General features: G+C 39.1%; 59 protein-coding genes and 2 pseudogenes. 47 read left to right on the top strand and 14 right to left on the bottom strand.

The genetic code is table 11. The features are described from left to right. The 29 genes and pseudogenes from rplB to ACLTU0_RS01595 all read left to right on the top strand — a co-directional run. Nucleotides 1-187: pseudogene (gene rplB / locus ACLTU0_RS01735) on the top strand (50S ribosomal protein L2); the annotation flags it as partial. A 42-nt stretch (nucleotides 188-229) separates the two neighbouring features. Beyond that, nucleotides 230-502, top strand: coding sequence for a 30S ribosomal protein S19 (gene rpsS, locus ACLTU0_RS01730; protein WP_022231073.1), 273 nt, complete (start codon nucleotides 230-232; stop codon nucleotides 500-502). Nucleotides 503-590: 88 nt separating this feature from the next. Next, a complete protein-coding gene (gene rplV, locus ACLTU0_RS01725; protein ID WP_022231074.1) occupies nucleotides 591-929 on the top strand; it encodes a 50S ribosomal protein L22 in 339 nt (112 codons plus the stop codon). Nucleotides 930-948: 19 nt separating this feature from the next. After that, nucleotides 949-1,677 (top strand): 30S ribosomal protein S3, encoded by a 729-nt coding sequence (rpsC, locus tag ACLTU0_RS01720; protein WP_117968371.1) that lies wholly within the window; start codon nucleotides 949-951, stop codon nucleotides 1,675-1,677. Between the two features lie 2 nt (nucleotides 1,678-1,679). Beyond that, complete coding sequence (gene rplP / locus ACLTU0_RS01715) at nucleotides 1,680-2,102, top strand: 50S ribosomal protein L16 (RefSeq protein WP_022231076.1); 423 nt, start codon at nucleotides 1,680-1,682, stop codon at nucleotides 2,100-2,102. A gap of 2 nt (nucleotides 2,103-2,104) precedes the next feature. Beyond that, on the top strand, nucleotides 2,105-2,308 hold the full coding sequence (gene rpmC / locus ACLTU0_RS01710; RefSeq protein ID WP_022231077.1) for a 50S ribosomal protein L29: 204 nt from the start codon (nucleotides 2,105-2,107) through the stop codon (nucleotides 2,306-2,308). Between the two features lie 76 nt (nucleotides 2,309-2,384). Then, entirely contained in the window at nucleotides 2,385-2,642 is a 258-nt protein-coding gene (gene rpsQ / locus ACLTU0_RS01705; RefSeq protein ID WP_022231078.1) for a 30S ribosomal protein S17, read from the top strand. A 92-nt stretch (nucleotides 2,643-2,734) separates the two neighbouring features. Further along, nucleotides 2,735-3,103 carry a 50S ribosomal protein L14 gene (rplN, locus tag ACLTU0_RS01700; RefSeq protein ID WP_022231079.1) on the top strand — a complete coding sequence of 123 codons (369 nt, stop codon included), beginning with the start codon at nucleotides 2,735-2,737 and terminating at the stop codon, nucleotides 3,101-3,103. Between the two features lie 21 nt (nucleotides 3,104-3,124). Next, nucleotides 3,125-3,448 carry a 50S ribosomal protein L24 gene (gene rplX / locus ACLTU0_RS01695; protein ID WP_022231080.1) on the top strand — a complete coding sequence of 108 codons (324 nt, stop codon included), beginning with the start codon at nucleotides 3,125-3,127 and terminating at the stop codon, nucleotides 3,446-3,448. A 26-nt stretch (nucleotides 3,449-3,474) separates the two neighbouring features. Continuing rightward, nucleotides 3,475-4,014 carry a 50S ribosomal protein L5 gene (gene rplE / locus ACLTU0_RS01690; RefSeq protein WP_022231081.1) on the top strand — a complete coding sequence of 180 codons (540 nt, stop codon included), beginning with the start codon at nucleotides 3,475-3,477 and terminating at the stop codon, nucleotides 4,012-4,014. A 19-nt stretch (nucleotides 4,015-4,033) separates the two neighbouring features. Then, nucleotides 4,034-4,219: a type Z 30S ribosomal protein S14 gene (locus ACLTU0_RS01685; RefSeq protein ID WP_022231082.1), complete on the top strand. Its 186-nt coding sequence runs from the start codon at nucleotides 4,034-4,036 to the stop codon at nucleotides 4,217-4,219. Nucleotides 4,220-4,412: 193 nt separating this feature from the next. Next, complete coding sequence (rpsH, locus tag ACLTU0_RS01680; protein WP_022231083.1) at nucleotides 4,413-4,811, top strand: 30S ribosomal protein S8; 399 nt, start codon at nucleotides 4,413-4,415, stop codon at nucleotides 4,809-4,811. Between the two features lie 91 nt (nucleotides 4,812-4,902). After that, nucleotides 4,903-5,451: a 50S ribosomal protein L6 gene (rplF, locus tag ACLTU0_RS01675; protein WP_022231084.1), complete on the top strand. Its 549-nt coding sequence runs from the start codon at nucleotides 4,903-4,905 to the stop codon at nucleotides 5,449-5,451. A gap of 19 nt (nucleotides 5,452-5,470) precedes the next feature. Beyond that, complete coding sequence (rplR, locus tag ACLTU0_RS01670) at nucleotides 5,471-5,830, top strand: 50S ribosomal protein L18 (protein ID WP_022231085.1); 360 nt, start codon at nucleotides 5,471-5,473, stop codon at nucleotides 5,828-5,830. 19 nt (nucleotides 5,831-5,849) lie between these two features. Next, nucleotides 5,850-6,353: a 30S ribosomal protein S5 gene (gene rpsE / locus ACLTU0_RS01665; RefSeq protein WP_022231086.1), complete on the top strand. Its 504-nt coding sequence runs from the start codon at nucleotides 5,850-5,852 to the stop codon at nucleotides 6,351-6,353. A gap of 19 nt (nucleotides 6,354-6,372) precedes the next feature. Beyond that, entirely contained in the window at nucleotides 6,373-6,552 is a 180-nt protein-coding gene (rpmD, locus tag ACLTU0_RS01660; protein ID WP_022231087.1) for a 50S ribosomal protein L30, read from the top strand. Between the two features lie 20 nt (nucleotides 6,553-6,572). Then, a complete protein-coding gene (rplO, locus tag ACLTU0_RS01655) occupies nucleotides 6,573-7,013 on the top strand; it encodes a 50S ribosomal protein L15 (protein WP_022231088.1) in 441 nt (146 codons plus the stop codon). 2 nt (nucleotides 7,014-7,015) lie between these two features. Continuing rightward, the gene (gene secY / locus ACLTU0_RS01650) at nucleotides 7,016-8,350 is read left to right on the top strand and encodes a preprotein translocase subunit SecY (protein ID WP_117968369.1); all 1,335 of its coding nucleotides are present in this window, start codon (nucleotides 7,016-7,018) and stop codon (nucleotides 8,348-8,350) included. A gap of 23 nt (nucleotides 8,351-8,373) precedes the next feature. Beyond that, a complete protein-coding gene (locus ACLTU0_RS01645) occupies nucleotides 8,374-9,012 on the top strand; it encodes an adenylate kinase (RefSeq protein ID WP_337599246.1) in 639 nt (212 codons plus the stop codon). A 3-nt stretch (nucleotides 9,013-9,015) separates the two neighbouring features. Continuing rightward, on the top strand, nucleotides 9,016-9,762 hold the full coding sequence (gene map, locus ACLTU0_RS01640) for a type I methionyl aminopeptidase (RefSeq protein WP_412321136.1): 747 nt from the start codon (nucleotides 9,016-9,018) through the stop codon (nucleotides 9,760-9,762). Between the two features lie 9 nt (nucleotides 9,763-9,771). Continuing rightward, nucleotides 9,772-10,029: a KOW domain-containing RNA-binding protein gene (locus ACLTU0_RS01635; RefSeq protein WP_022231092.1), complete on the top strand. Its 258-nt coding sequence runs from the start codon at nucleotides 9,772-9,774 to the stop codon at nucleotides 10,027-10,029. Nucleotides 10,030-10,063: 34 nt separating this feature from the next. Further along, the gene (gene infA, locus ACLTU0_RS01630) at nucleotides 10,064-10,282 is read left to right on the top strand and encodes a translation initiation factor IF-1 (RefSeq protein ID WP_022231093.1); all 219 of its coding nucleotides are present in this window, start codon (nucleotides 10,064-10,066) and stop codon (nucleotides 10,280-10,282) included. Nucleotides 10,283-10,323: 41 nt separating this feature from the next. Next, the gene (rpmJ, locus tag ACLTU0_RS01625) at nucleotides 10,324-10,437 is read left to right on the top strand and encodes a 50S ribosomal protein L36 (protein ID WP_008516283.1); all 114 of its coding nucleotides are present in this window, start codon (nucleotides 10,324-10,326) and stop codon (nucleotides 10,435-10,437) included. 282 nt (nucleotides 10,438-10,719) lie between these two features. Then, complete coding sequence (rpsM, locus tag ACLTU0_RS01620; protein ID WP_022231094.1) at nucleotides 10,720-11,088, top strand: 30S ribosomal protein S13; 369 nt, start codon at nucleotides 10,720-10,722, stop codon at nucleotides 11,086-11,088. A 17-nt stretch (nucleotides 11,089-11,105) separates the two neighbouring features. Continuing rightward, complete coding sequence (rpsK, locus tag ACLTU0_RS01615; RefSeq protein ID WP_117968366.1) at nucleotides 11,106-11,504, top strand: 30S ribosomal protein S11; 399 nt, start codon at nucleotides 11,106-11,108, stop codon at nucleotides 11,502-11,504. 33 nt (nucleotides 11,505-11,537) lie between these two features. Continuing rightward, a complete protein-coding gene (gene rpsD, locus ACLTU0_RS01610) occupies nucleotides 11,538-12,131 on the top strand; it encodes a 30S ribosomal protein S4 (protein ID WP_022231096.1) in 594 nt (197 codons plus the stop codon). A gap of 105 nt (nucleotides 12,132-12,236) precedes the next feature. After that, nucleotides 12,237-13,187, top strand: a complete 951-nt coding sequence (locus tag ACLTU0_RS01605) for a DNA-directed RNA polymerase subunit alpha (RefSeq protein WP_117968364.1) — start codon at nucleotides 12,237-12,239, stop codon at nucleotides 13,185-13,187. A gap of 15 nt (nucleotides 13,188-13,202) precedes the next feature. After that, nucleotides 13,203-13,547, top strand: coding sequence for a 50S ribosomal protein L17 (rplQ, locus tag ACLTU0_RS01600; protein ID WP_022231098.1), 345 nt, complete (start codon nucleotides 13,203-13,205; stop codon nucleotides 13,545-13,547). 244 nt (nucleotides 13,548-13,791) lie between these two features. Next, nucleotides 13,792-14,097: a hypothetical protein gene (locus ACLTU0_RS01595; protein WP_308455949.1), complete on the top strand. Its 306-nt coding sequence runs from the start codon at nucleotides 13,792-13,794 to the stop codon at nucleotides 14,095-14,097. A gap of 42 nt (nucleotides 14,098-14,139) precedes the next feature. On the opposite strand, the gene ACLTU0_RS01590 is transcribed toward ACLTU0_RS01595, so the two are convergent. Beyond that, complete coding sequence (locus tag ACLTU0_RS01590; protein WP_337868805.1) at nucleotides 14,140-15,351, bottom strand: NADP-dependent isocitrate dehydrogenase; 1,212 nt, start codon at nucleotides 15,349-15,351, stop codon at nucleotides 14,140-14,142. Between the two features lie 95 nt (nucleotides 15,352-15,446). After that, nucleotides 15,447-18,299: an EAL domain-containing protein gene (locus ACLTU0_RS01585; RefSeq protein WP_412321134.1), complete on the bottom strand. Its 2,853-nt coding sequence runs from the start codon at nucleotides 18,297-18,299 to the stop codon at nucleotides 15,447-15,449. Nucleotides 18,300-18,502: 203 nt separating this feature from the next. Here ACLTU0_RS01585 and spoIVA point away from each other — a divergent pair, with 203 nt between their 5' ends. Beyond that, entirely contained in the window at nucleotides 18,503-19,981 is a 1,479-nt protein-coding gene (gene spoIVA / locus ACLTU0_RS01580; protein WP_412321133.1) for a stage IV sporulation protein A, read from the top strand. Nucleotides 19,982-19,995: 14 nt separating this feature from the next. Further along, on the top strand, nucleotides 19,996-20,688 hold the full coding sequence (locus ACLTU0_RS01575) for a DUF3298 and DUF4163 domain-containing protein (protein ID WP_308455953.1): 693 nt from the start codon (nucleotides 19,996-19,998) through the stop codon (nucleotides 20,686-20,688). A 128-nt stretch (nucleotides 20,689-20,816) separates the two neighbouring features. Here the strand turns inward: ACLTU0_RS01575 and ACLTU0_RS01570 are convergent, their stop codons facing one another. Beyond that, nucleotides 20,817-24,047, bottom strand: coding sequence for a family 78 glycoside hydrolase catalytic domain (locus ACLTU0_RS01570; protein ID WP_308455954.1), 3,231 nt, complete (start codon nucleotides 24,045-24,047; stop codon nucleotides 20,817-20,819). A gap of 158 nt (nucleotides 24,048-24,205) precedes the next feature. Between ACLTU0_RS01570 and ACLTU0_RS01565 the strand changes: the two genes are divergently transcribed. Next, nucleotides 24,206-24,772, top strand: a complete 567-nt coding sequence (locus ACLTU0_RS01565; RefSeq protein ID WP_022231103.1) for an ECF transporter S component — start codon at nucleotides 24,206-24,208, stop codon at nucleotides 24,770-24,772. Then, nucleotides 24,732-25,166, top strand: coding sequence for a DUF1893 domain-containing protein (locus ACLTU0_RS01560; protein WP_337868816.1), 435 nt, complete (start codon nucleotides 24,732-24,734; stop codon nucleotides 25,164-25,166). Before ACLTU0_RS01565 ends, ACLTU0_RS01560 begins: the two co-directional genes overlap by 41 nt. 548 nt (nucleotides 25,167-25,714) lie before the next feature. Here the strand turns inward: ACLTU0_RS01560 and ACLTU0_RS01555 are convergent. Beyond that, nucleotides 25,715-26,956 carry a S1C family serine protease gene (locus ACLTU0_RS01555; RefSeq protein ID WP_412275293.1) on the bottom strand — a complete coding sequence of 414 codons (1,242 nt, stop codon included), beginning with the start codon at nucleotides 26,954-26,956 and terminating at the stop codon, nucleotides 25,715-25,717. Between the two features lie 260 nt (nucleotides 26,957-27,216). Here ACLTU0_RS01555 and polA point away from each other — a divergent pair, with 260 nt between their 5' ends. The 6 genes from polA to ACLTU0_RS01525 all read left to right on the top strand — a co-directional run bounded on the left by polA (nucleotide 27,217) and on the right by ACLTU0_RS01525 (nucleotide 33,485). Next, nucleotides 27,217-29,817: a DNA polymerase I gene (polA, locus tag ACLTU0_RS01550; protein ID WP_337600534.1), complete on the top strand. Its 2,601-nt coding sequence runs from the start codon at nucleotides 27,217-27,219 to the stop codon at nucleotides 29,815-29,817. Nucleotides 29,818-30,010: 193 nt separating this feature from the next. Continuing rightward, nucleotides 30,011-30,859, top strand: coding sequence for a metal ABC transporter substrate-binding protein (locus ACLTU0_RS01545; RefSeq protein ID WP_308455957.1), 849 nt, complete (start codon nucleotides 30,011-30,013; stop codon nucleotides 30,857-30,859). A 1-nt stretch (nucleotide 30,860) separates the two neighbouring features. Then, nucleotides 30,861-31,523, top strand: coding sequence for a YoaK family protein (locus ACLTU0_RS01540; RefSeq protein ID WP_022231108.1), 663 nt, complete (start codon nucleotides 30,861-30,863; stop codon nucleotides 31,521-31,523). A 7-nt stretch (nucleotides 31,524-31,530) separates the two neighbouring features. Further along, entirely contained in the window at nucleotides 31,531-32,271 is a 741-nt protein-coding gene (locus ACLTU0_RS01535) for a metal ABC transporter ATP-binding protein (RefSeq protein ID WP_117968686.1), read from the top strand. Continuing rightward, nucleotides 32,264-33,070 carry a metal ABC transporter permease gene (locus ACLTU0_RS01530; RefSeq protein WP_337600287.1) on the top strand — a complete coding sequence of 269 codons (807 nt, stop codon included), beginning with the start codon at nucleotides 32,264-32,266 and terminating at the stop codon, nucleotides 33,068-33,070. The genes ACLTU0_RS01535 and ACLTU0_RS01530 overlap by 8 nt, the downstream gene beginning before the upstream one ends. Before the next feature lie 4 nt (nucleotides 33,071-33,074). Continuing rightward, complete coding sequence (locus tag ACLTU0_RS01525) at nucleotides 33,075-33,485, top strand: Fur family transcriptional regulator (protein ID WP_337600285.1); 411 nt, start codon at nucleotides 33,075-33,077, stop codon at nucleotides 33,483-33,485. A 23-nt stretch (nucleotides 33,486-33,508) separates the two neighbouring features. Here the strand turns inward: ACLTU0_RS01525 and ACLTU0_RS01520 are convergent, their stop codons facing one another. Continuing rightward, nucleotides 33,509-34,231 carry a stalk domain-containing protein gene (locus ACLTU0_RS01520; protein WP_412321130.1) on the bottom strand — a complete coding sequence of 241 codons (723 nt, stop codon included), beginning with the start codon at nucleotides 34,229-34,231 and terminating at the stop codon, nucleotides 33,509-33,511. A gap of 124 nt (nucleotides 34,232-34,355) precedes the next feature. Further along, on the bottom strand, nucleotides 34,356-35,192 hold the full coding sequence (locus tag ACLTU0_RS01515) for a pyridoxamine kinase (RefSeq protein WP_412321129.1): 837 nt from the start codon (nucleotides 35,190-35,192) through the stop codon (nucleotides 34,356-34,358). 140 nt (nucleotides 35,193-35,332) lie between these two features. Between ACLTU0_RS01515 and ACLTU0_RS01510 the strand changes: the two genes are divergently transcribed. Continuing rightward, nucleotides 35,333-36,208 (top strand): M14 family metallocarboxypeptidase, encoded by an 876-nt coding sequence (locus ACLTU0_RS01510; protein ID WP_412321127.1) that lies wholly within the window; start codon nucleotides 35,333-35,335, stop codon nucleotides 36,206-36,208. A gap of 58 nt (nucleotides 36,209-36,266) precedes the next feature. On the opposite strand, the gene ACLTU0_RS01505 is transcribed toward ACLTU0_RS01510, so the two are convergent. The 3 genes from ACLTU0_RS01505 to ACLTU0_RS01495 all read right to left on the bottom strand — a co-directional run bounded on the left by ACLTU0_RS01505 (nucleotide 36,267) and on the right by ACLTU0_RS01495 (nucleotide 39,669). Further along, nucleotides 36,267-37,115: a hypothetical protein gene (locus tag ACLTU0_RS01505; RefSeq protein WP_412321126.1), complete on the bottom strand. Its 849-nt coding sequence runs from the start codon at nucleotides 37,113-37,115 to the stop codon at nucleotides 36,267-36,269. Nucleotides 37,116-37,135: 20 nt separating this feature from the next. After that, a complete protein-coding gene (locus ACLTU0_RS01500) occupies nucleotides 37,136-37,828 on the bottom strand; it encodes an L-ribulose-5-phosphate 4-epimerase (protein WP_412321124.1) in 693 nt (230 codons plus the stop codon). A gap of 242 nt (nucleotides 37,829-38,070) precedes the next feature. Further along, complete coding sequence (locus ACLTU0_RS01495; RefSeq protein WP_412321122.1) at nucleotides 38,071-39,669, bottom strand: xylulokinase; 1,599 nt, start codon at nucleotides 39,667-39,669, stop codon at nucleotides 38,071-38,073. 188 nt (nucleotides 39,670-39,857) lie between these two features. Between ACLTU0_RS01495 and ACLTU0_RS01490 the strand changes: the two genes are divergently transcribed. From ACLTU0_RS01490 to ACLTU0_RS01480, 3 genes are all read left to right on the top strand, one after another. After that, entirely contained in the window at nucleotides 39,858-41,003 is a 1,146-nt protein-coding gene (locus ACLTU0_RS01490; protein ID WP_147514150.1) for an ATP-binding protein, read from the top strand. 20 nt (nucleotides 41,004-41,023) lie between these two features. Next, nucleotides 41,024-42,160, top strand: coding sequence for a hypothetical protein (locus tag ACLTU0_RS01485; protein ID WP_147514149.1), 1,137 nt, complete (start codon nucleotides 41,024-41,026; stop codon nucleotides 42,158-42,160). 113 nt (nucleotides 42,161-42,273) lie between these two features. Continuing rightward, nucleotides 42,274-43,287: a stalk domain-containing protein gene (locus ACLTU0_RS01480; protein WP_337600926.1), complete on the top strand. Its 1,014-nt coding sequence runs from the start codon at nucleotides 42,274-42,276 to the stop codon at nucleotides 43,285-43,287. A 226-nt stretch (nucleotides 43,288-43,513) separates the two neighbouring features. On the opposite strand, the gene ACLTU0_RS01475 is transcribed toward ACLTU0_RS01480, so the two are convergent. Then, complete coding sequence (locus ACLTU0_RS01475; protein WP_412321121.1) at nucleotides 43,514-44,824, bottom strand: alpha-amylase family glycosyl hydrolase; 1,311 nt, start codon at nucleotides 44,822-44,824, stop codon at nucleotides 43,514-43,516. A 151-nt stretch (nucleotides 44,825-44,975) separates the two neighbouring features. Between ACLTU0_RS01475 and ACLTU0_RS01470 the strand changes: the two genes are divergently transcribed. Together ACLTU0_RS01470 and ACLTU0_RS01465 are read left to right on the top strand one after the other, a co-directional pair. Then, nucleotides 44,976-45,707: a YebC/PmpR family DNA-binding transcriptional regulator gene (locus ACLTU0_RS01470; protein ID WP_337599560.1), complete on the top strand. Its 732-nt coding sequence runs from the start codon at nucleotides 44,976-44,978 to the stop codon at nucleotides 45,705-45,707. A gap of 359 nt (nucleotides 45,708-46,066) precedes the next feature. Next, a complete protein-coding gene (locus ACLTU0_RS01465) occupies nucleotides 46,067-46,369 on the top strand; it encodes a hypothetical protein (RefSeq protein WP_022231122.1) in 303 nt (100 codons plus the stop codon). Nucleotides 46,370-46,403: 34 nt separating this feature from the next. Here the strand turns inward: ACLTU0_RS01465 and ACLTU0_RS01460 are convergent. The 4 genes and pseudogenes from ACLTU0_RS01460 to ACLTU0_RS01445 all read right to left on the bottom strand — a co-directional run. Continuing rightward, nucleotides 46,404-46,559: pseudogene (locus ACLTU0_RS01460) on the bottom strand (sporulation transcriptional regulator SpoIIID); the annotation flags it as partial. Further along, nucleotides 46,534-48,135, bottom strand: coding sequence for a recombinase family protein (locus ACLTU0_RS01455; protein WP_412321119.1), 1,602 nt, complete (start codon nucleotides 48,133-48,135; stop codon nucleotides 46,534-46,536). The gene ACLTU0_RS01455 and the pseudogene ACLTU0_RS01460, both read right to left, overlap by 26 nt. Nucleotides 48,136-48,302: 167 nt before the next feature. After that, on the bottom strand, nucleotides 48,303-48,488 hold the full coding sequence (locus ACLTU0_RS01450) for a helix-turn-helix domain-containing protein (RefSeq protein ID WP_022231124.1): 186 nt from the start codon (nucleotides 48,486-48,488) through the stop codon (nucleotides 48,303-48,305). A 212-nt stretch (nucleotides 48,489-48,700) separates the two neighbouring features. Then, nucleotides 48,701-49,576, bottom strand: a complete 876-nt coding sequence (locus ACLTU0_RS01445) for a hypothetical protein (RefSeq protein WP_412321118.1) — start codon at nucleotides 49,574-49,576, stop codon at nucleotides 48,701-48,703. A gap of 281 nt (nucleotides 49,577-49,857) precedes the next feature. On the opposite strand from ACLTU0_RS01445, the gene ACLTU0_RS01440 reads away from it, so the two are divergent. Continuing rightward, complete coding sequence (locus tag ACLTU0_RS01440; protein ID WP_412321117.1) at nucleotides 49,858-50,256, top strand: Fur family transcriptional regulator; 399 nt, start codon at nucleotides 49,858-49,860, stop codon at nucleotides 50,254-50,256. Between the two features lies 1 nt (nucleotide 50,257). Next, a partial coding sequence (locus tag ACLTU0_RS01435; protein ID WP_412321116.1) for a flavin reductase family protein occupies nucleotides 50,258-50,700 on the top strand: 443 nt, incomplete at its 3' end.

Genomic DNA, 50,700 nt, shown 5'->3' with positions numbered 1-50,700 from the left:
GAGACCGACAGTTCGTGGTGTTGTTATGAACCCTAACGATCACCCACACGGTGGTGGTGAAGGTAAGTCACCAATCGGTCGTCCTGCACCGGTTACTCCTTGGGGTAAACCAGCACTTGGTCTTAAGACAAGAAAGACTAAGAACAGAACTGACAAGTTCATCGTTAAGAGAAGAAACGCTAAATAATAGATATTTAATTTTGATATAGATTGAAAGGAGGAAGATTTAATGGGCAGATCACTTAAGAAAGGACCTTTCGTTGAAGAGCGTCTTATGAAGAGAATTGACGCTATGAACGCAGCTAATGAAAAGAAGGTCGTAAAGACATGGTCAAGAGCTTCCACAATTTTCCCAGAAATGGTTGGACACACAATCGCAGTGCATGATGGCAGAAAGCATGTTCCTGTATTCATCAGTGAGGACATGGTAGGCCACAGACTTGGCGAATTCGCTCCTACAAGAACATACAAAGGTCATGCCGGAGCTAAAACTTCTAAGTAATATCTATGATATTGCTTAGAAGCAAAGAAATAAGATTTACAGAGGGATGTTAAATCCCGTTACTAATATTGCAAAAGGAGGAATCCACATGGAAGCACGTGCAGTGTTAAGATATGCTCGTATTTCACCTAGAAAGGTTAAGATAGTGCTTGATCTAATAAGAAACAAGCCTGCTAACGTTGCAATGGGTATTCTAAACAACACACCTAAAGCAGCAAGCGAGTATTTGACAAAGCTTCTTGCGTCAGCGATTGCAAACGCAGAGAACAATCATGATATGGATAAGAATAAGTTATACGTTGCAGAATGTTACGCAACACAAGGTCCTACTTTAAAGAGAATTCAGCCTCATGCTCAAGGCAGAGCGTTCAAGATTTTAAAGAGAACCAGCCATATCACTTTAGTATTAAAGGAAATGGAAGACTAATCGAAAAGGAGGTTCACTCATGGGACAAAAAGTTAATCCACACGGACTTAGAGTCGGAGTTATAAAAGATTGGGATTCTAAGTGGATTGCAGGTAAAAAAGATTTCGGAGACCAGTTGGTTGAAGATTATAATATAAGAAAGTTCGTTAAGAAGGCTTGCTATGATGCAGGTGTTGCTAAGATCGGTATTGAAAGAAAGCAGAATAAAGTGTTTATCACAATTCATGCTGCTAAGCCTGGTATCATCATCGGTAGAGGCGGTGCTGAAATCGATAAGCTAAAGGCTCAAATCGAAAAGCTTACTTCAAAGACTGTTAACGTAAACATCATGGAGGTTAAGACTCCTGATACAAATGCACAGCTTGTTGCTGAAAACATTGCTGCACAACTTGAAAGAAGAATTTCATTCAGACGTGCAATGAAGCAAGTTATGGGCAGAGCAATGCGTCTTGGCGTTAAGGGTATCAAGACTGCAGTTGCAGGTCGTGTAGGCGGTGCTGAAATCGCAAGAACAGAACAATATCACGAGGGTACAATTCCTCTACAGACATTGAGAGCTGATATTGACTATGGCTTCGCTGAAGCTCATACAACATACGGTATTCTTGGCGTTAAGGTTTGGATTTACAAAGGTGAAATCCTAAACGTTGCTGACGGCAGAAGAAAGGAAGCTGCTCAACAAGCGGCTGACAATAACAGACGCGATAACAGAAGACGCGGCGATAGAAGACCGAAGGGAGGCAGATAATCATGTTGTTACCAAAGAGAGTTAAATACAGAAGAGTTATGCGTGGCAGAATGAAGGGTAAGGCAACACGTGGTAACGTTGTATCACACGGCGAGTTCGGCCTTCAGGCTCTTGAGCCGGCATGGATTACTTCAAGACAGATTGAAGCAGCCCGTATAGCTATGACAAGATATACAAAGCGTGGCGGTCAGGTTTGGATTAAGATATTCCCTGATAAGCCGGTAACAAGAAAACCTGCTGAAACTCGAATGGGTTCAGGTAAGGGTGCTCCAGAGTATTGGGTAGCAGTAGTTAAGCCTGGCAGAGTGCTTTTTGAAATGGCAGGCGTAAGTGAAGAAGTAGCAAGAGAAGCTATGCGTCTTGCTATGCACAAACTACCAATTAAGTGTAAGTTTGTAAAACGTCAAGCAGAGGATGGTGAATAAGAATGAAAGTAAATGAGCTAAGAGATTTATCAACAGCTGAATTGGAAGAAAAACTTGCAGAAAGCAAGCAAGAGCTTTTCAACTTGAGATTTCAGAATGCTATTAACCAATTAGAAAATCCAAAGAGAATTGGTGATGTAAAGAAGACTATCGCTCGTATTTTAACCATCATTCATGAAAGAGAACTACAAGGCAGTGCGATGTAATGCCGGTACTTGTTTGACAGGTACAAATTGAGCAGATAGAAGATTATTAGAAACGTGCGGAAGGAGGCACTTATCTGTGGAAGAAAGAAACAGCCGTAAGGTTAAGATCGGTAAAGTAATCAGCAATAAGATGGATAAGACAATCGTTGTTGCTATTGAAGAAAATAAAAAGCATCCGCTTTATGGTAAGATCGTTAAGAGAACTTACAAACTAAAGGCACATGATGAAGAAAACGTATGCTCTATCGGCGATAAGGTAAAGGTTATGGAAACAAGACCTCTATCAAAGGACAAGAGATGGAGACTCGTTGAAATAGTAGAAAAAGTTAAGTAATATAGCGTTCCCGGAAAGAGTGGAACAACTTGCTTTGCAAGTTGTAGTAAGCAAATCGCTTGCGATTTGTGAAGCGTAAGGAGGAAGTTTTAATGATTCAACAACAAACACTTTTAAAAGTGGCTGATAACACTGGCGCAAAGGAAGTTATGTGTATCCGAGTTATGGGCGGCAGTAAGAAAAGATATGCAGCAGTTGGCGACGAAATCATTTGCAGTGTCAAGAAGGCAACACCGGGCGGCGTTGTAAAAAAAGGTGACGTTGTAAAAGCTGTTGTAGTCAGAACGGTTAAAGAGTCAAAGCGTGCTGACGGTTCATACATCAGATTTGATGAGAACGCAGCAGTTATCGTAAAAGATGACAAAAACCCAAGAGGTACTCGTATTTTTGGCCCTGTTGCAAGAGAGCTTAGAGATAAAGAGTACATGAAGATACTATCATTGGCTCCGGAAGTTCTTTAATTAAGGAGGATAATTGATACAATGAAAAAGATGCATGTAAAAAGAGGCGACACTGTAAAGGTTATCGCCGGCAAAGATAAAGGTAAAGAGGGCAAGATTATCACAGCTATTCCGGCTGACGGTAAGGTAATCGTTGAAGGCGTTGCTGTTGCTAAGAGACATCAAAAGGCAAGAGTTCAAGGTCAGGAAAGCGGTATTATCCATAAGGAAATGCCAATCGACGCATCAAACGTAATGAGAGTTTGCTCAAAGTGCGGTAAAGCTGCAAGAACAGGTGTTAAGGTTCTTGATGACGGTTCAAAGATGAGATACTGCAAGAAGTGTAATGCAGAACTTAACGATTAATTTTCGAGAGGAGGAAGATTCTAACAATGAGTAGAATGCAAGATAAATATAATAAAGAAGTTGCTCCGGCTCTTATGGAGAAGTTCAGCTATAAAAGTACAATGCAAATCCCTAAGCTCGACAAGATCGTTATAAATATCGGTATGGGTGAAGCTAAAGACAACCCTAAGGCAATCGAGGCTGCTTGCGGAGATTTGGCTGCTATAACAGGTCAAAAGCCTATTATAACAAAGGCTAAGAAGTCAGTTGCGAACTTCAAGTTAAGAGAAGGAATGAATATCGGCTGTAAAGTAACACTTAGAGCTGACAAGATGTATGAATTCTTAGACAGATTTTTCAATGTTGCTCTTCCACGTGTAAGAGACTTTAGAGGTATCAACCCTAACGGTTTCGACGGTAGAGGTAACTATTCTGTTGGTATTAAGGAACAGCTTATATTCCCTGAAATTGACTATGATAAGATTGACAAAATCAGAGGTATGGACATCAACATTGTCACAACTGCACAGACAGACGAAGAAGCTCGTGAACTTCTAAAGTTAATGGGCGCTCCGTTCCGTTCATAGTTAAAAAGGAGGATTTAACATGGCAAGGAAAGCAATGGTTTTAAAACAACAGAAACAACCTAAGTATTCAACACAAGCTTATACAAGATGTAAGATTTGCGGCAGACCGCATGCTTACCTTAGAAAGTTTGGTATTTGCCGTATATGCTTTAGAGAATTGGCTTACAAAGGTCAAATCCCTGGCGTAAGAAAAGCAAGCTGGTAAAATCGAGCGTTTCTTATAAGAAACGAATTGATTTTTAGATATATGATAAAATTCGGACTTACAAAAATCCGAAAGAGGTAAAGTGACTTGCACAGCAAGTTATAGCTGAAGCAGGTATTTGATGCGAGACATCAAATACCGTAGCATAAGGCAAACCGCTTGCGGTTTGTGAGAGCGTAAGGAGGTAAAATAAATGCAAATAACTGATCCAATCGCAGATTTGCTTACAAGAATCAGAAATGCAAGCTCATCAAAGCATGAAACAGTCGATGTTCCTGCTTCAAACATGAAGAAGGCGATTGTTGAAATCCTTAATGATGAGGGTTATATAAAAGATTTTCAAGTAATCGAAGACGGTAAACAAGGCGTTATCAGAATTACTTTGAAATACGGACCTAACAAGGAAAGAGTTATAAGCGGTCTTAAGAGAGTTTCTAAGCCTGGTCTTAGATTCTACGCAAGCGTTGACGAACTTCCAAGAGTTCTTAAGGGTCTTGGTATCGCAATCGTTTCAACATCAAAGGGTATTATGACAGATAAGGAAGCAAGAAAGCAGCACGTTGGCGGCGAAGTACTTGCTTACATCTGGTAATTAATATTAATAAAAAAATAACTGAAAACCTGTGGAAACACACGGCTGTGTGTAAAACAGAGCAAATTTAAGTTAAGGAGGAAAAATCCCTATGTCAAGAATAGGTAAGTTACCTATCACTGTTCCTGCCGGAGTTGAGGTAAAGATCAGTGATACAAACGAAATCACAGTAAAAGGTAAGAACGGCACACTTTCAAGACAACTTCATCCTGATATGATCGTTAAGCTTAACGATGGAGTTATCACAGTAGAGCGTCCTTCAGAAGATAAGATGCACAAGTCATTGCACGGTCTTACAAGAACACTTGTAAACAATATGGTTATCGGTGTTACAGAAGGCTTTACAAAAGAGCTTGAAATCAACGGTGTTGGTTACAGAGCTGCAATGCAAGGCAAGACTCTTAACTTGAGTCTTGGTTACTCACATCCTGTTTTGTATGAAGCAAAGGAAGGCGTAACAATCGAAGTTCCTGCTCCAAACAAAATCATCGTTAAAGGTGCCAACAAAGAAGACGTTGGTGCAACAGCAGCGAAGATTAGAGAGTACAGACAGCCTGAACCATACAAGGGTAAGGGTATTAAGTACGTTGATGAACACATCAGACGTAAAGAAGGTAAAACAGGAGCTAAGAAGAAATAATTGAAAGGAGTGTTCTTAAATGATTAAGAAGATAGATACAAAAGCGGCTAGAGTTAGACGCCACGCAAGAGTTAGAAAGAACATCTCCGGCACAGCGGAGAGACCTCGTCTAAACGTATTCAGAAGTGCAAAACATATATATGCTCAGGTTATTGATGATGTAAAGGGTGTTACACTTGTTTCAGCATCAAGCATGGACAAAGAATTTGAAGGCTACGGCGGAAACGTTGAAGGTGCAAAGGCAATCGGTCAGAAAGTGGCTGAAAAGGCTCTTGCAGCAGGCATTAAAGCAGTAGTATTCGACAGAGGCGGATATGTATATCACGGCAGAGTTGCTGCTCTTGCAGAAGGCGCAAGAGAAGGCGGCTTGGAATTCTAATAGAAGGAGGAAGAGATAAGTGGCTGAAAGAATAGACGTAGAAGCTTTAGAGCTTGAGGAAAATGTCGTAGCAATCAACCGTGTTGCTAAGACTGTTAAAGGCGGTAGAACAATGAGATTCAGCGCTTTGGTCGTTGTTGGTGACAGAAATGGTCACGTTGGCTTCGGTCAAGGTAAGTCTGCTGAAATACCTGACGCAATCAGAAAAGGTATTGAAAGCGCAAAGAAGAATTTGATTTCTGTTCCTCTTGTAGGTTCAACAATTACTCATGAAGTTGTTGGTATTTCAGGTGCAGGTAAGGTTCTTCTTAAGCCGGCTGCACAAGGTACTGGTGTGCTTGCAGGTGGTGCTGCTCGTGCGGTTCTTGAACTTGCAGGTGTTAAAGACATCAGAGCAAAGAGCTTGAGATCAAATAACAAGAGAAACGTAGTTAGTGCTACTATACAGGGATTGTCAGAGTTAAAGCAGCCTGAAGAAGTTGCTAAGCTAAGAGGCAAGACTGTAGACCAAATCAGAGGTTAATAAGGAGGCACACAGTAATATGGCTAAGCTAAAAATTACATTAGTTAAGAGTACAATCGGCAGAAAGAAAGACCAAATCGCTACTGTTGAAGCTCTTGGACTAAAGAAAATAAGAAGTGTTGTTGAACACAATGACACACCTCAAATCAGAGGAATGATTAACAAGGTATCTCACCTTGTAACAGTTGAAGAAAACTAATTAGTAAGGAGGTGTAGCAAATGAACTTAAACGAATTGCAACCTGCTGAAGGTTCAAAGTTCGCTCCTAAGAGAGTGGGCAGAGGTATCGGAAGCGGTACAGGTAAAACTTCGGGAAAAGGTCATAAAGGACAAAACGCAAGAAGTGGCGGTGGCGTTAGACCGGGCTTTGAAGGTGGTCAAATGCCATTATACAGAAGACTTCCTAAGCGTGGATTTAAGAATATATTTGCAAAGCAGTATGTTGCTGTTAACGTTGAGGAGCTTAATAAGCTTGAGGACGGAGCAGAAGTTACAGCAGAAACACTAAAGGCAAACGGTATAATCAGCAAAACACTTGACGGTGTTAAAATACTTGGCAGAGGTGAGCTTAACAAAAAGCTTACTGTAAAGGTGGCTAAGATGAGCGCTTCTGCAAAGGAAAAAATAGAAAAGGCAGGCGGAAAGGCTGAGGTGATGTAATCGTGTTACAGACACTAAAGAATGCTTGGAAAATTCCGGACCTACGTCGCAGAATTCTATTTACATTAATGATGCTTATAGTTTTCAGATTCGGTGCACATATTCCTGTACCGTATCTGACAGCTGATGCTATGCAAGCGTTCCTTGGAAACGGCGGAACTGACTTGTTCAGCTTGTTCGATGTATTCACAGGTGGTGCGTTCTCAAACGCAACAGTTATGGCAATGGGTGTTTCACCATACATCAACGCATCTATTATCGTTCAACTTCTTACTGTCGCAATACCTTCTCTTGAGCGTCTGGCTAAAGAAGGTCTTGAGGGCAGAAAGAAAATTAACAAGATTACAAGATACCTTGGTATTGCGTTGGCATTCATACAAGGTGCCGGACTTTATGTAACACTTTACAATATGAGCGTTACAAACGGTCTTGACGCAATCAAAAATCCAAGCGTTTTAACATTTTTCGTAATAGTTCTTACATTCACAGCCGGTACAGCATTTATTATCTGGTTGGGTGAACTTATTACAGAAAAGGGACTTGGAAACGGCGTATCGCTAATTATCTTTGCAGGTATCGTATCAAGAATACCATCAGCTGCATACGGAATTTATAATCAATTCTTGGGAGCAGGCGTAAATGCAAAGGGTCTTATATTCGTAGCTGCCATCATTGTTGTGGCAATAGCTGCTATCACGTTCGTTGTATTCTTCTCAGAGGCTGAAAGAAGAATTCCGGTTCAGTACGCTAAGCGTGTTGTTGGAAGAAAAATGTACGGCGGACAAAGCACAAACATTCCGATTAAAGTTGCAGCAGGCGGCGTTATGCCGATCATCTTTGCATCTTCAATCATGGCATTCCCTGCAACAATCGTAAGATTGGTTTCAGGCGGTAATATGCCGACAGCCGGTCTTGGATATTATATCCTTGGTTGTTTATCAGCCGGCTATGCGTCAGCATGGTGGACCAGTCTTGTATACGCAATTCTTTATGCGTTGCTTATACTATTCTTCACATATTTCTATTCTTCAATTCAGTTCAATCCGATTGAACTTGCAAATAATATGAAGAAGAGTGGAGGATACATTCCGGGTATCAGACCTGGTAAGCCGACAAGCGATTATATAGGAAAGATTTCTTCAAGATTAAATCTTGTAGGTGCATTCTTCCTTGCAATTATCGCAATCCTACCTGTAATTGTCGGTGCGATATTCAATGTAACGGCACTTCAAATCGGCGGTACATCACTTCTAATTATGGAAGGTGTTGCTCTTGAAACTGTCAGACAAATTGAATCACAAATGACAATGCGTCATTATAAAGGTTTCCTTGAATAATTTCAGGAAAGGCGGTATTTAGTATGAATTTGGTATTAATGGGCCCTCCGGGGGCAGGAAAAGGCACTCAAGGCGAAATTTTATCTAAGAGATTGGATATAAACACAATTTCAACAGGTGTTATGCTGAGAACCGCCATCAAGGAACAGTCAGAAATCGGAAAGATGGCTGAAAAGTATATCAATGATGGAAAACTTGTTCCGGATGACGTAATTGTTTCTATAGTAAAAGAAAGATTGCAAAAGCCTGATTGTGCAAAGGGATTTATCCTTGACGGATTCCCTCGCACAACAGCTCAGGCTGAGGCATTGACAGAATCGGGCGTAAAAATTGATAAAGTGCTTTCTCTTGAAGTTGCCGATGAGGCAATAATCGAGCGTTTGTCATCAAGACGTGAATGCTCAAAGTGCGGAGCACCGTACAATATCATATCAAACAAGCCTGAAACTGAAGGAATATGTGATAAATGTAAAGGCGAACTTATTCAGCGCGCCGATGATGTTCCTGAAACAATCAAGAACAGACTTAATGTTTATCACGAACAGACAGAGCCGATAAAAGCGTATTATGAAAAGCTTGGACTTCTTGTCACTGCAAAGGGCGAGGATAAGCTTGAAGATACAACAAGCAATGTTGCTAAGGCTTTGGGACTTGAGGTGTGAGTTATGATAACTATTAAATCAGCAAAACAAGTCGAAAAAATGCGTGCGTCAGCAAAGGTTACAAAAGGTGCACTTGAGCTTCTTGAGAAGCACATCAAACCGGGTGTAACAACGGCGCAGCTTGATAAAATCGCATATGATTTTATTATATCACAAGGTGCAAAACCTAATTTCCTTAATTATAACGGTTTCCCGGGAACAATTTGTGCGTCAATCAATGACGAGGTTGTTCACGGAATTCCAAGTAAGAGAGCCATTTTGAAAGAGGGCGACATAATCAGCATTGATATGGGCGCTATACTTGACGGATGGCACAGTGATGCCGCAAGAACATTCGGAGTCGGAAAGATTTCGGACGAGGCACAAAATCTTATAGACGTTACACGTCAAAGTTTCTTTGAGGGAATTAAATATGTAAAGCACGGTGCCAAATTAGGCGATGTTTCGTCAGCAATTCAGCAGTATGTTGAATCGCATGGTTACAGCGTAGTGCGTGACCTTGTCGGTCATGGAATTGGTCGTAATCTTCATGAAGATCCGAGCGTACCGAATTTTGGCAAAGCCGGTCATGGCGTAAAGCTTGCCGCAGGTATGACAATTGCTATTGAACCTATGGCTAATGCAGGTGATTATCATGTTGCGGTACTTGATGATGATTGGACAGTTGTAACTGATGACGGAAGTTTGTCAGCCCACTATGAAAACACCGTATTGATTACAAAAGACGGGTGTGAAATATTAACACTTTAGGAGTATTATATGGAAATTATAGAGGGTTCAATCGTGCGTTCCATTGCGGGACGTGACAAGGGTGATTTGTTCATCGTCCTTTCAAGAGAAGGCGATTTTGTTTATCTTGCAAACGGTGAATTGCGAAAAGTGGATCACCCGAAAAAGAAAAAGCTCAAGCACCTTCAGGGTACAAACTCTGTTTCGGATTTTGTAAGTAACAAACTTGCAACTGTGGGTAAGGTTACAAATTCAGAGGTGCGAAAAGCATTAGCGGAGTTTAATTAAACCTGAAAGCGTATCTAAAGGAGGTTTATAACATATGTCTAAGCAAGATGTTATAGAAGTTGAAGGTAAAGTTGTTGAAAACTTGCCTAACGCACAGTTTAGAGTTGAGCTTGAAAATGGGCACCAGGTTACAGCACATATTTCAGGCAAACTGAGAATGAATTTCATAAAAATTCTACCGGGAGATAAGGTAACTCTTGAAATGAGTCCTTATGATCTTGATAAGGGCAGAATTACATGGAGAAGTAAATAATTTACTTCGGTCAGATAAGTGACGACAAGGAGGTAATAGATATGAAAGTACGTCCGTCAGTAAAACCAATTTGCGAAAAGTGCAAAATCATAAAGAGAAAAGGCAAAGTAATGGTTATTTGTGAGAACCCAAAGCATAAGCAAAAGCAGGGTTAATCAGTCCATATTTGGCACATTCCGAACCTTTTTCAAACTTTGTGTACACTGAGTACACGGCAGTTTGAAAGAAGCTTTGGACTGCACTCAAATCTGAACTGATTAAAATAGCCGAGAGGTTATATCACAGGATACTAATTTATATATTATTTTGCAAAACGCAGTGAAAAGCACTGCATTAAAATTTGTTTATGACTTGTTCAGGCGAACAGCCTGAATGAGTTTTAATACAACACTATAAAAATTTTTTGATGATATCTTTTAATGGAGGTGTAGAAAAGTATGGCAAGAATAGCAGGTGTTGACTTACCTAGAGAAAAGAGAGTAGAGATTGGTCTTACCTATATATACGGCATTGGACTAAAGAGTTCTCAAAAGATTCTATCTCAAACAGGTATAAACCCAGACACAAGAGTAAAGGATCTTACAGAAGCAGATGTAAGTAAGCTAAGAGAAGTTATCGACGCTGAATACACAGTTGAAGGTGACCTTAGAAGACAGTTGGCTCTTGACATCAAGAGACTTATGGAAATCGGATGTTACAGAGGTATCCGTCACAGAAGAGGTCTTCCTGTAAGAGGACAAAACACAAAGAACAATGCAAGAACCCGTAAGGGTCCTGCAAGAGCGATTGCAGGTAAGAAGAAATAAAGGAGGGACTAAGCTAAATGGCTAAGGTAGCAAAGAAGACTACACGTACAAGACGTCGTGATAGAAAGAATATTGAAAAAGGCGCGGCTCATATCCGTTCAACTTTCAACAATACAATAGTTACAATTACAGATACAGCTGGTAATGCTATATCTTGGGCAAGTGCCGGCGGTTTAGGCTTCCGCGGCTCAAGAAAGAGCACACCTTTCGCTGCTCAAACAGCTGCAGAAACAGCAGCTAAGGCAGCTATGGAACATGGAATGAAGACAGTAGAAGTTTACGTTAAGGGCCCTGGTGCAGGTAGAGAAGCTGCAATCAGAGCACTTCAAGCAACAGGTCTTGATGTTACAATGATTAAGGACGTAACTCCTATTCCTCATAACGGTTGTAGACCACCAAAGAGAAGAAGAGTCTGATTTGTATATTATTGTAAAGGAGGAAAAATTAACATGGCAATAAACAGACAACCAGTGTTAAAGAGATGCAAGACTTTGGGCATTAACCCTGCAACAATGGGTATTGATAAGTCATCAAACAGAAACCCAAAGCAAGGCAGAAAAAAGCAGTCTGAATATGGCTTGCAGCTTAATGAAAAGCAAAAGGTTAAGTTTATATACGGTGTACTTGAGAAGCAATTCAGAAAGTACTATGTAATGGCTACAAAGAAACAGGGCATCACAGGTGAAATGCTACTTCAAATCCTTGAGTCAAGACTTGACAATGTTGTTTTCAGATTAGGTTTGGCTAATACAAGACGTGAAGCAAGACAAATTGTTAATCACGGTCATATCACAGTAAACGGTCAAAAGGTTGATATTCCGTCATACCTTGTTAAGCCGGGTGATGTAATAGCAGTTAGAGAAAAGAGTAAGAACTCTGTTAGAATTAAGGAAATCGTTGAAACAAACGCAAACAGGGTTGTTCCAAAGTGGCTTTCAATGGATAAGAATACACTTACAGGTAAGGTTATCACATTGGCTGCAAGAGATGACATCGACTACGAAGTTGAGGAACACCTTATCGTCGAACTTTATTCTAAATAATTATATGTTACCCTCGGTACGTGGATATATATATATGTTTTTTCGAGAGATTTCGGAGCTTAGATTGCTCCGAAGTCATCTCTAATTATGAAGGAGGGTTCTGAAATGATAGAAATGGAAAAGCCTAATATAGAATGCGTTGAAATGAGTGACGACGGCAGATACGGCAAATTCGTTGTATCTCCTCTTGAGCGCGGTTACGGCACAACTCTTGGTAACTCACTACGCAGAATTTTACTTTCATCATTGCCTGGTGCGGCTGCTACTTCAATTAAAATTGAAGGTGTACAGCACGAATTTTCAACTGTACCCGGTGTTACAGAAGATGTTACAGAGCTTATACTTAACATTAAAAAGCTTGCTTTGAAGATTCACGGTGATCTTCCAAAGACTGTTTACATCGAGGCAAAGGGCGCACAGGAAATTACAGCAGGTGACATAAAGCGTGACGATGATGTTGAGATTTTTAATCCGGATCTTCATATCGCAACACTTAATGATGATGCAAATCTTTATATTGAGATTACTCTATCAAAGGGCAGAGGCTATGTAAGTGCTGATAAGAACAAGCAAGCAATGCAGCCGGTAATCGGAGTAATCCCTGTGGATTCTATCTATACTCCTGTAACAAAGGTTAATTATACAGTAGAAAACACTCGTGTAGGTCAATATACAGATAGAGAACAGTTGGCAGTTGAGCTATGGACAAACGGAACAATTAAGCCTGATGAGGCTGTGTCTTTGGCTGCTAAGATAATGAACGACCTACTTTCATTGTTCGTAGACCTTTCAGATGACGCTAAGAATACTGAAATCATCGTTGAAAAGGAAGAGAACAAGAAGGAAAAGGTTCTTGAAATGACTATCGAGGAACTTGATTTATCAGTTCGTTCATATAACTGCTTAAAGCGTGCTGGTATTAACACGGTTGAAGACCTTACAAACAAATCTGAAGAAGATATGATGAAGGTTAGAAACCTTGGTAGAAAGTCGCTTGAAGAAGTCATAAACAAATTGAATGGTTTAGGTCTTTACCTTAAAAAAGAAGAAGATTAATAGGAGGTAACAGTAATGCCGGGAACAAGAAAGTTAAATCGCCCAACAGACCAAAGAAAAGCTATGTTGCGTAACCTTGTAACAAGCTTCTTGGAAAATGGCAGAATTGAAACTACTTTAACAAGAGCGAAAGAAACTCAGAGCATGGCAGAGAAAATGATTACTCTTGGTAAGACAAATACACTACATTCTCGTCGTCAGGCATTGGAGTTTATCACAAAAGAAGACGTTGTAACAAAGGTTTTCTCTGAAATAGCTCCTAAGTACGCTGACAGAAACGGCGGTTACACAAGAATTTACCAAACAGGTCCTCGTCGCGGTGACAGTGCACCTATGGCAATTCTTGAGCTTGTAGACTAATTAATTGTATATTAAGACGGTTCGTATGAACCGTCTTTTTTGTGTTTACAAAAATAGAAAAGTGTGATATAATAATTTTGCGATAGAAATGAATATTTAATACCAAATCAGTTTACGTTAGTAAAAAACGTAAGCTTTCTTTGATATATACTGATTTGGTGTAATTTCTGTCGCAAGAATACAAGCAAAGCTGCGTTTTTAGTGCGTGGTTTTGCCACGCACTTTTTTTATGGAGGTTTGTATTATGGAAGAGATTTTTGGATTTAATGACCAATTTTTTGACGAGCGTATTGAAGTGGCAATGTTACATCTTGAGGGCAACGACAGTAAATATAACAAGGTATTTAACAAACTCAGTGCAACTCTTTCGGATATGTTTCACCATTATTATGACGGCGGAAAAGGTATACCTGAAGGATATGAGGAGCGTATACAGTATTTTTTTGAAAACATACAGGGTATTGATAATGTAAGATTACGTACCGTATATTTTGCCGCTGTGGTTGATTGTATGAATATGTTAGTAAAGTTAGGTTACATAAAGATATAAAAAAACGACTGTTTCAAAACAGTCGTTTTTGTTTGTCTTAAATTACATTAACTTTTGCAATCTTTCGTTTACTGCAAGTAAGAATTCTTCCGTATCAACCTTTTGCTTATTTTCAAGAGTTGAAAGAGCGGCAAGGTCGCCTGTCATAACGCCTTCTTCGATTGTTTGGATTGTAGCTTTTTCAAGATTATCAGCAAACTTGATTAGGTCGTCAAGGCCGTCCATTTCGCCTCTCTTACGAAGTGCGCCTGTCCAAGCAAACAATGTTGCAACAGAGTTTGTTGAAGTTTTTTCGCCCTTTAAATGCTTGTAGTAATGTCTTTGAACAGTACCGTGAGCAGCTTCATACTCATAAACACCGTCAGGTGATACAAGTACTGATGTCATCATAGCAAGTGAGCCGTAAGCTGTCGCAACCATATCCGACATAACGTCACCGTCATAGTTCTTACAAGCCCAAATATATCCGCCGTTTGAACGGATAACTCTTGCAACCGCGTCATCAATCAATGTATAGAAGTATTCGATACCGGCTGCCTCAAACTTTTCTTTATATTCGTTATCATAGATTTCTTGGAATATATCCTTGAAACGATGGTCATATTTCTTTGAAATTGTGTCCTTTGTTGCAAACCAAATATCTTTCTTCATATCAAGAGCATAGTTGAAACATGCTTTTGCAAAGCTGGCAATAGATTCATCTCTGTTATGAACACCTTGAATAATACCGTCCTCGTTGCTGAAATCGTAAATCAACTCACGAGTTTCTTTTCCGTCCTTGTCTGTGCAAACAAGCTCAGCTTTACTGCCGGCTTTAACCTGCATTTCGACGTTCTTATAAATATCGCCGTATGCGTGACGTGCGATTGTTATAGGTTTTGTCCAAGTCGGAATGTAAGGAGTGATACCCTTAACAAGAATAGGTGTTCTGAAAACTGTACCGTCAAGCATGGCACGGATAGTACCGTTAGGAGATTTCCACATTTCCTTTAGGTCATATTCTGTCATTCTTGCAGCGTTAGGTGTGATTGTCGCACACTTAACCGCAACACCGTATTTCTTTGTTGCATTCGCGCTGTCAACTGTAACTTGGTCGTTAGTTTCGTTTCTGTGTTCAAGCCCCAAATCATAGTATTCAGTTTTTAAGTCTATGTAAGGTGTAAGAAGAATATCCTTAATCATCTTCCATATGATTCTTGTCATTTCGTCGCCGTCCATTTCGACAAGCGGTGTTTTCATCTGAATTTTTGCCATTTTCTTATACTCCTTTTTATTATAGATAAAAAGGGACTGTAAAAAGCCCCCTTGCTGTTTATTATCTTAGCATATATATTTAATTATGTCAATGTTCATTTTGACGAATTAAGTAAATCGGAAAAATCCTCATACGGCAATGGTTTAGAATAGAAATAACCCTGAACCATATTACAGCCTGCATTTTTTAAGAAATCACGTTGACTTTGTGTTTCGACACCCTCGCAGATTGTTTTAACGTGAATTTTTGATGCCATATTAATAATTTCCTCAACAATAACTTGACTTCGCTGAACATCTTCAGTACTGTCGATAAATACCTTGTCAATTTTAAGTGTATCAATCTGCACTTTTCTAAGCAGGTTAAGCGATGAGTAACCACTTCCGAAGTCGTCCATTGATATTGTAAAACCGTGTTCTTTCAAATTGTATATAAGTGCGATTGCCGAGCTGTCCTCTTGACTGAATATACTTTCTGTAATTTCCATTTCAATATACTGCTTAGGCACTTTGTACTTTGCGACAACCGCCTCAAGCTTGTCAACAAAATTCGTATCCGAAAGGTGACATCTTGAAACGTTCATTGAAATAGGAATAACCTTTTTACCCATATCAAGACGATGTTTTTGCATTTTCAAAACCTGTTCATATACATAGAAATCAAGGTCAACAATAAAGCCGTTGCGCTCAAAAACAGGGATAAATACGCCCGGTGAAATAATGCCCTTTTCCTTGTGATTCCAACGCACAAGCGCCTCCGCACCGATGATTGTATCGTTTGCAAGTTCGTATTTCGGCTGATAGTAAACGACAAATTCGCCCTTGCTCAATGCACGAACCATTTCGCTTTCAATCATATTTTTCATATTAAGTTTTTTGTTCATATCGTCCGTGAAATAGCAGATATAATTTGTATTTCGCGCTGATGTGTACTTTTTGGCAATATTTGCTCTGTCAATGTAAAGCGACAGGCTCAAAGCGGGATTGTAACGCGGAATAGGGCAAACACCGATTTTTAGCGGTACTTTATAATTTGTTGTGTTATGTATTGAAATATCCAAGTCCACAAGGCTCTTTAAAAGTTCGCGGTTTTGTGAGGTGTCTTCAACGAGAATTAAGAAACTGTCACCTTGCGAACGTGCGTAAAGCCCGTTTTTGTGGAATTTTGATTTTATATTCTTGGCAATGTTCATAAGCGTCTGGTCGCCGACTATGTGACCGAAACGTTCGTTTATAAGTTTGAAGTTCCTTGCGTCAAGCGATGTGAGTAAGTATGATTTATCGCTGTTGTTATCCAATATTTTTTCAGCCGTTTTCATAAAATACTGCTTATTCGGAATTTGCGTAAGTGTGTCCGTATGCAGAAGTTTTTTGTAATAATATTCACGCCATTTTATGAATACGATTATCGCGATTATAACAAGCAATATTATAAATATCCATTGCTTGTTTGTTTTCAACATATCTTTTACTGTCGGAACATATATATGATTTAATGTGTAGACCTTTCTTTCAAGTTCCGAATTTGTAAGTGTTACATTTTGGATTGTCTTGTTCAAAAGGCTTACGATATGCTGATTGCAGGTAAGGTTGGAAACACCAATACTTGCGGGAACTTCAACGTCAAAGTCTTGCAATATTGAAAGCTTAGGATGTGCAATCAAACTCGTTTTAGTCTGTAAATCTGTCGACGAAACAAGTACAGCTGAAACAGTGTCGTTTTCGACTGCCGTTAAAAGTGAGTCAATGGATGAATATTTTTCGACAGACCATTGTTTGTATTTGTCGTCAAGATAATCTGTAATCCACGAATCGTCTGCCAATATGCCGACGTGAATTTCACTGTCCTCAAAAATGTTCGTGTCTTTTTTCACTAACGGCAAGTATGAAACCTTTGTATAAGGCAGTGTTGCAGTGGTAAGACCTTGTTTTGAACCTGAAACCGTAAGAATTATGTCGGCTTTGCCCATAACAATTCCGTTCATTGACATTTCGGATTGATCGTACGAGATAAATTCAATTTCAAAACCGGCATTGTCGGCAACTTTTTTGATAATATCTTCGTATATACCGTTATATTCGCCCGTGTCCTTGTCATAATATGATGACGGATAATTGTTGTCGGGCGCAAGTATGCGAAGTTTAGGGTGATTTTTCTTTGCTGTCTGCTCTTCTTTCGTGTAGCCTATTGAATTGCTGTAAGGGCGTTTAAACAGCTTTGTATATTCCATTGACAGATAGAACGGATTTTGTATTTTGTATTGATTTATAGCGCTGTTTAGCTTTGTAAGAAGATTGGTATTGCCTTTTTTTACGGCACAGTAGTAGTCCAATTTGCCGCCTTTGGCTATTAGCTTTAATCCGTCGGGATTGTTTGTTGTAGGTGTAAAAATTGCGTCGATTAAATTATTTTTTACGGCATTTAACATATCGTCCACAGTATCGTAATAAACAGGGATGTATGTAAAATTATTTGCAGCCGAAAAATCGGAAAGAATTTTTTCTATATACGAATTTTTAAGTAAACCGATTTTAATTTGATTGAATGTATCAAATTCTTCAAAATATAATTGCTTGTAATCAGTGGTATAAAGTCCTAAAAAGCCTGTTGCGATAGGTGATGATGTATAGTCAACATACGCCAAAAAGGCATCACTCGCAGGAACCATACATAAAAAATCTATATTTCCGCTTTGAAGGTCGGAAATACCTTTATTAAAAGTTGTGTCATCGAAGTTTATTTCGTTAGCTATAAAATTTGTACTTGCAGTTGTATCTAAAATAGTATTTACACTATCCTCGGCATATTCACTGATACTGTTGCCGTCAAAGCTGTAATCATTAAGAATACTGGCTTTTAGCGTATTCGTTTCAGCATATACCGAAAAAGAAGTAAAGCAAATAACAGATGTTAAAAGCATTAAAATAATTGCTTTTATGTGTTTCATTCAAATTCCCCTTTGTTTAAATCCTCTCTCTCATATATTATATACCACATTGTCCAAATGTTCAAACAAAAAATTAAAAAAATATAAAAAAATATTGCAGACAAAATCTTTAAGGGGTATCTGCTTTATATTTGGTATACATATTATAAGTTATCGTGCATATACATATAACATATATTTTGGACAAAAGGAGGAAACAAAAAGTGGAAGAATACAATATTTACAGTGATATAGCACAGAGGAGTCAAGGAGATGTTTATATAGGTGTAGTCGGACCGGTCAGAACAGGTAAATCTACATTTATAAAAAAGTTTATGGATTTGCTTGTAATACCTAATATAGAAAATGTGTATCAGGCAGAGAGAACACGAGATGAATTGCCACAGTCCGCCGGCGGCAGAACGATTATGACGACAGAGCCGAAGTTCATACCGAATGAGGCGGTTGAAATATCCCTGGGCGATAATGCACATTTAAAGGTGAGAATGATTGACTGCGTCGGCTATATCGTGGACAGTTCGCTTGGGTATGTGGAGGATAACGAGCCGAGAATGGTTACAACCCCGTGGTTTGACCACCCGATTGCTTTTAATGAGGCGGCGGAAATAGGTACGAAAAAAGTTATTTGCGAACATTCGACTATCGGTCTTGTTGTTACGACTGACGGTACGATTACGGAGATTGACAGAAACGATTATGTTGATGCCGAAAACAGAGTTATAAATGAATTAAAAGCGATTAATAAGCCGTTTATCGTGCTGTTAAATTCGGTAGCGCCTAATTCGCAGAACACACAGAATTTAAAGGCTGAACTTGAGACAAAGCACGGTGTGCCTGTTGTGGCGGTAAATTGTGAAGAACTTAATGCAACGGATATACATAATATTATTGAAACGGTGTTGTTTGAATTTCCTCTTAAAGAAATTAATATTAAAATTCCAGATTGGATTGAAGAACTTGACAGTGAGCATTGGCTGAAAAAAGAGATATACGGTGCGATAATCGAAAAAATCGAGGACGTAAACCGTATTCGCGATGTGCGTGCATTGTCGGACGGTATGGGTGAGTGCGGTTTTGTTCAGCGTTCGTATATCGAGGGTATGGATTTGGGTGACGGTACGGTTAAGCTGTGTATGGAACTTCCGCAGGAGCTTTTCTATCGTGTGCTTGGTGAAATGTCCGGCTTTGAAATTGACGGCGAACATCAGCTTATGACGCTTATGTCGGAGCTGGCACAGATGAAAGCGCAGTATGATAAGGTGTCATTTGCACTTCACGAGGTGATGGAAAAGGGTTACGGAATTGTGTCACCGTCAACAGAAGAATTGACTCTTGACGAACCGAAAATCGTTAAACAAGGCGGTAGATTCGGTGTTAAACTTAAAGCGTCCGCACCGTCTATACATATGATTCGTGCGGATATTGAAACGGAAGTAAGTCCGATTGTCGGTACTGAAAAACAGTCGGAGGAACTTGTGCATTATCTGCTGTCGGAATTTGAAACAGATCCGACAAAAATTTGGCAGTCGAATATATTCGGTAAGTCGCTTTATGAGCTTGTAAATGAGGGACTTCATAATAAACTTTCAAGAATGCCTGAATCGGCAAGAATGAAATTAAAAGAAACTTTGCAGAGGATTATTAATGACGGAAGTAACGGCTTGATTTGTATAATTCTGTAATAAGGGGCTTGATAATGAAACGTATAATAGCTGTAATCTTCGTGATTCTTTGTTTGTGCGGGTGCGATATGAAACGTATCCGCACAGAAAGCAGTATAAAGGAATATGAAACCGATTTTTCAACGGTGTATGCCGAAACAGTTAAATTCAGCGGTATGAAAAACAGTGAGCTTGAAAAAAATATCAACGCACAGATACAACAGTCCATAGACAGTGACCTTGTTGCTTTTGATTCCAAAGCACAGGAATGTAAGGATAATTTGCAAATGGGGAATAAGTGCGTTATGGAGATAGGTTGGGAGGAAACTTATAATAAAAATGATTTTATCAGTGTGGTTGAAGAAAAATATATTTATACCGGCGGTGCAAGAGGTACAACGGTGCATATTCCCGTAAATATAGATGTGTCTGGTGAAAAGGAAGTGAAACTTGCGGATTTGTTTGCTGATGATGGGTATGTCAGTACGCTTAACAGAATGATTAATGAAGAAATGGAAAAACATTCGGAAGAATATAAGGATTTGTGGGCAAAGCCTGAAATAAAACAGGAACATCAGACGGATTTTTATATTCAAGATGATGATTTGGTTATATTCTTTCAACCGTATGATTTGTCATACTATGCTCGTGGATTCGTGGAATTTAGACTTGATTTGGAAGATTTGTCCGGGTATATGAAAGAGGAATATAGACGACTGATTGATTAGGGGCGACCGTCGGCCGCTCTTTTTTTGCCACCCCACAGTCGCGTTTGCGACAGCTCCCCTCAAGGGGAGCAATATGGAAAGTCTCTCCTTGAGGAGAGGTGTCACGAAGTGACGGAGTGTTGGCAACCTTACACATTAATTTCAAAATGATAACTACCGCCTACAAGTGTATGAATATCACCGTTAGGCAATTTCAAAGTTGCGGTTGTATTAGTCGGAACGGTGCAATCATACGTAAATTTACCGTCATGCAATTTCCATGCAGAACTGATTTTACCGTAAGGTGACGTAAAACTGCCTTTGGCATAAGTCAAACCGCCTCCGAATTTCGGTGAAAGCATAAATGATTTATACCCAAATTCAACGGGACGAATACCAAGTATATCGGTAAAGAACCATTGACCTATCGCACCGTAAGAATAATGGTTAAACGAATTCATTGAAACATCGCCGAAAGTGCCTGTTTCGGCAATATACGAATTCCAACGCTCCCATATGGTTGTAGCACCGTTTTTGACACTGTAAAGCCAAGACGGATTGTCTTCCTGCTCAAGCAACTTAAAAGCAACATCATCAAGACCGACTTTTGAAAGTGCAGGTGCAAGATGTGATATACCGAGAAAGCCGACTGTAAGTTTGCCGTTGTTTCTCAATATTGAGTTTTTGAAATATTTTCTTGTATTTTTAAGCTTGTCTTTGGGGATAAGGTCAAAGTCAACTGCAAGTGCATATGCTGTTTGACTCGGACAGTGCGGAGTGTTTTCGGCATAATATGTATATCGCGTAACACTTCCATCAAGTGCGACCGATTCGCCGCAATGTGCGGTCTGTGAACTCACTTCGCCGTAATACGAAACAGAGCCGTCATCATTAACCCACGCATCATTGAATGCACGTTTTATATTTTCAAATAATTCAGTATATCGTTTTTCATCATCGGTTTTGCCGAGAATGTACGCGGTTCTGCGGAGTATGTCGGCAGAATGTGCGGCATATGCCGTTGCGGAATATATGTAAGGCGTGGAATTGTCATAAGTAAGGTGGTCGCCACGGCATTGCTGTACTTGAATATACGGAATTGTCGCAAGGTCGGATTGTTCCGGTACTTCCTTGCCGTCAACCGTTCGTACACCGTAATTACGGCGGTCAGTGCTGCTTTGATATTCAACCCACTTTTTCATCATATCATAGCATTTTTTAAGTATGCGTATATCGCCGTATGTTTCATACATTTCCCACGGCACAATCGTTGCGGCGTCGCCCCAACCGCCGCAACCGTCAATGCGGTTATCACCGCCAAGAGGGGCGGTATCGGGAACAGCACCGTTTTTATTGTACATAGTTTGTGCGTCAATCAAATCATCAAGCCATTTGTCGATAAACGACTTTATGTTCATATTATATGCACCTGTTTTTGCAAAAACCTGCATATCACCCGTCCAACCCATACGCTCGTTGCGTTGCGGACAATCAGTAGGAATTAGCAGAAAATTGCCGATTTCACCCCAACGGATATTGTGCTGAAGCCTGTTAATAAGCGGATTTGAACATTCAAATTCACCTGTAACAATATCAATATTCGATATTGCAAGACCGTCAACCGAGATAATCATATCTTTTGATATATCGCAACCGTTACCGCTGATTTCCGCATATCTGAAACCGTGTGACGTGAAAGTAGGAATAAACTCCTCCGTATCACGTCCGCAAAGTGTATAAATATCGGTATTTGCGGCGGAACGCAGATTTTTTATATAAATACAGCCGTCTTTATGCGTCATTTCGCCGTAACGAATTTTAATCGACTGACCGCATTGACCTTTAACTTTCAATTTTATTGTTCCGACCATATTTTGACCGACATCATAAACGAAATGATTTTTCGGATTTTCACACACGAATTTACCGACAAAGTTTTTTATAATTTTTGCAGTGTTACCCTTTTGGGCGGTTAATTTAAAATCAGTATCGGATAGTGTGCCGTTTGTCGGGACAGGCTTTTTAGGTTGTTGTTTGATACCGCATTTAACCCAGCGTTTATCGTCCGCAAGGGGATTGTATTCAAGCCTTGCGTCATAGCTTTCACCGTCAAAATAATCACAGTCGCTTATCGGTGCTTTATCAGTAAACTCCCACGAACTGTCTGTTTTGATAACCTCGCTTGTTCCGTCAGTGTAGACAATATTCAGCATAGCAATAAATGAACTCTCTTTGCCGTATATCATAGCACCGCTGTAACCGCAAAAGCCCGAATAATGTCCTCTTCCAAGAACTGCACTTATGACATTTTTACCGTCTGCAAGCATATCGGTAACGTCAAAAGTTTGGTATTGAATTCTTAGTCTGTAGTCGGTAAAACCGGGATTGTAAAAATCGTCACTGACTTTTTCGCCGTTTATGCAGGCATTGTAAAAACCTTGCGCAGATGCATAAAGACGTGCCGATTTGATTGTTTTTTCTATATTGAAACGTTTGCGGAGATTTACAGACGGTACGGGATTGACAATTTCAAATGCGTTGTTGATTGTGAGTTTTCCGTTTTCGTATGTGCCGAGTGCTGAAAGTAAGCCGTTTTCAAAATTATCCTCTTGCAAAACAAGATTGTTTGTTTCGATTTTTAAGTGACTGATTTCGGCAACGCTGTTTAGCTGATTAAAGCCGACAGACATTAAAAATGTCTTGCGTGGCTGATTTATGATATTTTTCGGAAGAATATCTTCATCAATTACTTTTTGACCGTTCAGATAAAGAAGTACATTTGTTTTGTTTACCGATAATTCAAGGCTGTCGGAATGTTCGGTAACATGAAATGTACCGAGTAATTTTTTATACGGAACATTGTCATTCCAAGCATTGTCGGATATTTCGTAAACAGAAACGCTGTCTTTGCAGATGTTAAATAGGACATAGTTATCTTTATTTCTTGCGTTCGCAACCAAGCCGAGATTGTCCGACTTGAAAGTACAAGAAATTTTATAGTTATCAACGGCATATGTGTTGACGGTTTCTTGCGGACTGCCAATCCAATCGGCATTAAATTCATTATTCATTAAGCCTGTTTCAAAATCGGCAGTATCGCTTGTGTATTCATTGCCTTGTTCGTCCCATACGATTACTTGCCAAGAATACTTTGTCATAGCCGATAAAGATCGACCGTTGTATTCAATGCAGATTGAGCGGTCAGACGTAACTTTACCGCTGTCCCAAACCGTATCATTGTCGGAGCGAACAATAATTCTGTAAGCGGTTTGAACAGTACCGCTGATTTTCGATTGCAGTTTCCAAGAAAATCGCGGTTTCTTTTCATCAATTCCGATTGGATTTATTAAATCCTCTGTTTTCATATCGTAAATAATCATAATTCTAATCTCCGTCTGTTTTATTAATATCATTATACCATAGCACAATATAAAATGTTTCAAAATTTTGCTTGAAATCGTTTATTTTTTGCTTTGTATTTTGACATTGCATATAATATTTGATATAATATGCAAGTTAAAAGAAGGGAGAGATTAGAATGAAGAAAAATGTAAAGAAAATAACGGTCGGAGGACTGCTTATCGCATTGGCACTTGTATTGCCTATGGCATTTCATTTAACGGGAGTACCGCAACCGGGTCAAGTATTTTTGCCTATGCACATACCTGTATTACTCGGAGGATTTGTTTTAGGACCTGTGTTTGGATTTTTTGTAGGATTGTTTTCACCGATTATAAGCTCTGTTTTGACGGGTATGCCGGCAGTAGGCAGATTGCCGTTTATGATGATTGAGCTTGCGGTATACGGATTGGTAAGCGGTTTGATGTATAATACATTTAAGTTTAATAAGAAGAAAATGGGTACATATATTTCACTTTTAACTGCAATGCTTTGCGGTAGAATTGTGTATGCAATTTCATTGTTTGTTGCGGTAAATCTTATGGGTATACAGTGTGGCGGACCTATTGCGGCAGTTACCGCAACAGTCAGCGGTGTACCTGGAATTATAATTCAAGTTTTGATAATTCCGCCTGTTGTATATGCACTTGAAAGGAGCGGTTACATTGACAGACATTTTAGAATCTGCAAAGGAACAGTTGCATAATAATAATTTTTCTATTGTGATTGTAGGCGAAAATGATGTTTATACTTCAACGAAACACGGCGTTGCACCGCTTTTGGAAATTCTTGACGGTGGAAATGATGTTATAAAAAATTCGTTTGTTGCCGATAAAGTTGTCGGTAAAGCGGCGGCTTTACTTATGGTAAAAGGCGGAGTAAAAGAGGTTTATGCCGATATTATAAGCTCTCATGCACTTGATGTTTTTGAAAAATATAAGGTTAAGACATATTACGGTAATTTGGTTGAGTATATTATAAATCGTGATAAAACAGGTATGTGTCCTATGGAAAAGGCAGTGCTTGAAGTAGATGAACCGAATACGGCATATGATGTGCTGAAAAAGAAAATTGCTGAAATGAGAAAGGGCGGTCATTGATCGCCTTTTGCTATATAATAAATATTTCGTAGGGCGGCCGTTGGTCGCCTTTTTGTGTGGTTTTGTATTGCAATACGGCAAGTGTTTCGTAGGGGCGACCGATGATCACCCTTACGGATTTGCTGAATGGGAAAAGGGACGGTATATCGACGTTATTTTTTGCCACCACTCCGTCACTGCGTGCCACCTCTCCTCAAGGAGAGGCGTTTTGTAAGGCTCCCATAAAGGGGAGCTGTCGGCAAAGCCGACTGAGGGGTGGTGATAGAAAAATAGGCAATGGGCGACCGATGATCGCCCCTACGAAATATAAAAACGCACAAAAAAACACCGCCGTATCGGCGGTGTCAAAAACATATACATATTGGGGGGAGTAAATGTTTTAAATGGGGGAGTTATCACAACTATAAAAGATGTAATATATATGAAACAAATATCAAAGATATTTGTAACTTTTGGGGGGACCCTTGCCTTTGGGGAAGGCAAGGGCATATGAAAAAAAGGATGGTATCGACTGTTTTTACACAGTCTATCAATTAAAACTGGATAGCTTATTTAGTTTTATCTGCCGAGTCTTCCATCAAGCGAACCTGTACTTCCATAGTTTCGCCGTCTCTTAAAATCTTAAAGGTCAAATAATCGCCCGCTTTTTTCTTATCACGGATTTCGTTGACCTCCTCGGTAGATGAGACCTTCTGACCGTCAACTTCAAGAATCATATCGTTGACTTTAAGTCCGGCCTCTGCCGCTCCGCTGCCCTCGGAAACACTTCCGATAAACAAACCGTAGCCTGTATCTTTGATACCGATTCCGACAAGTGGTCTGCCTGTCACATATCCTGATGCCATCAAGTCGTCAATGATTGGTTTTGCCTCTGATATTGCGATAGCAAATCCCATACCTTCAACGCCTGTGGTTGATAATTTAACTGAGTTAATACCTATAACCTCACCGTATTGGTTGATTAAAGCACCGCCCGAGTTACCTGAGTTAATAGCGGCATCTGTCTGCAATAGGTTATAAGTTCTGTTATCTATATTCATTGTTCTGTTTACGGCACTGATTATACCTGCCGTAACTGAACCGGAAAATTCCTGTCCCATCGGGTTACCGATTGCAACTGCCGTTTCACCGACTTGAACTGTTGTCGAGTCACCGAGTGTTGCGGCTGTAAGTTTTGTTGAACCCGGATCTATTTTCAAAACCGCAAGGTCTGTTTTTGTATCCTGACCTACAAGTTTTGCGGTGAATTCATCGCCTGTATTAAGTATTACCGATATTTCCGAAGCACCGTCAATAACGTGCTGATTTGTTACGATGTAACCGTCGTCTTGGAAAATAATTCCCGAACCGCTGCCTTGTTCAACGGTTTGACCGTCTGTGCTTCCGTCGCCGCTTGAATAATAATATCTTCCGCTGAACGGATCGTAATATTTTTGCGGTTGAACTGTAGTCTTGTTTATAACACCGACAACGCTTGGTCCGACTTGTTCTGCAATTTCGGGAATTGTAAGAACTTTCTTACCGTTTTTGTATGCTGCAAGTTGAGCTGAATCCGAAGATGATGAATCATCCGATTGTGTTGTTTCACTTGCAACTGCCGCGCTTTGAGTGTTATTGTTCATATTCTTTTGCATAAAGTACATTCCTGTTCCGAATACACCTGCTGTAAATATGCTTGCTGCAAGAGCTGAACAGACAGCTGTTAGCCATACTTTTTGTTTTTTCTCTTTCTTTGGCTTTTGGTCGTAAATAATCAAGTCAGTTGATTCTGTATAAGGGTATTTCTTCATGGTCGTCATCCTCCTTATATCATTATTATCAAAACAATCTAAATTCATACTCTTTATAGCTTTCCTTTGACTATGGTTATATGATACAGTACACTTTTGACACTGGTATGAATTAAATGTAAATAGAAATGACTTATTTTATGAACAAAGTGTGAACAGGTATTGACAAATAGAGATAATAAGGTTAGAATATGTATAAATGCGAATTATTTGCAACAAAATATACACGCAGAGATATTATAAAGTAGAAAGGATTTTATATGAAGAAGTTACTTATACTTGATTCAAACAGTATTTTAAACCGTGCGTTTTACGGTGTGCGTTATTTGTCCGCAAAGGACGGTACTCCGACAAATGCGATATACGGTTTTCTTAATATATTATTGAAACTGATAAAGGAGCAGGAGCCGGATTATATTTGTGCGGCTTTTGACGTGAAAGCACCGACATTTCGTCATAAGCAGTACGAGGGATACAAGGCACAGCGTAAGCCTATGCCCGAGGGACTTGCCGCACAAATGCCACTTGCAAAGGACGTACTTCGTGCAATGGGCGTAACAATCCTTGAAAAAGAGGGTTACGAGGCTGATGATATAATCGGAACAGTTGCAAGACTTTGTGAAGAAAGTGAAATAAGCTGTTTCATTGCAACGGGCGATAAAGACGATTTACAGCTTGCGAGTGACAAAACAAAGGTCATTTTGACGGTTACAAAGTCGGGATATAATGAAACGATTATTTATGATGACAAGGCTGTTAAGGAAAAGTACCACGTCACACCGACTGAATTTATTGATGTAAAGGCGCTTATGGGCGATCCGTCCGATAATATTCCCGGTGTTAAGGGTGTCGGCGAAAAAACGGCTATGAGCCTTATCGAAAAACATCACAGCATTGAATATATATATGAAAACATTGACGATATAGGTCTAAAGGGCACTATGCTCCAAAAGATGAAAGACGGCAGGGAAATGGCGTTTATGTCAAAGGAGCTTGCGACTATCAACAGAAATACACCGATCGAATTTAATGCGGAGAAATGTGTATTTGACGGTTTTGAAAACAACGGCGAGCTTTACGAAATATTAAAGCGACTTGAACTTAACAGTATTATAAAGAAGCTTGATTTGTCAGGCGTGGATAACGTAAAAGAAAACGAGGATATTTTTAAAGATTTTTCTTATCAAGTCGGGGATAAGAATATGATTAGCGGTGATAAGGTGACCGTTGTGCTTGACTTTGACGGTGATAATATTTCATCGGCGGCAGTCGGAGCGGGGAATAATGCGGTAGTATTAAATGAGCAAGACGATATAAAAGAGTTGCTTGAAGATGACAGCATAGCAAAGGTTATGTTTGACGTCAAAGAGGCTATCGTTAAATTAAACTGCAGAATTGACATAAAAAATATAGCAGATGATACCGCAATCGCCGCATACCTTGTAGATCCTGCAAAAAATGAATACACAATAGAAAAATTGGCAAGCGAATATTTCGGCACGGTTATAGAAAAGCCTGAAGTCAAGCAGTTGTCATTACTTGACGATGTGGAAACCGACAGGAGCGAATACCTTGCAAAATGTGCAGTTGCACTCGGTGTGCTTAATGAGCGTATAGGCGATAAGATAAAGGAAAACGGACAGGAAAAGCTGTATCAAGAGGTGGAATTACCGCTTGTTACGGTGCTTGCACACCTTGAAATAAACGGATTTCTCGTAGACGACCATCAATTAAAGGAATTTGCCGATAAACTTGGTGAAAAGATTGATGCGCTTACAAATGAAATATATATGCTTGCCGGTGAAGAATTTAATATTAATTCACCGAAACAGCTTGGTGTAATTCTTTTTGAAAAACTTGAATTAAAGCCTGTAAAGAAAACAAAGACCGGATATGCGACAAATGCAGATGTGCTTGAAAAGCTCAGAGATAAGCACCCTATAGTTAATTTTATTATGGAATACCGTCAGCTTGCAAAGCTGAAAAGCACATATTGTGACGGTTTGCGGGCTGTTGTAAATCCGAATACGCACCGCATACATTCAGTGTTTACGCAGACAGTGACCGTTACCGGCAGACTTTCATCAACAGAACCGAATTTGCAGAACATTCCGACTCGTACGGAGCTTGGCAGAGAAATCAGGAAAATGTTTGTTGCGAAAGAGGGTTATGTACTTGTGGATGCAGACTATTCACAGATTGAGCTTAGAGTGCTTGCGCATATCGCAAATGATGAAACAATGATAAATGCGTTTAGAAATAATGAGGATATTCACGCAGTTACCGCATCACAGGTGCTTGGTATACCGCTTGAGGATGTTACAAAGGAACAGCGTTCAAGTGCAAAGGCGGTAAACTTCGGTATTGTGTACGGCATAGGTGAATTTTCACTGGCACAGGATTTGCATATATCGGTTAAAGAGGCTAAGGCATATATTGAAAGCTATCTTGAAAAGTATCACGGCGTAAGAAATTATATGGAGAGCATAAAGGAACAGGCGAAAAAGGACGGCTATGTTAAAACTATGCTTAACAGAATACGTTATATCCCTGAATTGAAGTCACCGAATTATAATATACGTCAGTTCGGCGAACGTGTTGCACTGAATACACCGATACAAGGTACGGCGGCGGATATTATAAAGCTTGCAATGGTGAGAGTTGATAATAGACTTATAAATGAGGGATTGAAGTCAAAGCTTATATTGCAGGTACATGACGAACTTATCGTTGAGGCACATAAGGACGAAGTGGATAAGGTTAAACAAATTTTGAGCGAAGAAATGCAGAGTGCAATGGAACTTAATGTTCCTCTTAAAGTGGATATGTCAACAGGACATAGCTGGTATGACGCGAAATAGTTTGCCACCACTCCGTCACTGCGTGCCACCTCTCCTCAAGGAGAGGCATAAAAGGCGCCACTTGAGGGGAGCTGTCGTGAAACGACTGAGGGGTGGCAAGTATAGATAATAGATAAATTCGTAGGGGACGACACCCACGACGTCCCGTATGTGCGATTATTACATCAAAACAACAACGAAAGGAAATAAAAATATGAAAAAAATTATAAAGCTGATACCACTAATGCTTATACTTGTTTTGGCATTGACATCGTGTCAAAAAAACGCTGAAAACAGCGGCAAACCAAAGGTATACACATCATTTTATGCAATGTATGACTTTACGAAAACAATCGGAGGTGACGATATAGATCTAACAAACATAGTACCGACAGGAACAGAGCCGCACGATTTTGAGCCGACTGCGTCTGATATGGCGAAACTTTCGGAGGCTGACATATTTATATATAACGGCGTCGGAATGGAAAGCTGGGCGGACAAAATAATCGAAACACTTCCGCAGAACGTAAAAGTTATATGCACATCGGAACAGATACCGACAGACGGAAACGATCCGCATATTTGGCTTAGTCCGCAGAATGCAAAATTGCAAATGCAGGCAATATGCAACGTGTTGTCAGAGGTGGACAGCAAAAATGCACAGAACTATATAAACAGACTTGACAGTTATCTAACTCAAATTGATGAGGTAGACACCGAGTACAAAAATGCCGAACTTGACGGTAAGACGATATTTGTAACACACGGTGCGTACAGCTATCTTTGCAACGATTACGGTATGAAACAAGTTGCGCTTGAGGGGGTTACAGGTGACAGTGATCCGTCACCGTCACAAATGGCAAAGGTGGTTGACCAAATAAAGAGCGAGGGCATAAGCTGTATTTTCTATGATCCGCTTGAGGGTGACAAAATGGCACAGGCGGTTGCGAATGAGGCTGATATTCAGGCACTTCCGCTTTATACTTTTGAGGGTGACAGCGAAAGTCGTGACTATGTAACGGTTATGAAAGCAAATCTTGAGGAACTAAAGAAGGGGATTTAAAATGAAAGCATCAAAACAGATTTCAGAATCACTTCCGATTATGATACTGCTCACATTGTCCGGTGGATTTATGGACGCATACAGTTATCTTTGCAGAGGTGAAGTTTTTGCAAATGCGCAGACGGGTAACATACTTTTGTTCGGTGTTAATTTGTCAATGGGGCATTGGAGCAAGGCACTCCAATATGTGTGTCCTGTTTTGGCATTTGCGATTGGTATTGCGGCGGCAGAATTTGTGAGAAGAAAGTTTACAAACAGAAAACACGTTCACTGGCGACAGATAATTGTATTTTGCGAGGCAGTGATATTATTCGGCGTAATGTTTATACCGCAGGAACTGAATTTGCTTGCAAACAGTCTTACATCGCTTGCGTGCGGTGCACAGGTTGAAAGTTTCAGAAAGATACAGGGCAACGGTATGGCGACTACAATGTGCATAGGTAACTTGCGTATGGCAACGCAATCGATATGTGATTATTGGTTTACAAAAGACAAACCCGCAATGGAAAAAGGATTTTTGTTTTTCGGCATAATTGCAATATTTACGATAGGTGCGATTATGGGTAACGTATCTGTCAGATTATTCAGCGAAAAGGCTATTTTGGTAAGCAGTATATTGCTGATAACGGCGTTTTCGATTATGCTTATTAATAAGGAAGATTGAGGATAATATGGAACAGGAAATTTTAAAAATTGAAAATTTGTATTTTGATTATTCCGATACATCTGTATTGCGTGATGTGAATTTTACATTACATAAGGGTGATTTTCTCGGTATAATCGGTGCAAACGGTGCGGGAAAAAGTACACTGATAAAAATAATTTTAAAAATTTTGCCGTACAACAAGGGTAAAATAACACTTTTCGGAGAAGATTTATCGAAGTTTAAAGAAAATTATAAAATCGGTTATGTTTCTCAAAAAGCAAATTCGTTTAACAGCGATTTCCCTGCAACGGTTAAAGAGGTTGTAATGGCAAATCTGTACAGCAGACGCGGACTTTTTAAACGCTACAGAAAAGAGGATTACGAAAAACTAAGTACAGTGCTTGAAAAAGTGGGAATGTCGGGATACGAAAACCGACTGATCGGTAATTTGTCGGGCGGTCAGCAACAGAGGATATTTATTGCAAGAGCGTTGATTTCAGAGCCTGAACTGTTGCTTATGGACGAGCCGACAGTCGGAGTTGATGCGAAGTCGGTAAAACAGATTATGGACATAATAAGCGAACTCAACAAACAAGGAATGACGATTATTATGACAAACCACGATACTCCGGAACTTGTCAGAGTATCGGACAAACTTTTAATATTCTGCGAACACGGCAACGGCGAATTTGTAAGCCGAAACGACCTTACAATGCAACAGATAAACGAAATATTTGCAGGAAAGAGGGTGCATCATCATGGATAATATTTTTCAGTACGCATTTATGCAAAGAGCATTTGTAGTTGCGGCAATAATTGCGGTGATTGCACCGTGTATAGGCGTTTCGATTGTACTTAAAAGACTTTCGGCGATAGGTGACGCAACGTCACATTCGGCATTGGCAGGTATCGCATTCGGACTTTTGCTCGGAATTAATCCGATTTTGGGTGCGGTGATGTTTTCGATTTTTGCGGTTATCGGAATAGAGGTTTTCAGAAAATCATTCGGCAAATATTCGGAAATTGCAACGGTGGTTGTTATGTCGGCGGGTATCGGTCTTACGGCGGTGTTGTCGGGATTTATAACCAATGGCTCAACCAATATAAACAGCTTTTTGTTCGGCTCGATAGTTGCAATAAACGATTTTGAATTGTACTTAACGATTGGACTCGGCATAGCGGTTATTATAACTTCAATATTATTGTATAAAGAATTGTTCTTCGTTACGTTTGACGAAGAGGCGGCAAAGCTTGCGGGAGTGCCTGTCGGCGGTATTAATCTTGTACTTATGTTATTAACGGCGGTTACGGTTTCGGTTGCGTCAAGAATTGTTGGCGCGCTTATGATTTCGTCACTTCTTGTTATACCTGTTGCGGCGGCAATGATGATTGCGAAAAGCTATAAGCAGACAATATGGTGGTCAATCGCGTTTGCGGAATTTTTCACTGTTGCCGGACTATTCATATCGTACTATCTTGATCTCAGACCGGGCGGAACGATTGTGCTTTTGGGTGTGGTATTCTTGATTGTAATAATGGTTTGTACAAGTAAAAGGAGAAGGTGAGAGTATGGAGGATATAAACGGCATACTTTCAAAAGTAGGTTTAAAATGTACAAAACAGCGTATAAGCGTTATGCAGGTACTGTCGGACGCAGACGCACCTCTTACGGTTGAAAATATATATGACAAGGTTGACGGAATGTCGCTTTCGACCGTTTACAGAATTGCGGAAAAGCTGTGTGAAAAGGGTATAGTTAGTAAGCATACAATTCAAGACAGTGATAAGTTTTATTATGAACTCATAAACGGCGAACACCGTCATTATGCAATATGTCTTGGCTGTAAGGAAATGCGTTACGTCGATATATGCCCCGTACATTCACCGCATATAGATAATTTTACGGTGACGGGACATAAACTTGAAATATACGGCTATTGTGATAAATGTCAAAAGAAATTGAATACAAAAGGACGCTGATTTCAGCGTCCTTTTTGGTTGAATTATTTTTGAGTTATTGGTGTTAAGTAGAGATTGTATAAATAGCCACCGTTATAACCAAACTCAAAGTTGTTATCATCTGAAATACGACCGGCTTTAACTCGAAGCTTATCAACACCTATAAGATTTACTTTAACATCTACGGCTTTTTCGAGTCTTTTATTTGAAACTGTTGCAAGCACCTCATCGGTATCTTCATTTATGAATTGTACAGCATTTATGTCATCATCATTATCACGATCAGGTACGGCAAATAAGCCTTCTAAAGAAGAATATTTGCCGTCAAGAATAAATAAAGTACTACTATAAGGAGCAAAACGGTTATCAGGAACAATTGTAACTTGTCTAAGGGGAAATGTAGCACTTGAACTGTTTAAAATATGGGTACCTTCAACTGGCTCGATTTCTGCCATATTAACTTTGTCTGTTTCTAATTTATCGCCGATATATATAGTGCTTGTGTCACTGTCCCAATCAACGTTTTGTCCCAGAGCGTTTGAAATGGATCTTACGGGCAGATAGGTCGTGCGGCTAGAGATAAACGGCTTAACAGGGGTGCCGTCACTGTCACGCGGTGTTGTCGGCTTTCCATTTACGACAACTTTGATGTCAGTGTAAGCCACTTCAAGAAATTTTCTGTACGTATCGGCAAGCGCGGACGCACCACCGATTGCCATTGACAATGCACAGCCGACCGCAATTCCTTTTACAAAATCCTTTTTCATATAAAAACTCCCTTTCAAAATATATTTGTTAATATCAGTATAACATACAAATATAGCTAATTACAAGTGTAAATGAGTATATAATAAAGGGGACACTAAATTTTAGTGTCCCTATTATATTGCTTTATTTTATCATTTCGATTAAATCGGGGATACATTCCTCGAATTTAACCGCGTACCAATGCTCTTTTTCGCTCCCTACAGTGTGCTTGATACAGTCAACCGTAAAGTCAACGGCTATTCTAACCGCCTTACCCATATCAAACCCCTTAACCAATGCACCGCACAAGGTGCTTGAAAAAATATCGCCTGTACTGTGGAAGTAACCGGGAATATTTTCGTTAAAGTACGATAAAAATTCGCCTGTTTCTCTGTTGTAGGACATAACGCCCTGTGAATTATCGTCAAAACTTACACCTGTAAGAACTACAATTTTTGAACCGAGATTTGAAAGACGTATAAGCAGATTTTTTATATATTCTTCGTCATATCCGCTGTCGATATAGTCCTCGTCAAGCAGCTGTGCCGCTTCGGTAAGGTTAGGCACGATTACGTCGGCTTTTGAACAAAGTTTTTTCATTTCCAAAGCAAAATCTTCGGTGAATCCGGCATAAAAATGCCCCTTGTCACCCATTACGGGGTCAACGATTATAAGGTTGTCATCGGTCTTGAATTTATCGAAAAAGTCCGAAACTATTTTTATCTGCTCAAATGAGCCTAAATAACCTGTTGCAACTGCGTCAAATTTTAAATCAAGGCTTTTCCAATGGTCTGCGATAGACGGAATATCGTTCGTTAAATCGCGATATGTATAGCCTGTAAATCCGCCTGTATGCGTTGAAAGTACCGCCGTAGGTACGGGACAAGCTTCTATACCCATTGCGGAAATTATAGGAAGCGCAACGGTAAGCGAACATTTACCGAAACACGAAATATCTTGTATTGACACAATTCTTTTCATTCTAAAACTCCATTCCTTCGTTTATAAACGACTTTAGATATTTTATAACATTTCATTGTTAATGTCAATAAAATCATCATAAAGTTGTCCGAATGTACATAATTTAATATACATAAATAAATATTGGGAGGCGAGAAAAATTGTGTTATGACTATGCGAGAATGTTGAAAGACATAGAAATGCTTACGGACAATTATAACATTATAGAAAGATTTTCGATAGGAAAGAGTGTTATGCAGAAAGATATTCCGTGTTTGAAAATCGGAAAGGGAAAGAAAAAACTGCTTTTAAGCGGTGCGTATCACGGACTTGAATATCTTACGGCGGCTTTTTTGATAAAATTTGTGTCAAATTACACCGTAAAGCTGATGACGGAAACGGAATATTTCGGGTATGACATAAAAAGGCTGTATTCGGATATTACGGTTTACGTTGTACCTATGGTCAACCCTGACGGCGTGGATATCGCACTTAACGGTCTTGATATTACTAACGAATATCACAGGCACTTAATCAGTATGGTGGGAATACATAGTTTTAATCATGTTTGGCAGGCAAATTCGAGGGGAGTTGATATAAACCATAATTTTGACGCAAAGTGGCAGATGGTTGTCGATAAACCGTCACCGTCAAAATACGGCGGTGAATATGCGGAGTCCGAGCCCGAAACAAGGGCAATTACGGAATTTGTGAGAAAAGAGCAGTTTGATATGCTGTTGGCATTTCACAGTCAAGGCCGTGAGATATATTATGACTTTGACGGTATGACAGGTGAAAATTCGGTTGAGATTGCAAAGAAAATGGCGGAGGAAAGCGGATATGCGGTGTGTATTCCGACAGGTACGGCGTCATACGGCGGTTGTAAGGATTGGTTTATAAAGGAGTTCGGAAAAGAGGGATTTACGGTGGAAATAGGTACGGGACAAAACCCTTTGCCGATGAGTATGATTGATGAAGTGTATGATGAAAATGCCAAAATTGCTTTATGTGCCATGCATGAATGTGCATATAACTAAAAATGAGCTGTTGAAAAAACAGCTCATTTTCAGAGGACAATAAATTGTCGTATTATTTTTAGTCTAATTTTGAACCGCACTTATAGCAGAAATGAGTATTCGGTGCGTTTACAGAGTCGCAAACGGGACAAGTAATCGGCTTAGGTGTGTTATTTTCTGTCGGAGCGGCTTGTTCGGTTGTTTGCGGTTGAACCGGTGTTTGAACAGGTGCTGATTGTGCCTGTGGTGTTTGAGGTACCTGTGGTGCCGAATATGTTGTTGACTTTACCGGAGTCTTTGCATATTCATAGAAACCTGCGTGTACAAGACCGAAGAACAACGGTGCAAACAATGTATATACAAGCTGAACTATGACTGTGATAACCGCAAACAATATACCGACAAACGGAATCTTTGAAAGCAATGCAAGTATAGCCATAACAGCATAAATCAGCAAGTTAGGGATAAATTCGGCACAGAACATTTGAAGTTTGTAACCGTTTGTATCCTGCATTGATTTTCTTAGTGCCGCAGTTGCGTTTACCGATTTTTCTTCATTAAGTATATACGGTGTGAATGAATACGCATAATACTTTGAAACAGCGATAAACGGACCTGCAATCGGAACTAAGAACCAAATGAAAATCCATAGCTTTTTCCAACACATACCGCCGGCAGTTCTCCAAAAATCTTTAAAAGCTTTGAAAAGCTGGTCGGAATAAACTTCCTTACCGTTGAAACCGTCAAGATAAACTGCCGCCATACCTGCGGAAAGAACCGCTATAACAGGCACAATAACTATCGGTAATACACCGAATACAAGAACGAGTATAGTTAAAAGTGAACTTAAAAGTGAAAGCCCCCATAGCTTAAACGGCATTTTTGACAATACGTTAAAAGCTCTTTTATAGATGTTACTTATAATCATAATAAAACCCCCTTAAAAAATTAATTGTTTTGACCGTAATATGCGTTTGCGCCGTGTTTTCTGTAATAGTGCTTATCCTTTAATTCTTGAGGTGCCTCCTGAACTTTCGGATTAATCATTTCGGTACGCGCCGCCATTTTTGCAACTTCTTCAAGTATGACTGCATTGTGAACAGCCTCCATACCGTCTTTGCCCCAAGTGAAAGGACCGTGATTTTTACATAGTACGGCAGGCATTGCAACGTAATCTTTGTCTTTGAAGAAGTCAACGATAAGTACGCCTGTATTTTTTTCGTATGCCTCGTCGATTTCTTCCTTTGTAAGATTTCTTACGCATGGAATTTCGCCGTACATATAGTCAGCGTGAGTTGTACCGTAGCAAGGAATACCGCGTCCCGATTGTGCCCAGCTTGTTGCCCAAGGTGAGTGTGTATGTACGATACCGCCGATATTAGGGAATGCTTTGTAAAGCTCGATATGAGTTGCTGTGTCTGATGATGGGTTATATTTACCTTCGATTTTGTTACCGTCAAGGTCCATAATAACCATATCTTCAGGCTTTAGCTTATCGTAATCAACGCCCGACGGCTTGATTGCAAAATAGCCTGTTTCTCTGTCAATTTCACTTACGTTACCCCAAGTGAATGTAACAAGTCCATGCTTTGGAAGCTGCATATTAGCTTCGTAAACTCTTTGCTTTAATTCTTCTAACATATTATATATCTCCTTTTATTAGTATATTGTAGACAAAACCTGTAATGGTTTTGTCTACTTTATTCTTGGAAGTATGAGGTGCAACCTCATTAAAAATCATTTCTGACGACAGGTGCGGCAGAAATGGCTTAAAATCTAAAGTTTCGACTTTGGAGGAACTTTATGATTTTTTCTTTGAAAATACTCAAAAATTACATCGCAAGATGTGATTTTTGGAGCTGTCGACATTTTGTCGACAGGCTCTAATATTTTAAATATTCAACTGCCGCTTTTTCGATAGGCAGACCGTTCTTGTAACGTACAGCAAATTCGTTAAATCCTTTAACGTCCTCGTCTGTCGGCTCAAGTGTGTACGATTCGCTTTGTGAGAATACTTTGTTGTTAAGGAAATCGGTAAGTGTTTCGTTTTCCGCTTTTGTAAGCATATATGACGCAAGCAATGCGATACCCCATGCACCGCCCTCACCGGCTGTTTCCATAAGTGAAACAGGTGTGTTTATAGCGGCAGCCATAAACTTCTGACCAACGTCCTTTGTCTTGAACAATCCGCCGTGACCGAACATTCTGTCAAGCTTGACATTTTCCTTGTCAAGAAGAATATCCATACCGAGCTTTAATGTTCCGAGTGCGGAATAAAGGTGAGTTCTCATCATATTTGCAAGGTTAAACTTGCTGTCCGGTGTACGAACGAAAAGCTGACGGCCTTCTTCAAGACCTGTAATATTTTCGCCCGAGAAATATCCGTATGAAAGAAGTCCTCCGCAGTCTGCGTCACCTTCAAGAGCTTTTCTGTAAAGTGTGCCGTATAGCTTTTCCGTACTTATTTCAATACCGAGTTCGGCGGAATATTCTCTGAATATATTTACCCAAGCATTAAGGTCGGATGTACAGTTGTTTACGTGTACCATTGCAACGTCGTCACCGACCGGTGTTGTAACTATATCAATTTCGGGATAAGCCTTTGAAAGCGGTTTTTCAAGTACAACCATAGCAAATACGGACGTACCGGCTGAAACGTTTCCTGTACGTTTTGTAATGCTGTTTGTTGCGGTCATACCCGTACCGGCGTCACCTTCCGGAGGGCATAGCGGAATACCTGCACTGAGTTTGCCTGTTGTGTCAAGAAGTTTTGCACCTTCTTCTGAAAGCGTACCGGCATTTTCTCCTGCAACAAGCACTTTTGGAAGTAAGTCTGAAATTGTATAAGGAAGATTTTTATTTGAAATCAACTTATCAAATTTCTCAATCATACCTTTATTATAGTCTTTTGATGCACTGTCGATAGGGAACATACCCGACGCCTCACCGATACCGAGTACAAATTCACCTGTAAGTTTCCAATGAACATATCCGGCAAGAGTTGTAAGATACTTGATTTTTGAAATATGCTCTTCACCGTTTAAAATCGCCTGATAAAGATGAGCAATGCTCCATCTTTCAGGAATGTTGAAGTCAAAAAGATGTGTAAGTTCTGCGGCGGCTTTGCCTGTTATGCTGTTTCTCCAAGTACGGAACGGAACTAAAAGCTCCTTGTTTTCGTCAAATGCCATATAGCCGTGCATCATAGCACTGAAGCCTATTGCACCGATTTTTGTAAGTTCTTCGCCGTATTGATTTTTAACGTCGTCAGCCATATTTTTGTAGCTTGTCTGAATACCTGTCCAAACGTCCTCAAGACTGTATGTCCAAATACCGTTTTCCAAACGGTTTTCCCATTCGTAACTGCCGGACGCAATAGGATTATTATTTTCGTCAATCAAAACTGCCTTTATACGAGTTGAGCCAAGCTCAATACCGAGTACAGTTTTGCCGTTTTGAATTGCGTTTTTAATCTGCTCCATAATTTTCTCCCTCTGTTTTTTTATTTAAAGAATAAAACTCTTAACTATTATTATAAACAACTTATCTATATTTGGCAATATAAAAAAGAGATTTTTTCCAACAAATTTGAGGTAACTTCGGCTGTTGCAATTCTTTTGATAATGTGCTATAATCAAACGAGATATAGATATTTGGAAGGTGAACATAGTTGGAATTATGTATATTTAATAAAATAGAAGATGACCTATGTATAAAGGGGATATTGGAAAAGGATAATGTTATCGTTTTAAGAAACATTATCGAATTTTCCGAAACAGAGGGCGTTACAAGCAGTGCAATAAAAGAATACGTTGCAACACGTCTTGCGAATGACGACAACATTTTATCACGCCTTGCACAGGCAGGTAAATTTATCGGAGACGACCTTTACAGACTTGCAAAATTTGATATTGAGCAGATTTATAAGAAGCTGTTTTCAACTCAAATTAAGTACGCACCGTCAGGTAATCCTATCGGATTCAGTAACGGATATGTGGCGTCAATCAGAGCGATAACAGAGTCAAAGTCAGCACAGGAGCTTCTTGATTTGCTTATCGAGCATTACAGAAAGTTCGGCAGCGGAATTTTGGCTAAGTATAATGCGTTTAGATATGACGGCGAACTTATCGGAGTAACGAATACAGATGATATTACTTTTGATTCGCTTGTCGGCATTGAGTATCAAAAACAAGTATTGATTGATAATACAAAGGCGTTTGTCAGCGGTAAAGCGGCGAATAACGTATTGTTGTTCGGTGACAGAGGTACGGGTAAATCATCATCTGTAAAGGCACTTTTAAATATGTTCTGTGATGACGGACTTCGTATTATCGAAATGCCTAAGCATTGTATAAAGGATATACCGTCACTTTCAAAGGTGTTGGCTGAAAGTCCGAATAAGTACATAATATTCCTTGACGACCTTACTTTTGAATCACACGAAACAGAGTACAGAGCGTTAAAGGTTGCAATGGAGGGACAACTTCAGGCTAATCCTACAAACGTGCTTATATATGCAACGTCAAACAGAAGACATTTAATAAGAGAGAATTGGTCAGACAGAGAGGGCGGAGAAATCCACGTGAACGACCAAATGCAGGAAACACTTTCACTTTCGGAACGTTTCGGTATCAGTCTTGTATTCTCTGCGCCTAACCAAAAAGAATATCTTAATATCGTTTCCGAAATGCTTAAAAAGCACAATATCCAAATGAATGCGGATATTGAAAAAGAGGCGGTAGTATGGCAGATGAACTACGGAGGCCGCAGTGCAAGATGTGCAAAACAGTTTGTAACGTCTTACATCGCAAAATAAATTCAGAGAGGAAGTTTATAATGAAAAAGAAAATTATAGCTATTACACTTGCAGTTTCGGCAATGATGTCAACAGTTGCTTTTGCCGAAAACATTAATGCAAATTATACGGATAATGTATTGTCATTTGAACAGAAAGACGAAAATATTGCCGTTGTTTCGTGCTATGACGAAAACGGCAAGCTTTGCTACAGCAATATGTATAAGTCTGAGGACGGCAATTTCAGTGCCGATATACCTAAAGAGTATAAGGGGATGAAAACAAAAGTTTACTTTGTAAAGTCAAAAGAGATAAAAGAAGTCAGTGTAAGTGATGATGTTCAGCCGACAGCCACACCGTCCGTAACACCGACAGCCACACCGTCTGCAACAGAAAAGCCGTCTGCAACAACAGTACCGACAACTAAGCCGTCAGCGGACACACCGTCAATTTACGAAAAAGTAACAGACGCAATTTATGCACCGGCGGTTGTTAAGGAAGTTGAAACAACTACAAAAGACGGTGAAGATATGTATGCCGTTACTTTGCTTGCACAGGGCAAGGAAATAAAGACATTGATTGAAAATGATGTTACATTTGAAACTTCTTCGGAGGCTTATTCGTTTATGAAAGGCAAGGACGCAGGAAGTCTTGAGGAGGGTGATGTTATCTGCCTTACGGCGAACGTTGCCGGAACAAGAATAAATCATATGTACTTTATTTACAGACCGCAGGACGAAGATATAATTACAGGCAGTCAAGATTTCGGCACTGACTTTGAAAAGTTAATTACTGAAAACGGTTCAAGTGTTGCAAATCAATGGAAGCTTATGAAGTACGGTGAAAAAGCGTCAAGCGACAGATACCAGTACGCATTCGGACTTATCGGTAAGGTGGGTTCAAATTCACTTACTTTGATAAACAAGAGCGGCAGCACAGACAATGTTATCGAAGTTGATACAAAGAAAGATACAATAGTTTATACTTGCGATGTATCGAATAAGAATGAAGTTGAAATTGCGTCAGTTGGTGATATAACTTCAACCATTCCGAAAAGCACTTTCGATAAGGACAATACAATAGATTTCACAAACGATTACAGCTATAATTACGCACTTGTAAGAGTGGTTGACGGAACGGCAACGGATATAGTTGTATACGAAAATTATAATGATTAATCAGATTGTCTGCAAACCCTCTATGGTTTTGTAGACAGGCTCAACAATTAATGTAACTCAACAAATCCTATACGATTGTAAAATTGTAGAAAGAGAGTAGGAGGAAATTAAAAATGAAAAAATTAAAGAAAGCTGTCTTGGCAGTTTTATCAACGGTATTGGTGGTAGGAAATATTAACGCAGTGTTTGCTGACGGTGATATAAGTGTAAGAATGAATGGGATTGTGTCGAATGACGTCAGTTACATAAATTTTACGGATACGAAACCTATACAAATCGATAACCGAACATTGACGCCCGCAAGGGCAATGGCGGAGGCTGCCGGTATGGAGGTTGAATGGGACCAGCCGACTCAGACCGCACTTTTGACGCTTAAAGCAGACGCAAATTCGGACAGACCGATAGAACGTTTTGCGTCAGAGGCGATTAATAAAATTGACGGCTTGGGGTTGGATATGACGCCGACAAGTATAACGGCAGCTTTAAGACTTAATGACAGCAACGCTGTTATTAGGTATAACTTTACCGATTCTGACGGCGATAATGTGCCGTTTGGCAAGGATTATGAAATGGTTTCGCAGGCTGTTTTCATAGAGGACGGTACACTTATGATACCGATACGTGATTCTATGGAAATGTTCGGACTTGATATTGAATGGTATCAAGATGAGCTTTGTGCGGAAGTTAATATCCCCGAAGAAATAGATATTCCCGAAGGGCTTGCAATAATTCCGAACCACGGAAACGGTAAATACAGCGCAGATAATCTTGCCGACAACTCAATTCCGAGTATAGATATTGAGGATGTGCCTGTTGACAATGATCAGCAACTCGGTACATATTTGGGTAAGTTTAAGATTACGCATTATTGCCCTTGTTCAATCTGTAACGGCGGTTGGGGAGCGTATACCGCCTGGGCGGGTGAGCTTATTCCCGGTCAGACCATTGCGGTGAACCCTAAAATTATTCCTAAATTAAGTTGGGTGTATGTTGACGGCTATGGTTACAGACACGCCGAAGATACCGGCAGCGGTATAGGTGAATATCATATTGATATGGCTGTGCCGACTCATTCAATGGCAGTGGCACTCGGTGTTGTATACAAAGATGTATATTTGGTTGAATAACAGAGTGCCGACAAATTGTCCGGAACGTGCAAAACATTATTTTTATATTTCAAAATTTAATTTATAGCTGTAACAAATAACAGGCAAGCCTATGGCTTGCCTGTGCACTTTTTGCGAAAATAAACTCTAACGTACCAATGTACGCCGACGAGTTCATTTTCACAAAATCCAAACTAATTTCTCGACCTCTGCCAGTCTGTCGACATTTTGTCGACAGGCTTTTGTATTATCTTTCCATTTTCCAATACTGTACACTGTAAGGCGGTAATTCACTGCCGCCGCCGAAGTCGTGCATATTACCGCTGATTAAGTCAACAGCCGTACCGCAACCGGCGTCAAAATGCACTGTAACAGGATTTTCGTCTGCATTGATAGCGACAAGAACACGTTCATCATCGCATTTTCTTTCAAATATACAGTGCTTGTTTTGTAAAACAACCGAACGGAAATCACCGTAGCACAATGCTTTACTGTTTTTGTGTGCCATTGCAAGTTTTGATATAAATTCTGAAAGTTCGTTGTCCAAAGGCTCATCAAAGCATACACGAAGTGCAGGGTCACCCTCGTTTTTATGTGCTTTTGCACCCCATTCACTTCCGTAGTACACGCAAGGAATACCCGGCATACCGAAAATCATACCGTAAGTAAGCGGTATATGCTTTTCGTTTGTAAGTATGCTTGCAATTCTTGAAACATCGTGGTTGTCAACAAAACTCAATAGGTGCTTGCCACGGTACAGTGTCCACTGTTCAGGTCCGAATTGACGTAACAATGAGTGTACAATTTCAAACATATTCATACTGTTGAAACTTGAATAAATACCCTTGTAACATTCATAATTAGTGCAACTGTGGAGCATATCGTCATTGACAAATTGATTGTAGTCACCGTGAAGAAGTTCGCCGAGCAGAAGAAAATCATTTTTTAAACTGTCAGTGTAACTTCTCAATCTCTTTAGAAAATCCTTGTCAAGACAGTATGCAACGTCAAGACGTAAACCGTCAATGTCAAATTCGTCAATCCATAGTTTGATACATTCAAAGATGTGATTTATAACTTCTTCATTGCGAAGGTTGATTTTTACAAGGTCGAAATTACCCTCCCAGCCTTCGTACCAAAGACCGTCATTGTAATTTGAATTACCGTTGAAATCAATGAAAAACCAATCGCGGTAACGTGAGTTCTCCCTGTTTTGGAGAACGTCCTGAAATGCCCAAAATCCTCGTCCGACGTGGTTGAATACGCCGTCAAGAACAACTTTGATGTTGTTTTTGTGTAGATTTTCGCATACTTCTTTAAAGTCGTCATTTGTGCCAAGACGACAGTCGATTTTTTTGTAGTCACGAGTATTGTAACCGTGTGTGTCCGATTCAAATACAGGTGAAAAATATATTGCATTCGCTCCGAGATTTTTTATATGCTCAATCCAATCGTTTACTTTTAAAATTCTGTGCGTTAAAACACCGTCATTTTCAAACGGTGCACCGCAAAATCCTAACGGATAAATTTGATAAAATACACTTTCATATGCCCACATATTTCCAGCCTCCTTAATGGTTATAATTTATTATATCATCTGTGCAGTATAAACGTCAATAAAAAGAAAATATTTATAGAAAAAACTTGAAAAACCGCATAGAATGTGATAAAATAAATTAGTATGAACAAATTTAAAAGGAGTTTTAATTATGTCAGGACATTCAAAATGGAGTACAATTAAGCGTAAAAAGGGCGCAAACGATGCCCAAAGAGCTAAGATATTTACAAAAATCGCTCGTGAAATTATAGTTGCCGTAAAGGCAGGCGGTCCGGATCCGGATAATAACTCAAGTCTTAAAGACGCTATCGCAAAGGCTCGTTCAAATAATATGCCTAACGATAATATAAACAGAACAATTAAAAAGGCGGCAGGCGATACAGACGGTGATAACTACGAAAGTATCACATACGAAGGTTATGGACCTGCAGGTGTTGCGGTAATCGTAAACGCACTTACAGATAACAGAAACAGAACTGCCGCAGACGTACGTCACGCATTCGATAAGAACGGCGGTAATATGGGACAGACAGGCTGCGTAAGCTTTATGTTTGACCAAAAGGGTATTATCATTATCGAAAATGAAGATATGGACGAAGATGAAATCACTATGGACGCTCTTGAAGCCGGTGCAGATGATATTGAAGTAGAGGACGGCGTTGCAGAAATCGTGACAGCTCCGTCTGATATGGGTGCTGTTCGTGACGCACTTGCGGAAAAGTATACTATTTCTTCTGCCGAAGTCAGTATGGTTCCTCAAACAATGACTGAACTTACAGAAGATGGTCAAATCAATGCAATGACCAAGCTTCTTGATATGCTTGAAGACAATGATGATGTACAGGATGTATACCACAACTGGGATATGCCTTCAGAAGACTAATTCAAGCAATTTTCAGTCTATTTGCACATTTTTTAAGTCTTGAAGTATATACATACGTCTGCGACTTAAAAAAAGCACAACTAAACTAAAACTTGCTTGAATTAAAATTTAAGTGGTTTTTCAGCCTATTTGCACATTTTTTAAGTCTTGAAGTATAAACATACGCCTGCGACTTAAAAAAGCACAACGAAACTAAAACTTGCTTGAATTAAAATTCGAGTTATTGGTAGCATATCTGCACAATATTTTAAACTTGAAGTATAAAAATACGTCGGCAGTGAAAAACTGTACATCTATACCAACTAACTTGAATTGAAATTTGCGGGTTTTAAACACAAACATTAACAAAGGATTATATTATGAAGAACAAGATTATTCAATTATTGCAAAGCACAGCGGGAATGCTCATATTTGCACTTTTAAGCGGTTGTGCGTATTATATTGTAGTATTAAAATTCATACTGTCACACACATCTGTCGGCGGCGGATTATTAGGATTTTTCTTTCTGCCGGCAATCATATTCGGTGCGGCGCTTGTGCTTATAAAAATAATAAAGCAATGTATGGAAAACGGTAACTACAATGCGGTTAATTTAATATTTTGGCTGCATATTGTATTTATAATAATATCAGCCGTATTTCTTGTTTCGATGTTTGTATAATTTAAAACGGTGTTCGTCGTGAACACCGTTTTTCTTATTTTAATTTTTCAAGCAAATATTTTTCCTTTGTTGCCATACCCCCACGAATGTGACGTTCTGCCTTGTTCTGCTCCAAAACCGACTGTGCTTCTTTGTACAGTGCAGGGTTTATTTTATAAAGTCGTTCATGTACATCTTTGTGCACGGTTGTTACTATTAGTGTCGATTTCAACCACGTCTGAAATATTGATAGGGAAGTTCAGTCCCTCAATATCTTCGGCAATGTTAAAGTAAACATATATCTCATTTTTTGAAACAACACGAATTTCTTTTACAACCTTTTTCAATTCCTCGTTTGTGATGTTGCCCGAAAAATCAAATGCACTGAATGTGTTAAGAAATGCTTGAATACTTGCTTTGATTTTTTGAGTGATTTCTCTTGTTTTGTTTGTTTCGTTAAGACGAAAGCTAAGCTTTTCGATTTCCTCGTTTATAGGAATCATATCATGTTCCGCCTCGTCCATTGTAATAAGTGCTTTTACGGCAAGTGTTTTTAATCGTTCACGTTCCTGTTTTAATTCGTCAAGACGGTTTTCGACTTCCTCCAACACAATACCGCTCGTATTTCTGATGTATTCTTTGATTATACTGTTGCACCTTGTTTCGACAAGTGTAAAAAAGCTTTCTCGGTCGTCAAGCAATGATTTAAATAATGTATTCAAAGCTGATTTCAACCAATCTTCATCAATGCGGATGTATTCGGAATCACATCTGCCGCTGCCGTATGAACTTCGTTTTGAGCAAGTCCACCAAACTTTAGGCGGTCGGTTGGGTGAGTATTGCTTTTGGTATCGTCTGTATGAAAAACCACAACTGTTGCATTTTATAAGATTTGAAAATAAATGCTTGTTACTGCGTTTCTCGCGTTGACAGTATTGTTTTGCGTTCTTTTCTTTTATCTGCTGTGCCTTTTCAAATTGCTCGTCCGATATAATGCGAAATTCCGGTCTTTCCGATACATACCATTCTTCTTTAGGATTTTTTTGTCGCTGACTTGTAAATATATCTTTCATACTCTCTTTACCGTTAATGACCGTGCCGATATAAATCGGATTGGTTAAAATTCTGCCGACAGAAATTTGACTCCAATTATAATTCGGTTGACCGTCCTTTAATTTTTTTGTCTTGACGTGTGACTCGTAAAGAAATTTTGCAATTTTCGCCATACCCCATTCTTCTTCGGTGTATAAGTCAAAGATTTTCTGTACCCAACGGCTTTCTTCGGGATTGGGTACAAGAGTGTATTTGTCTGTTCTGTCGTAGCCGAAAACAAAATTCGGAACAATACCTCGCTCTTTGCTGAATTGCTTGCCGAATTTTGTACGTTCACTGATTTTCTGACTCTCGTTTTCCGCAATCATAGCCATAAGGTTGAGCGTAAACATATCAATGTCTTTGCCTTCACCCATGTTTACAAGGTGCAGTTGAACACCGAGGTTTGCAAGCTCCCTTGAAACCGTTATAAAGTCAAGAGTGTTTCTGAACAGACGGCTAATGTCCTTGACATATAAACGCTGAAATTCACCACGTCTTGCCGCACTCAAAAGCCTTTGTAAATCTTTTCTGTTTTTCATTTTGGTGGCTGATTTGCCTTTGTCACTGTATATGCGAATGAGCGTGTCGTTACGATTGCCAACGTATTTTTCAAAAAACTCACGCTGATTTTCAAGACTTAGCTCTTGTTCTTCCTTGTTTGTAGAAACCCTGATGTATGCCACTGCGTCCATTTAAACACCCTCTCTGTTAATTCTAAAATATCTTAAAAGAAGTATATCATAGAATTATTTGAAATACAATAGTACAATGTAAATTTGTAAATAATATTAGATAAAGTATCACCAAACATTAAAAATGGTGAGGACGTACCTCACCATTTTGTGTTTATTGCGATACATTATGTATTTATTCCGCTTTCAGAAGCGATATAGTTGTCTACAGCTTTCTTGGGGATTTTCCAACACGAGCCGATTTTAAAGCCTTTGATTTTACCTTTCCTCAGTAGGTTATACAAAGTGTTTCTTCCGACAAGAAGATAATCCATAACTTCGTCAGTGGTCCATATTTCATAATTATCTGACATTATACGTCAACTCCATTCGTAAAATATTAATTTTATGTTATACGCATAAATCATCATAATCGGAATACTCCAATGCCAAGTCTAAAGGATTTCTGATTGTATCAAATTCGTAGCGCCTTGGAATTACGACAGGACTCACACCGATTTTATTAAACTTTTTAAGTATGGCTTTATCTGAGATTTATTGAAATTAAGTATATCAAACGCCCTATCTAAATGCTGTGAGTAGCAGATGACTTTACAAGCTCTTTCATCAATTTCTTTGACTTTTTCTTGCATGATGATTTATCAATTATTGAGTATATGTCAGTAAGTTTATAAAAATCACCTGTGCCATAGAAGATATTTGCATAATGCTTGAAAATGTATTTTCCTATAATATCACTTTCCTTTAAAAAGGAAGATGCAGAAGTACATTTGAATTTCTTTGTAAGATGTCTGACTTTCTTTTTAAAACAACGTATTTCAATTCTTATAATTTTTTTTGAATTATCAATATAACGACATTTAGGATTTTTTTCTTTTAGCTGTCGATATTTGTTGTAGTAGGTGACTTCAATACCGTTATTTCCGGTTATGGTAATACCATTCTTTGATAAGGTATTTCTTTTAGATTTTTCGTTTTTATATTTTTTTATGGTATATTTGCTCGGGAAATATCCTCGTTTTAATAAATTTACGTAAGAATCAATTACTGTCTGATCATTAAGTTCGACGTTGCTACAATAATCAATTCTTGATATATTGCAAGAATCAAATTCAGGTAAAAATGGTGATACGGTTTTTATCAATATATTAAATTTCTTTATAAGTTTATCAATATTTTTAGAATTAAATATTCCAATATAGTTGTGGTTTTCCAATACACGTCTTGGATTGACTCTATAATATAAGACATGATGATTATATTCATCTTGTTTGTATTTTTTTATAAATATTATGATACCGTAATCTTGTAATGCGTTGAAAACAGCACAATCATCTTTGGGTTTGTAATTTTGTCCGGATGCATTATACAATTCATTGTATACAATACGCACATCATCAGTTGATAACTTATAACTTAGTTCAAATGTATGAAAATTCATACTATTACCTCCTTAGTATTACCGCATTATTGGTTTATATATAATACGATATTAGTATTATATTGTTATCTTAATATTATTTTTTATATTTTTATTTGGTAAAGTATTTATACTTATATATAATGACAGGTGATGTATAATCGGAGATGGTGAAGTAAATGCAGAGATAAAAGTCGATTTAAATATATATTTAATAGTAGTAATTGTTGATATTTTCCTTGACAATAAAAGAAAAATGATATATAATCTTAATTAATAATAAATCCTAACAAGGAGGACGAATGACGATTAGAAGAAACACCATTCAGAAAGACTTAGTACGAAATGCTGTATATGAGATGAAAAGACATGTTACAGCAAATGAAGTGTATGAATTTATAAAAGAATCATATCCTACAATCGGAAAAGGAACTGTATATAGAAATCTTGATATATTGGTAGAGGAAGGTGCTTTGAGGAAAGTTGAAGTCTCGGAGGGACCAAACCGATTCGATTTTACATTGAAAAATCACTACCATGTCAGGTGTGTAAAATGCGGTGAGGTATCAGATGTGGATATGGATGAAATACCGGATTTGATGAAAAAAATTCATGATACTCACGGAATTGAATTTTTGGATTACGATATTTCATTTAAAGGCATTTGCCCAAAATGCAGGGAGGAGGCAAAAGAGGAATAACATGGATAGAAAAGCAATGTATAGGCTGAGTTACGGACTGTTTGTATTGACTGCAAGGGAAGCTGAAAAAGATAATGGATGCATTATTAACACAGCAATTCAGGCAGCTTCGGAACCAAACCAATTAAGTATATGCGTCAATAAGACAAATTACACGCATGATATGATTGAAAGAACCGGAAAATTTACAGTATCAGTTCTGAGTCAGAATGCACAGTTTGAATTATTTAAACATTTTGGCTTTCAATCAGGAAGAAATACCAATAAATTTGAAACATTTAAAAAGTGTGACAGGGGTATAAATGATATTTATTATATTACGGAAGGTACAAATGCATATATTTCTGTAAAAGTTATTAAAACAGAAGATTTGGGTTCACATACAATGTTTATCGGTGAGATAACCGATATGGAAGTTTTAAGTAATATACCTTCTGTCACATA

Origin of the sequence: Hominilimicola sp. (assembly GCF_046972485.1) — a bacterium.
Lineage (GTDB): Bacteria > Bacillota > Clostridia > UBA1381 > UBA1381 > Hominilimicola > Hominilimicola fabiformis.
Note: the sequence above shows the minus strand (reverse complement) of the source record. Positions and strands in the feature narration are given on the sequence as shown.

Bases quoted from the DNA above. Each gene is read 5' to 3' on its own strand.
- rplF (WP_022231084.1), top strand. From the start codon at position 4,903: ATGTCAAGAATAGGTAAGTTACCTATCACTGTTCCTGCCGGAGTTGAG.
- ACLTU0_RS01590 (WP_337868805.1), bottom strand. From the start codon at position 15,351: ATGGCAAAAATTCAGATGAAAACACCGCTTGTCGAAATGGACGGCGAC.
- ACLTU0_RS01605 (WP_117968364.1), top strand. From the start codon at position 12,237: ATGATAGAAATGGAAAAGCCTAATATAGAATGCGTTGAAATGAGTGAC.
- polA (WP_337600534.1), top strand. From the start codon at position 27,217: ATGAAGAAGTTACTTATACTTGATTCAAACAGTATTTTAAACCGTGCG.
- ACLTU0_RS01570 (WP_308455954.1), bottom strand. From the start codon at position 24,047: ATGATTATTTACGATATGAAAACAGAGGATTTAATAAATCCAATCGGA.
- ACLTU0_RS01565 (WP_022231103.1), top strand. From the start codon at position 24,206: ATGAAGAAAAATGTAAAGAAAATAACGGTCGGAGGACTGCTTATCGCA.
- rpmC (WP_022231077.1), top strand. From the start codon at position 2,105: ATGAAAGTAAATGAGCTAAGAGATTTATCAACAGCTGAATTGGAAGAA.
- ACLTU0_RS01575 (WP_308455953.1), top strand. From the start codon at position 19,996: ATGAAACGTATAATAGCTGTAATCTTCGTGATTCTTTGTTTGTGCGGG.
- rpsH (WP_022231083.1), top strand. From the start codon at position 4,413: ATGCAAATAACTGATCCAATCGCAGATTTGCTTACAAGAATCAGAAAT.
- rplV (WP_022231074.1), top strand. From the start codon at position 591: ATGGAAGCACGTGCAGTGTTAAGATATGCTCGTATTTCACCTAGAAAG.
- ACLTU0_RS01535 (WP_117968686.1), top strand. From the start codon at position 31,531: ATGGAACAGGAAATTTTAAAAATTGAAAATTTGTATTTTGATTATTCC.
- ACLTU0_RS01485 (WP_147514149.1), top strand. From the start codon at position 41,024: ATGAAAAAGAAAATTATAGCTATTACACTTGCAGTTTCGGCAATGATG.
- rpsC (WP_117968371.1), top strand. From the start codon at position 949: ATGGGACAAAAAGTTAATCCACACGGACTTAGAGTCGGAGTTATAAAA.
- ACLTU0_RS01450 (WP_022231124.1), bottom strand. From the start codon at position 48,488: ATGTCAGATAATTATGAAATATGGACCACTGACGAAGTTATGGATTAT.
- ACLTU0_RS01595 (WP_308455949.1), top strand. From the start codon at position 13,792: ATGGAAGAGATTTTTGGATTTAATGACCAATTTTTTGACGAGCGTATT.
- ACLTU0_RS01515 (WP_412321129.1), bottom strand. From the start codon at position 35,192: ATGAAAAGAATTGTGTCAATACAAGATATTTCGTGTTTCGGTAAATGT.
- ACLTU0_RS01505 (WP_412321126.1), bottom strand. From the start codon at position 37,115: ATGATTATAAGTAACATCTATAAAAGAGCTTTTAACGTATTGTCAAAA.
- ACLTU0_RS01495 (WP_412321122.1), bottom strand. From the start codon at position 39,669: ATGGAGCAGATTAAAAACGCAATTCAAAACGGCAAAACTGTACTCGGT.
- rpsM (WP_022231094.1), top strand. From the start codon at position 10,720: ATGGCAAGAATAGCAGGTGTTGACTTACCTAGAGAAAAGAGAGTAGAG.
- ACLTU0_RS01545 (WP_308455957.1), top strand. From the start codon at position 30,011: ATGAAAAAAATTATAAAGCTGATACCACTAATGCTTATACTTGTTTTG.
- rplN (WP_022231079.1), top strand. From the start codon at position 2,735: ATGATTCAACAACAAACACTTTTAAAAGTGGCTGATAACACTGGCGCA.
- rpsD (WP_022231096.1), top strand. From the start codon at position 11,538: ATGGCAATAAACAGACAACCAGTGTTAAAGAGATGCAAGACTTTGGGC.
- map (WP_412321136.1), top strand. From the start codon at position 9,016: ATGATAACTATTAAATCAGCAAAACAAGTCGAAAAAATGCGTGCGTCA.
- rpsS (WP_022231073.1), top strand. From the start codon at position 230: ATGGGCAGATCACTTAAGAAAGGACCTTTCGTTGAAGAGCGTCTTATG.
- ACLTU0_RS01470 (WP_337599560.1), top strand. From the start codon at position 44,976: ATGTCAGGACATTCAAAATGGAGTACAATTAAGCGTAAAAAGGGCGCA.
- ACLTU0_RS01480 (WP_337600926.1), top strand. From the start codon at position 42,274: ATGAAAAAATTAAAGAAAGCTGTCTTGGCAGTTTTATCAACGGTATTG.
- rplQ (WP_022231098.1), top strand. From the start codon at position 13,203: ATGCCGGGAACAAGAAAGTTAAATCGCCCAACAGACCAAAGAAAAGCT.
- ACLTU0_RS01440 (WP_412321117.1), top strand. From the start codon at position 49,858: ATGACGATTAGAAGAAACACCATTCAGAAAGACTTAGTACGAAATGCT.
- rplX (WP_022231080.1), top strand. From the start codon at position 3,125: ATGAAAAAGATGCATGTAAAAAGAGGCGACACTGTAAAGGTTATCGCC.
- ACLTU0_RS01445 (WP_412321118.1), bottom strand. From the start codon at position 49,576: ATGAATTTTCATACATTTGAACTAAGTTATAAGTTATCAACTGATGAT.
- rplR (WP_022231085.1), top strand. From the start codon at position 5,471: ATGATTAAGAAGATAGATACAAAAGCGGCTAGAGTTAGACGCCACGCA.
- rpmD (WP_022231087.1), top strand. From the start codon at position 6,373: ATGGCTAAGCTAAAAATTACATTAGTTAAGAGTACAATCGGCAGAAAG.
- ACLTU0_RS01520 (WP_412321130.1), bottom strand. From the start codon at position 34,231: ATGAAAAAGGATTTTGTAAAAGGAATTGCGGTCGGCTGTGCATTGTCA.
- ACLTU0_RS01455 (WP_412321119.1), bottom strand. From the start codon at position 48,135: ATGGACGCAGTGGCATACATCAGGGTTTCTACAAACAAGGAAGAACAA.
- ACLTU0_RS01685 (WP_022231082.1), top strand. From the start codon at position 4,034: ATGGCAAGGAAAGCAATGGTTTTAAAACAACAGAAACAACCTAAGTAT.
- ACLTU0_RS01645 (WP_337599246.1), top strand. From the start codon at position 8,374: ATGAATTTGGTATTAATGGGCCCTCCGGGGGCAGGAAAAGGCACTCAA.
- ACLTU0_RS01530 (WP_337600287.1), top strand. From the start codon at position 32,264: ATGGATAATATTTTTCAGTACGCATTTATGCAAAGAGCATTTGTAGTT.
- rplO (WP_022231088.1), top strand. From the start codon at position 6,573: ATGAACTTAAACGAATTGCAACCTGCTGAAGGTTCAAAGTTCGCTCCT.
- ACLTU0_RS01585 (WP_412321134.1), bottom strand. From the start codon at position 18,299: ATGAAACACATAAAAGCAATTATTTTAATGCTTTTAACATCTGTTATT.
- rplP (WP_022231076.1), top strand. From the start codon at position 1,680: ATGTTGTTACCAAAGAGAGTTAAATACAGAAGAGTTATGCGTGGCAGA.
- rpsK (WP_117968366.1), top strand. From the start codon at position 11,106: ATGGCTAAGGTAGCAAAGAAGACTACACGTACAAGACGTCGTGATAGA.
- rpmJ (WP_008516283.1), top strand. From the start codon at position 10,324: ATGAAAGTACGTCCGTCAGTAAAACCAATTTGCGAAAAGTGCAAAATC.
- ACLTU0_RS01525 (WP_337600285.1), top strand. From the start codon at position 33,075: ATGGAGGATATAAACGGCATACTTTCAAAAGTAGGTTTAAAATGTACA.
- ACLTU0_RS01540 (WP_022231108.1), top strand. From the start codon at position 30,861: ATGAAAGCATCAAAACAGATTTCAGAATCACTTCCGATTATGATACTG.
- ACLTU0_RS01555 (WP_412275293.1), bottom strand. From the start codon at position 26,956: ATGAAGAAATACCCTTATACAGAATCAACTGACTTGATTATTTACGAC.
- infA (WP_022231093.1), top strand. From the start codon at position 10,064: ATGTCTAAGCAAGATGTTATAGAAGTTGAAGGTAAAGTTGTTGAAAAC.
- ACLTU0_RS01635 (WP_022231092.1), top strand. From the start codon at position 9,772: ATGGAAATTATAGAGGGTTCAATCGTGCGTTCCATTGCGGGACGTGAC.
- rplE (WP_022231081.1), top strand. From the start codon at position 3,475: ATGAGTAGAATGCAAGATAAATATAATAAAGAAGTTGCTCCGGCTCTT.
- ACLTU0_RS01500 (WP_412321124.1), bottom strand. From the start codon at position 37,828: ATGTTAGAAGAATTAAAGCAAAGAGTTTACGAAGCTAATATGCAGCTT.
- ACLTU0_RS01475 (WP_412321121.1), bottom strand. From the start codon at position 44,824: ATGTGGGCATATGAAAGTGTATTTTATCAAATTTATCCGTTAGGATTT.
- ACLTU0_RS01465 (WP_022231122.1), top strand. From the start codon at position 46,067: ATGAAGAACAAGATTATTCAATTATTGCAAAGCACAGCGGGAATGCTC.